We start from the raw sequence: 57,671 nt of genomic DNA, 5'->3' as shown, positions 1-57,671 counted from the left end.
GAGAAATTCAAAAGAATAACTAAAAATATTGGCAAGCTAATTGCTACATAAATAATCGAAAATGGCATCTACTCATCAGATTCCAATTTTGAACATAAAAACTAGTAATGCCTGGGAGGCAAAATCATGAAATCGAACGTAGGTAAAATTCTTTCTACCGCTGCGATCGCTGCTACTATCAGCACCGGTGCAGCTGCCGCAACATTGGACGACGTAAAAGCAAAAGGCTTTGTTCAGTGTGGCGTGAGCCAAGGTGTTCCTGGCTTCTCTAACGCGGACGATTCTGGTAACTGGACAGGTATCGACGTTGATGCATGTCGTGCAGTGGCTGCTGCCGTCTTCGGTGATGCACAAGCAGTTAAATTCACACCACTTTCTGCGAAAGAGCGTTTCACTGCACTACAATCTGGTGAAATCGACATCCTTTCTCGTAACACCACTTGGACGTACACTCGTGACACGTCTCTAGGTCTAGACTTCACTACGACTAACTTCTACGACGGCCAAGGCTTCATGGTGCGTAAAGATCTAGGTGTGTCTTCTGCAATGGAACTTGACGGTGCAACAGTTTGTACTGAGCAGGGTACCACTACAGAATTGAACATGGCTGACTTCTTCCGTAAGCACAAATTGTCTTACGTTCCAGTTATCGTTCAAAAAGCAGACGAAGCGCTAGCGGCATACGCTTCTGGCCGTTGTGACGTCTTCACAACAGATAAATCAGGTCTAGCAGCACACCGCTCTAAGCTTTCTGATCCATCTGCACACGTGATTCTTCCAGAAACCATTTCTAAAGAGCCTCTAGGTCCTGTTGTTCGTCACGGCGACAACCAGTGGAAAGACATTGCGACTTGGGCACTATTCGTTCAAATCAACGCAGAAGAAATGGGCATCAGCTCTGAAAACGTTGCGAAAATCAAAGCAGAATCTACTGACCCAGCGATTCGTCGTCTACTAGGCGCTGAAGGTAACATGGGTGAGGCACTAAGCCTTGACGCAGATTGGGCTTACAACATCATCGCAGAAGTAGGTAACTACGGCGAAGTGTTTGAGCGTAACGTAGGTCCTAACACTCCAGTGGGTCTCCCACGTGGTGTGAACAACCTATGGACTGAAGGCGGCGTTCTTTACGCGCCACCAGTACGTTAATTCGTATTTAATCCCTTACCTACCAGGGATTTTGCCCAGCGGCACCAGCCGCTGGGCACCCCCTTCCGAATATCCATCTGACGAGCATTCTCTGCCTGAACCAAGATGAGCGAACAAAAAGCAAGTAACACGAGTTTCTTGAACGACGCAGGCAATCGTGCCTTGTTGTTTCAAGCAGTACTCCTAATTGTCGTCCTCGCTGTCGGTTATTATTTGTTCCATAACCTACAAGCGAACTTACAAAACCAAGGGATCTCCACGGGCTTCGCGTTTTTAAACGAGCCAGCGGGCTTCCCGATCTTAATCCATTTAATTGAATATACCGAAGCCAATAGCTACGGCCGTGCCTTTGTTGTTGCCTTAATTAACACCACCCTTATCTCATTAATGGGTATTGTATTGGCAACCATTATCGGTGTGATCATGGGCTTGGCCCGTTTGTCACAGAACTGGTTAGTCGCTCGACTTGCAACGGTATACATAGAAACTCTGCGTAACATCCCATTATTGTTGCAGATGTTCTTCTGGTACTTCGCGGTATTGGCTACCCTGCCCCACCCACGCAACAGTATTATTTTTGGTGATTTCTTCCTGAATAAGCGTGGCATCTACTCGCCTTCACCTATTTTTGGTGATGCCTTCGGTGTGGTAATCTTTGGCTTCCTAGCGTGTATCGTAGCTTCCATTGCCCTCATCGTTTGGGCGAAGAAGCGTCAAACCCGTACCGGGCTTTGGTTTCCTGCTTACTGGACATCCTTAGCGATTATTGTCTTTGGCACCGTGCTCTTTTACTTCATCGCAGGCTCTCCAGTAGACTTTGAACTACCACAGAAAAGCCGTTTCAACGTAACGGGTGGCATGGTATTGGTCCCTGAATTCGTTGCTGTTTTGATTGCCCTATCCACTTACACAGGCTCATTTATCGCAGAGATCGTACGTGCGGGTATTTTGTCTGTGAACTGGGGGCAAACGGAAGCATCACGTTCTTTGGGTATGCCAGACAACCTCACTCAACGTTTGATTGTCTTACCACAAGCACTGCGAGTGATTATTCCACCACTTACCAGCCAATACCTTAACTTGGCCAAAAACTCGTCTTTGGGCGCTGCAATCGCTTACCCAGAACTTGTTGCCGTGGTAATGGGAACCACCCTAAACCAGACAGGTCAGGCCATTGAGACCATAGGTCTGTGTATGTTGGTGTACGGTACTTTAAGTTTGTCCATTTCATTGTTTATGAACTGGTACAACAAAAAAATGTCTTTAATTGAGCGATAAGGGGGCACACATGGCGATTGAATTCAAACCTTCTCCTAGCCTACCACCACCGAGCAATGCTGTCGGTCCGGTCGCTTGGATTCGTAAAAACTTTTTCTCAAGCCCACTGAATATCATCCTGACGATTTTCAGCCTTTACGTTTTGTATTTGTTAATTCCGCCTGTCATTGATTGGGCAATTCTCAATGCAACATGGGAAGGTACTTCCAAAGCTGCTTGTACAGGCGGTGGTGCATGTTGGGCATTCATCCGGGTGCGTTTTGATCAGTTTATGTATGGCCTTTACCCACCAGAAGAATACTGGCGTGTGAACTTGGCAGCCATTCTACTGGTTGTCATGGTGGGCATGTTTGCCATCAAAGCAGTGAACAAGCTGTTTTTATCGATTGGTATCATTGTGGTGTACCCAATCGTTGCTTACTTCCTGTTTGCTGGCGGTATATTCGGTCTAGAAGTGGTTGAGACGTCTCTTTGGGGCGGTCTGTTCTTGACCATGCTGCTGGGTATCATTGGTATTGTAGCGTCTTTTCCATTAGGTATTTTGCTGGCGCTAGGTCGCCAATCTAAGATGCCAGTTGCGAAATCTGTCTGTGTGATTTTCATTGAGACAATTCGTGCGGTGCCTTTGATCACTATCCTATTTATGGCGTCTGTCATGATTCCGCTGTTCTTGCCGGATGGTCTGAACTTTAACAAGTTGTTGCGTGTATTAATCGGCATCACTATGTTCTCTGCGGCGTACATGGCAGAGGTTATCCGTGGTGGTCTACAAGCCATTCCAAAAGGTCAATACGAAGCCGCTGATGCGATGGGGCTGACCTACTGGCAGTCTATGATCCTAGTCATTTTGCCACAGGCTCTAAAACTAGTGATCCCTGGCATCGTAAACACCTTCATTGGTTTGTTTAAAGATACAACGCTGGTTTACATCGTAGGTATGTTTGACTTCTTGGGTATCATCCAAATGGCGAACCATGATGCCAACTGGCTCGGCACGACGACGGAAGGTTACGCCTTCGCAGGCTTTGTTTATTGGGCTATCTGCTTCGGTATGTCCCGCTACTCCATGGCGGTTGAGCGTAAGTTAGATACTGGACACAAGCGGAATTAATAAGAGAATTTGAGGCCTTAACATGACAGATAGAAATATGGCACTCGCCCAACTAGAACAGGGCGAAAGCGCAATCATCGAGTTTAACGATGTAAACAAGTGGTACGGTGAATTCCACGTACTGAAAAACATCAACTTCAGTGTTAAAAAAGGCGAGCGTATCGTTGTCTGTGGACCTTCTGGTTCAGGCAAGTCGACCATGACTCGTTGTATCAACCGCCTAGAGGAGCACCAAAAAGGCTCTATCTTAGTGGATGGCATTGAAATGAATGACAACCTGAAAAACATCGAAGCGATCCGTAAAGATGTGGGCATGGTGTTCCAACACTTTAACTTGTTCCCGCATTTGACCATCCTTGAAAACCTGACTCTTGCGCCAATCTGGGTACGTAAAACACCTAAGAAAGAAGCGGAAGAAATGGCGATGCATTACTTGGAGCGTGTTAAAATCGCGAACCAAGCCGGTAAATACCCAGGGCAGCTTTCAGGTGGTCAGCAACAGCGTGTGGCCATCGCTCGTGGTCTGTGTATGAAACCACGCATCATGTTGTTCGATGAGCCAACGTCGGCACTTGACCCTGAGATGATCAAGGAAGTATTGGACGTTATGATTCAGTTGGCCGATGAAGGCATGACCATGGTGTGTGTGACACACGAAATGGGCTTTGCGAAAACCGTTGCCGACCGAGTTGTGTTTATGGATGCGGGTGAAATCGTTGAAGCGAACACGCCTCATGAGTTCTTCGAGAACCCACAACATGATCGTACACAACTGTTCTTAAGCCAGATTTTGAACCACTAAAATCAAGATTTTTTGGCATTCGATACAAAAAGCCCCTGACGGGGCTTTTTTGTTGTTTATAATGGCCTAATATAAGTCATTGGTCTTTATAAAGGATTTTTTGTGTCTGAGCAGCCAGTCGAATCGACGAATACAACCAAAGTGAGGATCGTGCACCTTGCCGACCACACGGGCAAAATGCAGGTTATCTTCCCCTTCGATAGCATGTTAGATATGGCCGCTTTGTCTCGTTTAACAAAGCGTCGCTTTGATCCTGTAGCCAACTACAATGTAGATGGTGACCCTCTTATAAAGCCTAATGTCTGTCCGACTTTAATCGATAAGTCACTGCTCGAAAGCGAACTCATTGACCTACGGGGTAGCGCCTCCCAAAGTTATAAATCACTGACACTAGCAGAGTTCAAAGAGCGGTTTCAGGGCCCATTAACGCGTTATGAAACGCTTGCTATTCCTGTATGTGAGATTCCAACGCCAGCCAAAGACTTAGAAAGCGATGCGGAACAGATGTTCAAAGCATTGGGCAAGTTTCAATCGGTGCGATTGAAGCAGCGCCTTGAAGAGACCTTAGAAATTCCACCGCTACCTGCGTCCTCCCATCGTATTATCCAGCTGTGTGCTAACGAAAAAGCCGGTACTGATGAATTGTGCGATGTGATTAGCCTAGATCCAGCCCTGTCGGCCCAGGTCATCAGCTGGGCAACCTCTCCTTACTACGGAGTAAAAGGCGAAATAGAGTCTGTGGAAGATGCCATTATTCGAGTGCTCGGGTTCGACATGGTAATGAACTTAGCGCTGGGGTTATCCATGGGCAGTGCCTTCCAGTTACCTGAAGATGGCCCGCGTCACTATGAAGATTTTTGGTTCGGTGCTGTGTCCCACGCAGTACTCATGGAAGAGCTGGTGCGTAAAATGCCTTCCGGCAAGCGTCCAAGATTAGGGCATGCCTACTTAGCCGGACTGTTACACAACTTTGGTTATCTAGCCATCGCTGTGGTACTGCCTCCCCATTTTGGTATTTTGTCCCGCTATATCGAAGCCAATGCCCATTTAAGTGCAGACGTAGTAGAGATGCAGACTCTACGCTTCACCAAAGAGCAATTAGGAGCTTGGTTACTGAAACATTGGCAGCTTCCGGCAGGCATCTACACAGGCATTCGCTACAGCCGCACGCCGGAATATCGTGGTGAACATCATGCTATCGCGAATCTGCTGTGCTTATCCCATCAGTTGTTCGAAGAGTCATCACTTAATCAAACGCTGCTAAGTGATTTGGGACTCACTGTAGAAGATGTCCAGGCCTGTTACAGCAAGGTCATGGGATCCTCCAAAGAACTTGCCAAAATGGTCGAACTGATAAGCGGCAATAAATGACTTCAATGAATGCAAAGGTTGCTCAGCAGTTAGACTATCGCTGGCACCGGATTCAACGGTTACAACGTTCGAATATTCCTAAGTCCATCTACCCTTGGCTCGCCACAGATCAGTCCATCACAGCAAAACTGAGATGTGCCGGGCAACTCAAGGTTGAACTTTTAGAAGAACGCTGGGGGGTTCCAACGCCCCGAGAGCGGCTTCGGCTGGGCCTAAAAGATCGGGAAGTGGCAAGAATCCGCACCGTTGTGCTTCATGTTGATGACATCCCCGTGGTCTATGCTCGCTCTATTATGCCCGCACGTTCCCTACGTGGCTCTTGGCGCTACTTACCTTACCTGAAGAATCGTCCCTTGGGGGGTTACGTGTACCGATCGGGCGCTCTCAAGCGCAGTCCAATAGAAGTGGCACAATTACCCGCTGGCATTCTAAAAGAGTGCCCTGATGCACTCTGGGCTCGCCGCTCTATCTTTATGGAATTTGGTCCAGGGATTTTGGTGAACGAGGCGTTTTATCCTAGTATAGGCAAGTTCACGAGCCTCGCTGGGCGCTTTTAGTCAATCAATCTAACAACGGAAAGTATGAGTAAACTTAAAGATTACGCGGATCTCACCCGTTTTAACCGCCCTATTGGTTCATTGCTACTCATGTGGCCCACCTTGTGGGCATTATGGCTCGCTGCGGATGGCTGGCCTGAATGGCACCTTATTATCATCTTTGTGCTGGGTGTCTTTGCCATGCGCTCCGCTGGCTGTGTCATTAACGACTACGCTGACCGCAAAGTGGATGGACACGTAGAGCGTACAAAAAACCGCCCTCTTCCATCAGGTCGAGTGTCGGAGAAGGAGGCTCTAGGACTGTTTGCAGGATTAGCGTTACTGAGTTTTGTGCTCGTGCTGATGACCGACAGGCAAACGATTCTGCTCTCCTTTGTTGGCCTTTTCTTGGCCGCTTTATATCCATTTATGAAACGCTATACGCATCTGCCCCAGCTTTTTTTAGGATTGGCATTTTCATGGGCCATCCCTATGGCTTACAGCGCTCAGGGAGGCAGCTTGTTAGACATGGAGCTTTGGATGTTGTTTGTCGCAAACTGCTTCTGGACCATCGCCTACGACACCTATTACGCTATGACAGATCGCCCTGATGATCTTAAGATTGGCATTAAATCCACCGCCATTCTATTTGGCCAATATGATTTGTTTGTCATTATTGTTTTACAAGGACTGACCTTATCCCTAATGCTTTGGATTGGCGTTTTAGCGCAACTGGGATGGCTTTACTACTTAAGTATTGTTGGCGCAGCGGTGTTATTCTATTTACAGTATCAACAAGCCAAAGATCGGAATCGACAAGCCTGCTTTAAGTCCTTTCTTGATAACAACCGAGTTGGTTACTGTTTGTTTGCAGGAATACTTCTAAGCTATTACATTTGAGAGGGCGGATGTGACATTTTAACATAGCTGTCACATTAAACCGCTTTAATATCTACCGTTCCTGAGATGAGGGTATGTCCTGTGACCGGTAAAAAAGTACTAATTATCGATGATGAAGCGCCGATTCGCGAAATGATCGCTGTCGCGCTAGAAATGGCTGGCTACGAATACATGGAAGCCGAAAACAGCCAACAAGCACACGAAATCGTGGTAGATCACCGTCCAGATCTAATCCTATGTGATTGGATGATGCCTGGAGGCAGTGGTATCGAGCTAACACGCCGCTTGAAAAAAGATCCAACCACCGCAGAGATCCCAGTGATCATGCTGACAGCAAAAAGCGAAGAAGACAATAAAATTCAAGGGCTAGAAGTTGGCGCTGATGATTACATCACCAAGCCTTTCTCTCCCCGTGAGTTAGTGGCTCGCTTGAAAGCGGTATTACGTCGTGCGACCCCACAAGGTGTTGATGACCCAATCGAAGTGGAAGGCCTGTTGCTTGACCCTATTAGCCAACGTGTCTCAATCGGCACTGCGCCAATTGAAATGGGGCCAACAGAATACCGCTTGCTGAAGTTTTTGATGACCCATCAAGAGCGGGCGTATTCGCGAGCACAACTGCTTGATCAAGTTTGGGGTGGCAATGTCTACGTTGAAGAGCGTACCGTGGATGTTCACATCCGACGCTTACGTAAAGCCATCGGCGACTCCCACGACTTTTTGATCCAAACTGTCCGAGGTACGGGTTACCGCTTCTCGGCAAAACGTACGGCCTAAGACTTTATGAAACAAATCTGGCGCAAGGCAATTTTAACATGGCTAAGTGGTCTAGCGGCTGTGTTATCCATTGGCCTCGTCATAGGCTATCCCCTAGCCACAACTCTTTTGTATGTGCTGGGGTCTCTCTATTGGCAGCTTTATCAGCTGTACTTGTTTCAATCTTGGTTACGACGTTCGGGGAAATCTGCCCCTCCGGAATCCAGTGGTATCTGGGGGGAAGTCTTTGATGCGGTGTATCGCTTGCAGAAGAAGCAACGTAAATCCAAACGCCGTATGCGCCAAGCGCTTAATCGAATTGAGAACTCCACTGCCGCCTTAAAAGAAGGCGTTATCATGGCCGACAGCCAAGGTAACTTAGAGTGGTGGAATAATTCGGCAGGTCTGTTACTCGGGCTGATGCGTCCAGTGGATCGAGGTCAGCCCATCACCAATATACTGCGTAATCCTGAGTTCTATCGCTACTTTTCACAAAAGCGTTTCGGGGAGCCGTTAGTGATCAAGTCGCCCTCCAAAGAAGGCGTGTATTTGGAAGTCCAAACCACCCTTTACGATCAAAATGATCACCTTATTTTTGTGCGCGATGTGACCCGTTTATACCTGCTTGAGCAGATGCGTAAAGACTTTGTGGCCAATGCTTCCCATGAGTTAAAAACACCGCTCACGGTGATTAAAGGCTATCTCGAAACCCTCTCTATGTTTAAAGACAGTCTTCCTGCAAGTATGCAACGGGGTGTCGACAGCATGTCTGATCAATCCCAACGGATGGAGCACTTGATCGAAGACCTACTACTGTTATCCCGCTTAGAAACCAATGATAAGCGTGAAGATCACCAGTGGCTGAATTTGAATGAAATCTGCGACACTATTAATAAGACTGCGCAACCCATCCTCTCTGATCAGCATGCGCTGACTTTTTCTATCCCAGAGAACAGCTATATTTATGGGGCATCCAATGAGCTCTACAGCGCTTTCTCTAACTTGGTTGTAAATGCCATCAAGTACTCACCCAATGGCGGTAAAATCCAAGTGACGTGGGAGAAAACTGAGCACAGTGGGGTATTTTCGGTAGAAGATCAGGGGCTAGGTATTGATCCGCGCTATATCCCTCGTCTAACAGAGCGCTTTTTCAGAGTGGATAAAGGTCGTGGCTCTAGCACTGGAGGCACAGGATTAGGGCTCGCTATCGTCAAACATGTACTCATTCACCACAATGCCAAGCTACAGATTCGTAGTCAGCCAAGCGTTGGCAGCACCTTCTCTTGTTTCTTTCCAATTGACCGAGTACGTCAAGATGCGCTGCTGGCAGCTGTGACGTCCGACACCTCATCTGATCAGGCTGAAAGCACAGCAGATCGATAATAAAAAGCCGTCTGGTGTGACGGCTTTTTTGTACCTCAATTACAAGGATTCAAACAACTGGTGAATGAAACCTTCTTTCTCTGGATCCTGATCAATCAAAGCCAAGGTCACTGTTAAGAACGCAGAATCAGGCTTCTTCTCTGTGGTAGCAATGGCTTGAACATAATAATTCAAGCGGTTGACCTTACTGTCAAAAGACAAATCTAGCACCGCCTGATCTAGCACCGTTGGGATCACATCGTCACTTTTGATCAAGAGTGTTGCTTCTGTTTTTGAGAAATGAATCACCATGCAGCGGAACTCTTTACCAGCAAAGCGCACCAGGCTGGGGATTTTTACATCTTTCGAGGTCACCTCGGGTTGAATAATACCGCCCTTTTGACTGGGCACTGACTTCGCACCACTGGTGAGAATGCTCAAAGAGTCCCCACCTGTGCCCCCAGAACCAGAAACGGGAGCGGGAGCACTGCCCAGTTTTTTCTCGATACCATGTTTCTTTGCAGCCGAAACCACTTTTTGAATCAATTGATCCGGTGAAAATGGCTTCCCCAGATAATCCGTTACCCCAGATTTCACCGCTTCGACGACATGGGACTTATCCCCCCGACTGGTGATCATCACAAACGGTAAAGTCTCCTTTTTGTACTGGGGCTGCTCGCGACACCACTGCAATAGCTCAACCCCCGTCATTTCAGGCATCTCCCAATCACACAACACCATGTCAAAAGGAATCTGCTCCAGCATTTTCTGGGCTTTTCGACCGTTCACCGCTTCTTCCACTGTGCAAGCAGGGAAGCGTTTGCGTACGGTACGCTTGATTAAATCTCGAGTAAACGAGGCGTCATCGACAACGAGGATTTTCAAATTAGCATCCTATTTAGTTTGCGACAGCAAATCAGAAAAATTTACAAAGCGCTTGGAATACAGCTTGATCCAAAGCAAGGTAGCCGCCACCACGGCGATAGGCATCACAAACAGATTTAGCAAAGGTATGGTAATACCAACCATGACAATAAAACCAAATGTCCAACAAAGTAGCGGTCTTTCACGTAATGACGCCCGCATCTCAGAGAAGCTGACTTTATTGTTATCAAAAGAATAATCCATGTATTGAAGCGCTAACATCCACGCAGAAAACAGCAACAACAGTACTGGGGATACAGCGTTTACAAGGGGAACAAAGGACAGCAATAGAAGCCCTAAGAAACGAGGCAAGAAATACATCAACTTCTGTAATTCTCGCTTGATACTGCGACCAGCAATCAGCATCAAGCTCTTTGCAGTAATGGCTTCGTCAAAGACTTTTCCCGTCTGTTGTTCTTCCACCTTTTCTGCCAAAAATGCCATAAATGGGGCTGCCAGAATATTCACCCCCACGGAGAAGCTGTAAAAAAGCAAGATCCCCACCACAATGTTAAGGATTAAGTAGAATAACCAATTTAAGAAAGACAGCCATTCCGGCATATAGCCCATCATGCCATCAACTGCTGTCGACATATAATTGAGGGCAACCATATACAGTAAGGCCATCAAAACAATATTGGCTAGAATGGGAGCCAGTAGAAATAAACGTAGGCGTTTTGAAAATAACAAAGGCAGTGCCTTAATAAAGGAGCCTGCAGCCAAAAATGGGTGTGTAATCACGTTGTAGAACCTTCCATATCGCGCATTAAGAACGTTTTCTAATTGGGATATTTAACCATATTCGTCTAATCGACTGGGCAAAGAAAACAAATATTTTCGACACAGCAAAGCAATCGATCTGGCCTCAATCAGTAAGCTTTTGTATCTCACACTGCTTTTCACTAGGTATTCAGGTTAAATTTGATACACTTTGGCATGAACCCTTGCACACCTGAAAGATACTCCTATGAATACTTTTAAACGCCATCTGTTTTTCACTTTCCTATTATTGACCACCTCGGTAACGGGCTTCGCCTTAGAGTTCAATGCACCAAAAGGCCCAATTATTCTGACCTTAGGGGGCAATATTGACGAAACTAACCAAGGCGACAGCATGGTATTTGATCGAGACATGCTCATGGCACTTCCGAGCCATGAAGTATCGACAGATAACCCATGGAATGAGGGTGTACAGACTTACCAAGGATTTAATCCCATAGATCTTTTGGCAGCCGTTGACGCAGAGGGCGATATGTTACGAATCACAGCTCTCAACCAATACATCACCGAGATTCCGGTCAGCGACTTCCAACAATTTGGCGCCATCATCGCCTACAGCAAGAACCAAGAGATCATGTCGGTGCGTACCAAAGGACCACTTATGGTCGTATATGACTTTGACGATTACCCTGAATTACGTTCTGAAACTTACTATGGTCGATCCATTTGGCAAATCCAATCCATAGAGGTCTTCAACTCAAAGGAGTAACACGTGGCATCTAGCCCCCAGAAAGGACTTTGGAAACCTCGACTTCAGCGCTGGCTAACATTTGGCTTGGCAGCCTGTGTCATTGTGCTCTCAGTGTTAGCATTTACCCTTTCTGCCATGAGTAATGACAGCAGTAGGCTGAATGCTCGCCAAGTGTTTGAAAGCTCTCGCTGGAACGCCCTGCAGCTGCAATTGCAGGCATATCGCTTAATGAATTATGTGGTAGATCTCTCTGCCGACGACCTGCCCTTAAACGGTCAAGGGTATTTCCAGTACGACCTCATGCTCAGCCGAGTTGATCTCCTACGTCAGGGGGAGATCGGCAACCATATCCGCACCTTTGGCAATGGCCGAGCAGTCCGTCTGCTCAATATTATTACTGGCGAGCTTGAACTGATCAGCCTGAATATCGAACACCTTGAGCAAGGCCGCATTTCACAGGTCCCCATCATCCTTGAACGGCTTAAATCCTTAGACAGTCAGATTTCAGACTTTGTTTTTATCGTTAACCAAGGAGCCAATGAGTACGTCAGCGAGCAACGCCAGCTTCTTGAACAGCGACTCACCTACACCCAGAACGTTGCTCTAGGTCTTTTTGTCACCACCATAGTGTTAGTGCTCATGGCCTTTAAAGTGGCCCATGACCAAAGGCTCATATTCGCCAGAAATCGTCGTTTAGAGGCCCGGGTAGAAGCAGTACAAGAAGAGAAAACCGAAGTTATTGCTCGTATTGTCAACGAACTGCGGCCGAATATTACTGCCCTAGTTGGTCTATGCGTACAAAACGGGACCTCTCCTCATACATCCGTAAAGGATTTACGTCGATTGAACGATGCTGCCAGTATGAGTAATCACCTCCTGACCCAAATAGACTGCTATCAGGATTTGACTCTAATTGAGTCCAATCAAATGGTATTACAGCCTAGTAAGGTCTGCCTAAGACAGCAGATTGAGCACACCCTTGAGTCCCTTAGTAACCAGTTTACAGAACACCATTGCCGAGTGATCAGCCTAGTGGAGCCTCGTTTACCTCAATATATGGAAACAGATTACGGGCGTTTACACGAAATTCTATCAACATTACTGGCGCAGATTTTACCCTATGCCAAACACTCCCCTGTGGTGTTACAAGTTCGCCCCTCTACTCTACCGATTATAGAAACCCTTGGAGCAGGCAAGACACCACAAAAAGTTATTCAGATTTCCCTTCGGGATACAGGCTATGGCCTGCCAGAGGACATGCAAACAGGGCTCAGAATTAACCCTCACAATCCGGCCAATACCATCGCAAAGCAGATTCAGTTAATCGGTCTTGGACTGACCTTTTGTCATCGCTTAATCAGTGCCATGGGGGGCGAGCTGCACTTTTCCAGCGCCAGTGATAGCGGGACCGAAATCTGGATCAATATCCCTATGGGGACTGGGGAACATACGGCTCCCCCCGCCATCGAGAGAGCGCCTCTGCAGAGTGCAATATTGGTACTGGAATCCAACGCCCTCGCCGCCCACGCATTAGAACAGGGGCTGGCGGCACACTTTACGCAGGTCACAGTGATAGATGAGACGGCTTTCTTAACCGGATCTAAACAAGACTTCCATTATCTGTTACTAACCGACTTACGCTTGATGGACAACGATTGCATACAAGCGGTGCATTATCTCGCCGCTTCTGGCATTCAAATCATTGCCACCGAAGAGATTGCTGATATTTTACCGGAGCTTACTGTGCATCTGGTGCTACAGTACCCTATTACTCAGTCGCAACTTGATAAAATTATTTCCCCGCAGGAGTAGCGCTATGCCCATCGACACAGACCAGCTACAAAGTTTGATTAGTATTCTAGGGAAAGAGACGTTAGTGCGTGTGCGCCAAAGTTATCTAGAAGACAGCGAACCTAAGCTTGCCCAGTTAAAGCAAGCCGTTGAAACAAATCAACTCGCTTCTGTCGAGCAACTGAGCCATTCACTAAAGTCAGCAAGCGCCAATATGGCACTGAGTGACCTGGCAAAATGTTTTGCCGATATGGAGCATCAAGCAGCTCAAAGCCATTCAGATCAACTCATGACACTCTACATCAAGGCCGAATCCTGCTACGGGCAAAGCGTAACAGCGCTCAAGGAATTTTTCTAAATTCTCATCGCCCATAAAAAAGGAGCATGATCACTCATGCTCCTTTTCATTCTTACCATTAAGCGCAATAACAGCTAGCCGTTGTTGTCATCCTTGGTTTTCACTTCTAGGTCTTCCGCTGGGATATGACGCACATCCACACCGTTAATCAGGTACACCAAGTGTTGGCATACATGGCGAGAGTGATCACCAATACGCTCTAGGGAACGCAAAATCCAAATCACGTTAAAGACACGACCGATGGAGCGAGGATCTTCCATCATGTAAGTGATCAAAGAACGGATAGCCGTCTTGTATTCCAAGTCCACTGAACGGTCTGCCTTTGCCACGCGCACAGCCGCTTCAAGATCAAGGCGGGCGTATGCATCAAGGCTCTCTCGCACCATGCGAGTCACCATTTGACCAATACGGTTGATCTCCACGTAACCCCGTGGCGACTCTCCTTCATTGATCAATTTCAAAGAGTGGTTGGCGATCTTTTTCGCTTCATCACCCATACGCTCTAGTTCTGTCACTGCTTTGCTAATAGACAGGATCATGCGCAAATCCGTCGCCGCAGGCTGGCGCTTAGCCAAGATGCGGGTACATTCTTCGTCGATGATGCCATCAAGCTGATTCACAGTGGCGTCTTTTTCTTTTACTTCTTCCGCTAAGGCGCCATCGCTTTCCAATAGCGCGTGGATGGCATCAGCCACTTGGTTTTCTACCACACCACCCATGGTTAGGAAGTGCTGGCGAAGCGTCTCAAGCTCGTTGTTAAACTGTTGAGAAATATGATCCGTAGTAAGTTCTCGCATGATTGCAGTTCCTTATCCTAACCGTAACGACCAGTGATGTAGTCTTCTGTTTGTTGTTTTGATGGGTTGGTAAACAAGGTATTGGTATCACCAAACTCCACCATATCCCCCATGTACATAAACGCAGTGTAGTCCGATACACGGGCTGCCTGCTGCATATTGTGAGTTACAATGGCAATGGTGAACTCGTTTTTCAGCTCGTGAATCAACTCCTCGATTTTCAGCGTGGAAATTGGGTCCAATGCCGAAGCGGGCTCATCCAATAGCAATACTTCAGGTTTTACCGCCACCGTACGGGCAATCACCAGACGCTGCTGCTGACCACCAGACATACCCAAAGCACTCTCATGCAGACGGTCTTTGACTTCATCCCATAAGGCTGCAGAACGCAGTGCCCATTCAACGGTTTCGTCGATCACACGCTTCTTATTAATGCCTTGAATACGTAGACCGTAAGCCACGTTTTCATAAATACTTTTTGGGAATGGGTTCGGCTTTTGGAACACCATGCCCACTCGGCGACGCAGCTCCGCCACATCAGTCCCTTTAGCGTAGATGTTTTGGTCATGCAGGTTGATATCACCCGTAATACGGCAGCTGTCGACCAAATCATTCATGCGGTTAAAGCAACGCAATAGGGTCGATTTACCACAGCCAGATGGTCCAATGAAGGCCGTCACCTTTTTCTCAGGGATGATCATATCAATCCCTTTTAAAGCTTCTTTCTCTCCGTAGTAAAGGTGTAAGTCTTTAACGGAAAGGCAAACTTTTTCGTCTTCAATGCGCAGTGCGTTCTGGCCACGTTGCATTGCTGAAATATCAATTGAGTGTGTTTTAGTTTCGCTCATAATCGTCTCTTCTCCGCCGTCTTACATTTCCAGCGATTTGTATTTTTCACGTAGGTGGTTTCGAATGGTTACCGCTGCAAGGTTAAGCGTTGCAATCACGATCACCAGTAGAAGGGCTGTGGCGTACACCAAAGGACGCGCCGCTTCTACGTTCGGGCTCTGGAAGCCCACGTCATAAATGTGGAAGCCCAAGTGCATGAACTTCTGATCCAAGTGAATAAATGGGTAGTTACCGTCTAGTGGTAGTGATGGCGCAAGTTTTACCACACCCACCAACATCAGTGGCGCAACCTCACCCGCTGCACGGGCTACTGCCAAAATAACCCCTGTCATGATCGCTGGGCTCGCCATAGGCAATACCACACGCCACAAGGTTTCCGCTTTAGTCGCGCCTAATGCCAAAGACCCTTCTCGCACGTTACGTGGAATACGAGACAGACCTTCTTCAGTCGCCACAATCACCACAGGTACCGTTAACAGGGCAAGAGTAATCGACGCCCACATCAAGCCACCGGTACCAAAGGTCGGAGATGGCAATGCTTCAGGGAAGAAAGCTTGGTCGATGCCTTGACCCATAAAGTAGATAAAGAAACCTAAACCAAACACACCGTATACGATGGACGGTACGCCCGCTAAGTTGTTTACCGCGATACGAATCGTACGGGTGATCACACCTTGCTTAGCGTATTCGCGTAGGTAGACCGCCGCCACGACACCAAACGGTGTCACCAGAATGGTCATCAACAATACCATCATGACCGTACCAAAGATCGCAGGGAACACACCGCCTTCAGTATTGGCTTCACGGGGCTCAGCGCTTAAGAACTCCCACACTTTCGAGCCGTAGAAACCTAGCTTGGCAGGAATACCCATTGCGTTTGGACGAAAAGCACGCACCACTTTCGCGACCTGCAGCTCATGGACACTGCCATCCATTACTTGGACAACAAAGGTGTCACGGTTAATTTCCCCGTAAAGGTCAATCAAACGTTGTTGCAAGGCTTCGTACTTGGCATCTTCTTCAGCACGTTGTGCATCAATATCAGCCAGCTTCGCTGGGGTTAAGTTATTATTTAACTCCAAACGACGTTGCTCTAAACGAAGGCGCTCAAGCTTGTGGTTGATGGCTCCGATTTCGTCTTTTTCCACATCGTGGATGTCATCGTAAATCGCTGTAGCACGCTCAATGCTGCGCTCAAATGCTGCCCAAGTCGCTAGGGCAGAATCCGTAGGCGTTAGGTCTGTGGTTTCAGACACCACTTGACCGTTTTCTTTTACAGACAGCAAGTATCCGTACAGGTTACCCCATTCGTGACGCTCTGCTACGAACATCATTTCTGGCTTGGTGACATCTGTGAAGTACTCATCAATGATCCAGCGGAAATCAGAACCGTACACATCACGGTTACCGGTTTTCATCAGTGTACGCTGCATAAGATCGTGATGATCTTCTACATTGATCCCTGCTTCACGAAGCTGTGCGGCAGGCACCTCTGCAGACTCAACACGTTCTGCCACCAGTTTGTAAGGCTGTGAACCTGGCATGCTGTAAGTACCCTGGACCACGTCTGCTGGCCAGAAGTGACCAAGACCACGTACCGCAATCAGGGCGAGTAGACCCAGCACCATGATGACAGAGATCGCCACGGCACCTGCGTTTAACCATACCCATGGATCACCAGATTTCACCCACTGGGATACGGTTTGTTTTTTCATTTTCAATTCAGTACTCATTACAACGACCCGTATTTCTTACGTAGGTGCTGACGCACGGTTTCTGCGATGGTGTTCACGACAAAAGTAAAGATGAACAACACAAACGCTGCCAAGAACAAGATACGGTAATGGGAGCTACCCACTTCAGACTCTGGAACTTCCACCGCCAAGTTGGCTGCCAAGGTACGCATGCCTTCGAAGATATTGAAGTCCATGATTGGCGTGTTACCTGTGGCCATCAATACGATCATGGTTTCACCCACCGCACGACCCATACCGATCATGACCGCTGAGAAAATACCTGGACTCGCAGTAGGTAGAACCACGCGGGTCATGGTTTGCCAGTAAGTCGCTCCCAAGGCCAAAGAACCTTGAGTCAGTGCTTTAGGCACTGAGAAAATAGCATCTTCAGTGATCGAAAAGATCGTTGGAATCACCGCGAAGCCCATGGCAAAACCGACTACTAAGGCGTTACGTTGGTCAAAAGTGATGCCTAGATCGTTGGTGATAAAGCCACGGATATTACCGTCAAAGAAGTTCAGCTCGATCACTGGGCTCATGGCCACACAGAGCCAACCCAGCAAAACAACCACTGGAATCAGCACAAGTGGCTGCCAACCTTCAGGAACCAACCAACGAATGCCTTGGGGCAAGCGGGACCACAATAAGGCAAACAACAGAATACCCACTGGCAATACAATCAAAATACTGAATGCCGCTGCCAAGTTTTCTTCAAGGAAAGGCGCAAAGAACAAGCCAGCTAAGAAACCCAAAATAACCGTTGGTAAGGCTTCCATTAATTCGATAATCGGCTTCACCTTACGACGTAGGCCTGGGGCCATGAAGTAAGCTGTATAAATGGCACCACAAATAGCCAATGGCACGGCCATCAACATGGCATAAAACGCAGCCTTGATGGTACCGAACGCCAAAGGCATCAAGCTGTATTTGGGCTCAAAGTCATTGTTTGCAGCAGAAGACTGCCAAGTGTAAGTAGGCTCTTGGTAGCCTTCGTACCAGACTTTGCCCCAGATTGAGGACCAAGACACTTCTGGATGCTCGTTTTCCACTTCAAAGAAATGCAGACCTTTACCGTCTTCCAACAACAAACCGTTTGCACGAGGTGCGAAGCTGATCATACGCGCAGAGCCATCACTGATGACTTCGTCGATAACTTGACGGCTGGAAGTGGAATTAAAGATGGCAACACTGCCACGATCATCCAACGTAGCGAACCCTTTACGGCGATGCTCCATTGCCATGTCCACGATAGCATTTGGCTGGTTTACATCACGGATAAAGGTGAGGTGCTCAACGTTATTGTCATCACGTACGTTAAACCACTGGCTCACTCGGCCCATTGAATCCGCTACCATCACCGAGGATTGTCCAAGAAGGTAGCGCAGGGATACTAGCTTGGCATCACCGTCTAGCAGGTCAATCTCGTCTTTCAGTGTCACATTATCCAAGTCACGTAAGTCAAATTCGGATAAATCACCAGAGCGTGTCGCCACGTAGAGGTAACGTTGATCTCCGGAAATAAGCAATGCATGGGCGTCTGTCACAAACGGCACCGGAGCACTGCTACGCGTAAGCTCAACTTCTTCGGTAATAAAGTTCACGTCTTTGGTGTATTGCACCACTTGAGCGGCACTGTCACCGATGACCGCTACTGTCATACGGTCATCGTTGTCACGTAAACTCAACTTTTTAATCGCAAAGTCTGCCGCTTCGATCCCTTCTTCCCCGTATGGGTACACAATGCTCGGGGTAATTAAACGAACACCATCTGGGTAAGTGGTCTTGTATTCCTGCTGAGCAACCAGCACTCGCCCATCTTCATAGGCGAAAGCAAACAAGTTACTGGTGTCTGATTCCACGGCAAACGCTGTTGGCTCACCCACTGGGTTATCCACTTTTTGGAGGATGCTGCCGTCAGCGATGTTGAAGTAAATCATGTCGCCATTGGCGGCCACACGAAAGCCTATCTCAGCCTGTTCTTCAGTACTCAAGTATAAGCTCTTACCGGACTCTTCAGCCGGTAAGGTGTACTGTTCTTTGGGTTCTATGCTGGCACCTGAAAAGAGGGGTGCAACCTCATACAATAAATAGAAACATATCAGCATAACAGCCAGGATCACGCTGCTCCCACCGATGGCAATCCCCACCGTTGCGCCGCGATCTTTGAGAGCTCGAACTTTACGATGGCGCTTTAGCGCTGGCGTATTAAAGTCCAACTCAGGTGTTTTTTGATCCGCTTGTGTACTCATCGAATTCAACTTTTTTGTGACAATTTTGTGACAGATAACAACCTAACAAAAGCAGGAGAGACCTAAGTCCCTCCCGCTTCGTTGCATCCCGCAATCTTTCCCTATGTTCCAGCCTTACTGGATACCTAGGTCTTTCATGTATTTCGCAGAAACTTTAGCTGGTAGTGGTACGTAACCGTCTTTCACTACAACTTCTTGTCCCATTTTAGAAAGAACCATCTTCACGAACTCACGCTCTAGCGGAGCAAGTGGTTTGTTCGGTGCTTTGTTTACGTAAACGTAAAGGAAACGAGACAGTGGGTATTTGCCAGAAGCAGCGTTTTCTGGCGTCGCTTCGATTAGCTCACCGCCTTCTTTCTTAGTCAGTGGCAAAGCACGTACTGAAGACGTTTTGTAACCGATACCAGAGTAACCAATACCGTTAAGAGACGTAGAAACTGACTGCACTACAGAAGCCGAACCAGGCTGCTCGTTTACAGAGTTTTTGTAGTCACCTTTGAATAGAGCGTTAGATTTGAAGTAACCGTAAGTACCAGATACTGAGTTACGACCAAACAATTGAATGTCACGGCCAGCCCAAGCACCTTCTAGGCCTGCAGCACCCCAGTTTGTGATGTCTTCACTGTGGCCACCCTTACGAGTAGAAGAGAAGATCGCATCCACTTCTGGAAGAGATAGACCTTTGATTGGGTTATCTTTGTGTACGAATACTGCTAGCGCATCGATCGCCACTGGCACAGCCGTTGGCTTGTAGCCGAATTTTTTCTCGAATGCAGCAATTTCGCCGTCTTTCATCATACGAGACATTGGACCGAAGTTAGAAGTACCTTCAGTTAGAGCTGGTGGCGCAGTAGAAGAGCCAGCCGCTTGAATCTGGATGTTAACGTTAGGGTAAAGACGTTTGAAGTCTTCTGCCCATAGAGTCATAAGGTTTGCTAGAGTGTCAGAACCTACGCTTGAGATGTTACCAGAAACACCGCTTGCTTTAGAGTAAGCTGGAAGGTTCGCGTCAACATCTGCAATCGCGTTTACAGATACGCCTGCTAGGGTAGATACCGCTAGAGTTGCAACTAGTTTTTTCATCACTTCAACCTCAATGGTTATCGTCAATTATGTATGAATCGAAACATGATTTGTTCTTCGATGATGCAAACTATAGAGATGCTTTGTGACACTAATGTTAAAGAATGAAATATTCGCTAATTTTTTCGACAACTCGCTTTTGTGGCTAAGAACAGCATCCTAATGAACGGTTTTTACGCAAAAATCGCCTGAAATATTCCCAAAACACAGGATATCCAATAGACTGACGCTCCGGATTTTCCGCCTGTCTTCTAGAAAACAGCCTGTGGGTATAAAAATGTTCAACAAAATCATTTGTGGGGCCGAAGCAATCTCTACGGTAGTAGGGAAATTTGTCGCTTGGTTCACATTGCTGATGATGCTTCTGACATGCTTCATCGTAGTGGCACGATACGGCTTCGGAATGGGCTCAATCGCCATTCAAGAATCGGTACTTTATCTTCACGCCATGGTCTTCATGCTCGGCGCAGCTTACACTTTTAAAGACGATGAGCACGTCCGCGTTGACGTCTTCTATCGTGAGTTTTCACCTCGCAAAAAAGCTTGGGTAAACATTCTCGGCGGTCTTTTCTTCTTACTGCCTTTCTGTGGCTACACCGCTTATATGAGTATTGATTATGTGGCAGCGTCTTGGCGGGTATTGGAAACATCCCAAGAGCCGGGTGGCTTGCCCTTTATCTACCTACTAAAAACCCTAATCCCAATTATGATGGGCATGCTGATCATCCAAGGCGTTGCCGACATTCTGAAAAACCTGGGCGTTGTCTTGAATACTAAATCTTCGAAGGAGGCGCTCTAAGGTGGCTGAATTCTTACCTTTATGGCTTTTTGCCGGTGTCTGTATCTTCTTGTTGTTCGGTTACCCAGTAGCCTTTTCATTGGGGGGTACGGCCCTACTTTTCGCTGCTGGCGGCGCATTATTTGGCACCTTTGATCCGGTTTTCTTAGAGGCTTTACCTAACCGCTTGTTCGGTATCGTGCGTAATGAGACTCTTATTGCCGTTCCGCTATTCGTGTTGATGGGCGTTTTACTTGAGAAGTCCAAACTGGCTGAACGTCTACTGGACTCCATGGCGATGCTGTTTGGCACCTTACGCGGTGGTCTTGGCATTTCTGTGATTCTAGTGGGCATGTTGATGGCCGCCAGTACGGGTATCGTTGGTGCCACAGTGGTAACCATGGGGATGATCTCCCTACCCACCATGTTGCGCCGTGGTTACGACCCAGCGTTGGCGACTGGCACCATCTGTGCGACCGGCACCTTGGGACAGATTATCCCGCCTTCTATCGCCTTGGTGTTGTTGGGAGACGTTATGTCCAACGCCTTCCAAAAAGCGCAGCTGCAAATGGGGATCTTCTCACCAAAAACCGTTTCCGTAGGTGACCTTTTCGTTGGTGCTCTGATTCCAGGCTTGATCTTGGTAATGCTGTATATTCTTTACGTGGCAACTGTAGCTTGGTTGCAACCTGAGAAAGCACCTGCTGTCCCTAAAGAAGAATTACGCCGCGGTATGGACGACTCGTCCTTATTTCTAGAAGTTGTAAAAGGATTAGTACCACCTCTAGCGCTAATTCTTGCGGTATTAGGTTCTATTCTAGGTGGTTTTGCCACCCCTACTGAAGCCGCAGGTGTGGGTGCCTTAGGTGCAGCGATTTTGGCTTTCGCTTCGGGCAAACTGAATGCTCAAACACTAAAAGACAGCGTGTTTGCGACGGCAAAGGTCACGGGCATGGTGTTCATGATCTTAATCGGTGCTTCCTTGTTCTCCCTTGTGTTCCGCGGCTTTGGCGGTGAAGAACTGATTCATGAGTTCTTTAATCAGCTGCCTGGCGGCGTGGTCAGCGCGGTTATCATCGTCATGTTGGTGATGTTCTTCCTTGGCTTCATTTTGGACTTCATTGAAATCACCTTTGTGGTGGTGCCAATTGTTGCACCTGTGCTACTTGCCATGGGCCTTGACCCAATCTGGCTTGGCATCATGATGGCCATCAACCTACAAACCTCATTCTTAACGCCACCGTTCGGCTTTGCTTTGTTTTACTTACGTGGCGTTGCGCCACCAGAGGTCAAAACTCAGCAGATCTACAAAGGGGTTATCCCATTCATTTTGATCCAGCTGTTCGTACTGATTCTGTTATCCGTATGGCCAGACCTAGCCACTTGGCTACCTGAAAAAGTCTACGCAGACTAATTGGAGGAGATGTTATGAAAGCGATGCAAGTAAACGACTACGGCCCAGCCAGCGATTTAACACTGGTGGACGTTAATAAACCCACGATTAATGCAGACCAGATCCTTGTGCAAATCGGTGCATCTGGCGTCAATCCAGTGGACACTTACATCCGTTCAGGCATCAATAACTACACGGCGTCGTTTCCCCACACTCCGGGGAACGACGGCTCCGGAACGATCGTAGAAGTAGGCAAAAACGTCACCGACTTCCAAGTAGGCCAGCGCGTGTATTTCTCCCGCAACCTAACAGGTTCTGCTGCAGAATACGCTGTGACACTGCCGACTCACACTTTCCCTCTAGCCAATGCCTTAAGCTTTGTTGAAGGTGCCTGCCTAGGCGTACCTTATACAACGGCTCACCGAGCACTATTTGGTCGTGCCCATGCTCAAGCAGGCGATAAAGTCTTAATCCATGGGGCAACAGGCGCTGTGGGGATTGCCGCCGTACAACTTGCTATGGCTTCAGGTATGGACGTGGTCGCATCTGCTGGAACGGTCGAAGGTGCCAATCTGCTGCGTGCACAGGGCGTTCAAACCGTGATCATGCATAACGAAGAGGGCTACTTGTCGCCGTTTCAATCGCTGGATACGGGCTTTGATGTCATTATCGAAATGCTGGCCAACCACAACTTAGACCAAGATTTGAAAGCTTTGGCCTTTGGTGGTCGTGTTGCCGTAATCGGTAACCGTGGCACGGTAGAAATCAACCCGCGGGATTTGATGGCCCGTGATGCGGCGGTCATGGGAGTTGCCCTAGCGAACTGCAAACCTGCAGAGCTTAAGCGTATCGCCCAAGCCATGCTGCCGCTGTTTGAAGCGGGGGTTCTAAAGCCTGTGGTGCGTAAAGAGTACGCTCTAACAGAATTACCTCAAGCCCATGATGACGTTCTCAAAAGTGGCGCTCAGGGGAACCTAGTCGTTCGCGTGAGCGAGTAATCCCTCCTTGGAAGACGCCAAACAAGGCGTCTTCCATTCTCATTTGTACTACTCAACCCCCGCAAAGACCGCTATACTTCTCCTGTAACATTGAACAAAAAGCAGGCAATCTTTTGACTCCTTCTAAATCCGACGTTTTCAGTCTTCCCGAAGTCGCCGACACTCATGATCACGATTATCACCAGCTAGTGGTCGTTCTGGATGGAAACACAGATTTTGATATCGAAGGGAAAGGCGGTAAAAAAATGCAATCCGGTGCAGGATGCATTGTGCCCTCATCTGACGGCCACCAGTTTGTCGGATTAGGGGAAAACCGCATTATGGTGGTGAACCTACCGACACCGCCACAAAAAGCCATTACCGACGAAGAGTACGAGATTGTCTCCCGTTTGTTTGACCAAGCCGCATACTTCCAGCTGAATCCACGTCTACAAGTACTCGCATCAGCCCTATCTGGGGAACTGCAACAGTACCCAGATGACCCTATTTTGGCCCGTGCCTGCGGTAACACGCTACTCAGTGCCATCCGCCATCAACTGAATAACAAAGATGTTCGAGTTCGAGGCAATCAACTGGACATAGAGAAGCTGGATCAATTTATCGAGCTAAACTTGTCACGCCGTGTGCACATCAGTCAATTAGCGAACTTCTGCTTCTTGAGTGTTAGCCAATTCCACGAGCGCTTTAAAGACCGTACTGGGATGACGCCTCACCAGTACCTGATGCGTAAGCGATTAGAACGAGCGCAAGCCCTATTACGGGATGGACATGCTTCCATTCAAGTGGCTGAAATGTGTGGTTTCTCTAGTCAAAGTGCGATGACCAATGCCTTTTCACAAACATTAGGCATTACCCCCCTCAAGTATCAAAAGCAGTTTCGCCCATAAGCGAATATTTCGTGCGTTTTGCACCACTTTTTATCTTTTCGATGTAGTTACGCCCTATTTTGATACCGTTATCACCCTGTTAGCGACAATTAAAAATCTAATCGGATTTTCTTATAAAAAAAACCGATGATTTCGAAAGACCGATTCATCCTCCAGTCACTATAGTGCTCCCATGATCTGACTCTGCACGCCTTGAGTTTTAAGCACTTTTTGCAACACTTAAGACGGCATCTTCAACAACTATTCAAACGGTTCAATTAGAAGCTACGGCTTCTAATTGTCGTGGGAGAATCCGACTATGTTTAACGCGCTAGAGGCTCTAGAGCCGTCCATCCTTGAGCGTCCTTTAAATGAATTGTGGCAGCGTATTTCGCCACTTTACAGCGTCAATGAAGAACAATGGTTAGCTGAGCTATTAAAGCTTGCTGAGCCGTCTGACGCACAGTTAAAAGCCAGTACGGATGCCGCAACGAATCTGATCCAAGAAGTGCGCAAAGACGATGCGTCCATGTCCATGATCGATTCCCTACTGCTTGAATACAGCCTAGATACCAAAGAAGGCATTCTACTGATGTGTCTTGCTGAAGCCTTGATGCGCGTGCCAGACAAAGAAACAGCCGATGCCTTCATTAAGGACCGTCTAAGCGTTGCCGACTGGGCATCCCATGCAAAAAACTCTGATTCTTTCTTCGTCAACGCTTCCACTTGGGGGCTATTGCTGACGGGCAAGATCGTCACCATGGACGAAAACCAAGACGGTACCCCTGCTAACTTGATCAACCGCATGGTCAACCGTGTCTCTGAGCCAGTCATTCGTAAAGCCATGAACCAAGCCATGAAGATCATGGGACATCAGTTCGTCCTAGGTCGCTCCATCAGCGAAGCCCTATCCCGTGGCAAAAGCTACCGTGACAAAGGCTACACCTACTCATTCGACATGTTGGGTGAAGCAGCTCTGACGTCCAGCGATGCAGACAAATACCTAAAATCCTACGAGCAAGCCATCGAGTCTGTTGGCAAAGACACTTACAGCAAGGGTTACCGCCCAACGATTTCGATCAAACTGTCTGCTCTGCACCCACGCTACGAAGTGGGCTGTGAAGAGCGCGTCATGACAGAGTTGTTTGAAAGCGTTAAAGGCCTGATCAGCAAAGCCCGCGCATTGAACGTTGGCATCACCATCGACGCCGAAGAAGCGGATCGCCTTGAACTGTCTTTGCACCTGTTTGAAAAGCTGTTCCGTGACGACGTTACCAAAGGCTGGGGCTTATTTGGTCTAGTGGTACAAGCTTACTCAAAGCGTTGTTTACCGGTTCTGAACTGGCTAGCAGCCCTAGCAAAAGACGTTGGTGACCGAGTACCACTGCGTTTGGTAAAAGGCGCTTACTGGGACTCTGAGATCAAACTTTGCCAACAAAAAGGTCTAAGCGGTTACCCTGTTTACACCCGCAAAGAAGCCACTGACGTGTCGTACTTGGCTTGTGCTAACTTCCTATTGAGCGAACACACTCGCCAGTGGATTTTCCCACAGTTTGCCAGCCACAATGCTCATACTATCGCCACCATCGCCACCATTGCTGACAACCTAGGCGCACAAACCAACGAATACGAATTCCAGCGTTTGCACGGCATGGGCGACGCTCTGTACAACCGCCTTATCAAAGACAAAGACGTATGTGTGCGTATTTACGCACCAGTGGGCAGCCACAAAGACCTGCTTCCATACTTGGTTCGCCGCCTATTAGAAAACGGCGCAAACAGCTCTTTCGTACACCGTTTGGTGGATGCTCGCTGCCCAGTTTCTGAGTTGGTTGATCACCCTGTTACCACTCTGAAAGGCCGTAAAACACTGCACAACCCGCACATCAACCTGCCAAAAGACATGTTTGATGATCGCAAAAACTCCTTCGGGCCGAACATCGAAATCGAATCCGAGTGGACACCTTTCAAAGCCTCTGTGGACGCCTTCATGGGCCAAGAGACCCAGTGGACAGCTTACCCAATTGTTGGTGGTGAACAACTCAACACATCTTCCATTCACGACGTGAACAGCCCTTACGACCATAGCCTGAGCGTTGGTAATGTACATTGGGCAGATAAAGAGATTGTTGATCAAGCCATCGACATTGCAGATAAGGCTTATCCAGAATGGTCGCAAACGCCAGCGTCTGACCGTGCTGCTTGCCTAGAACGCATGGCTGAATTGATGGAAGAAAACTACCCAGAATTAGTTGCGATCTGTCACCGTGAAGCGGGCAAAACCATCCAAGACAGCATCGACGAAGTCCGCGAGGCGGTGGATTTCTGTAACTACTACGCGCAGCAAGTGCGTCAAAATTTCTCTGGCCCTATCACCTACAAAAACTACCTAGGTGAAGAGCAAAAAGTTCAGCTGACTGGCCGTGGCGTCTTCGCTTGTATTAGCCCATGGAACTTCCCATTGGCAATCTTCACAGGCCAAGTCGTTGCCGCGTTAGCAGCAGGCAATACAGTCGTTTGTAAAGCGGCTGAGCAAACGTCTTTGATCGCTTACCGTGCGGTACAAATGCTGCACGAAGCGGGCATTCCGAAAAATGTTTTGCACTTCCTCCCCGGCAACGGTGCCACCATTGGTTCACCGATGACACAAAACAAACGGATTGCTGGCTTAGCGTTCACAGGCTCAACCGGTACCGCGCAACTTATCAACCGCACGCTTGCTGCACGCGGTGTTGCGCCGGTGCCAGTGATTGCTGAAACAGGTGGTCAAAACGCCATGCTGATCGACTCCACTTCGTTACCTGAGCAAGTGGTTCGTGATGCGGTGCGTTCTGCCTTTGCTTCCGCTGGCCAACGTTGTTCTGCCTTGCGTGTCTTGTTTGTTCAAGAAGACATTGCCGACCGCGTTATCCCAATGATCGCCGGCGCCATGAAAGAGCAATCAGTTGGACTTCCGTACTTGCACTCTACTGATGTCGGTCCAGTGATCGATGCGAAAGCCCAAAAAATGTTGCTTGAGCACATCGAAGTCATGAAAAAAGAAGGCAAGCTTATCGGACAATCCGAGTTGCCAGAATGGGCAGAAAAAGGCACTTTCGTAGCGCCAACGGCTTTCGAGATCAGCAGTATCGACCAGCTTAAAGATGAGAAATTTGGTCCTATCATGCACGTGGTTCGCTACAAAGCAAAAGACCTAGACAAGATCATCGACACCATCAACAACTCAGGCTTTGGTCTAACCATGGGGGTCCACAGCCGTAACGAAACCACCTGCGCTCGTATTGCACAACGTGCTCGCGTAGGTAACTTGTACATCAACCGTGACCAAGTGGGTGCCGTGGTAGGTGTACAACCATTTGGTGGTCAGGGCCTATCTGGTACTGGTCCAAAAGCGGGTGGCCCACACTACTTACCTCGCTTTGCTTTTGAGCAACGCGTGTAACGCTCGTCACAGGAGAGACAACATGACAATTGTAAAACCGATTCAGATCCAAGTGGCGAACGACGTGTTAGAAGCTTGGAACAACCTTGGCGTGGTGACCCGCGCCGAGCAACTTAAATCCGCTGCGGAAAAATTCAGCGGCGCCACGCGAAGCATGGCCCTTTGGCAACTGGACAACGCCATCCATGAGATCGGCGAAGCCTTGGTGCTGCCGGGACCGACTGGCGAAAGCAACGTACTGTCCACCCATGGTCGTGGTCCCTTTTTGATTACAGCCCAAGAAGACCAAGCAGACAGTAATCTGCAAACCGCTTTGGTGGGTCAGACCTTCGCAGCACTTGTTGCAGGGAATCCAGTGGTTACAGTGGGGCCAGAAGGCCAAGCCATCATGGATGCGCTTGCGCCGTTTGTCCCAGAAGGTGTGATTCAGAACGTGGCACGCTCTGCGGAAGACTCCTTGATTGAAGCCTTGGACCTGGCGGGTATCGCGACAGTCTGTGACAGTGATCACGCCCAAGTCTTGTACCAGCGTCTTGCAAACAAGACAGGTCTTTTGTGTCAGCTCGTTGAAGAAAACGATGCCCAGACACTGCCGGTGATCAGTGCGCCCCATTATATTTTGCGCTTTGTGACCGAGAAAACCGTGTCCACCAACACCACTGCAATCGGTGGTAACGCTACCTTGCTTGAGCTAGGCAGCAAAGCCGAATAGCCACCCAGGAGGGTAAGCGCCATCGCCTTACCCTACCGCAGGATAGCAAGCCCCCCGCTTGCATCCGTTGCTGGCCCTCTGCCCTAACAGAGGGCCTTTTTTTAAGCTTTTGCCAAACACACTCGATTGCGTCCTAGATGCTTCGCCTGATAGAGGGCCTGATCAACTTGCTTGAGCATGCCATCTAAAGACTTTTTAGCGTTCAATTCCACCACACCAATAGACATGGTGATATTCAGACGCACACCACGGAAAATAAACGGCTGAGTCGGCAGGTAGGCGCGAATGTGCTCGGCAAACTCATGGGCAGCCTCAAGGGAAGTCTGCTCCAACAAAAGATAGAACTCTTCCCCACCAATTCGATAGAGACTCCCCTGATTGGGCAACACACTCTGTAAGGTTTTCACAATGAACTGCAGGGCCTGATCGCCTCCATCATGACCAAATTCGTCATTGATCTGTTTGAAGTGATCGATGTCTATGATTAATAGACTTGGGGATGCCTCTGGTAGGCTTAATTCACGGGCACGCTTTACCGCTATGTCGAATTCACGACGGTTTCCAATCCCCGTCAGCGGATCCGTTAGACTGGCACGCTCCAACTGACGCATAAGCTGGTTACGCTCAGTAATGTTTAACATGGCACCTACTTGGCCGCCTTTATCGCCATTCTTCTTGTAAAATACGGCCTTGTTGAACTCGATCTCAGACTCTTCACCACTGGACGACTTCACCTTGGCTTCGTACACCTGCTTGCCGCCACTCGCTAATAAGTTTTGGTCCGCTTCGTAATAAATATCCGCAAGATGCTTAGGGGCCACATCGTACACAGAGTGGTTCACTATCTTCTCAACCGGTAACCCAATATGCTGACTGAACGCTTGATTACAACCACGGTAGACATGTAACTCGTCTTTAAAAAAGATTGGGATAGGCACTGCATCAATGACGGTTTGCAGCATATGATCGGACTCTTGTGCTGACACACGACTCATATCACGCTGGCTCAACATGAACACAAGACACCCGGCGATACGCTCATGATCTTTTTGGGACTCACACGCCTCAGCCCCAAGGGCCGACCATTTTAATGACGCCTCAAGTGACCAATGCTCAACCAGCATCAGCACACGTCGTGCCCCCACCAAAGGTTGCTCATCATGGGTTAAATCAGAGTCCAGCATGAGCGTCAAAGCCCCCACGGGCACCTCGCTCAAAGCAGAAAAGGCCTGCCAATCAGCAGACCAATTTCCAGAGGTCAAAAGAGGTTTGAGAGACGCCTTCCATGGTGACAATGAAGCAGAGTAGTAAATGGTGGATACAGTCATGGCGTTCTAAGTCTACAGCGTAAGTGTATGAATAATAACCAGTCCGTTTCGATACATCAATTCACGAATCCAGACAATAGCTGACCGATCGGTTAAATATTGGTGCGAAGGGATTTATTTTGCCCCATTATGCGCTCAAACGCCTCCCTGTATAATGATGATGTTAATCCTATAAGTAATTGAAATTTAATAAATTAAAATTAACTTTGCACATTAATTACACCATGGCACCACCTTTGCAACACCTTTAAGATGCCCCAAAAGAAGCCAAAGAGATCCCTTATGAAGCTAAAAAGCCTCTTGTCCGTGAGCTTAATTGCCGCTATTTCACTGCCAGTTATCCTTACCACCCTGCTATTTGCCTATTTTATCAAGTCAGACCTGACCCAAAAGGTAACAGAGACAGACTTGCCGACGGCATTAGGAGAGGTTAAAAATGCGATTGAGCTGGAGCTTAGCCGCTCTATTTTGCCGTCTCACGGTATCAGCCAGAATACTTTCATTACGGATTGGATCGCCTCCGGAGAGCCACAAAACGGACTGCCCGCGGTACAACGTTATTTAACCCAAGTGAACCGTACCAATAACGGCTTAACCGCCTTCATCGTGTCTGGACAAACAGGCCATTATTACACCCAAGATGGATTGGTTCGCACCTTAGGCGCTTCCGACACTTGGTTCGATGCGTTTATCAATTCTAATGCTCCCTATGAGCTCAGCATCGATACTGATAAAAACTTAGACACGGTAGCAGTTTTCACCAATTACGCCGTAACAGTTAAGGGGAAACGGGTCGCCTTGGCGGGCATCGGCAAGTCCCTAGATGCCATGAGTAAAATGATCCAACAATACCAAATCGCTGAATCTGGCATCGTCTTTTTAGTGGATGCCAAAGGCGAAATTAAGGTTCACCCGGACAAAAGCAAAGTCGGTAATACCTTCCCCCTCACTGGCCTTATTGATCAGGTTCAGACAGTTTCTAAAGATGGTATTGAGATTGTGGAGTCCGCCACTAAACTGGATTCCCTTGATTGGTATGTGGTCACAGAAGTGCCAGCGAAAGAGCTATTTGGCAGTATCCAATCCGCCATTATGTTTAATGCAGGGGTAGGTGCTGTGATCGTACTATTTGGCTTGTTAGGCGTTCGGTTCCTATCAAACGTGATATTCAAACCCGTAGAAAGCATCACCCATGCCGTGACTCAATTAAACGATCAGGATGGCGACCTGACCGCACGATTAAACATCAAAGAAAATCACGAAATAGGAGTCTTAGCACGGGAATTTGACCGCTTTATCGCGCAAATTCACGACATGCTAAAGCAGGTGTCTAATACATCCGAGCGAGTTCGAGAAACCTCTCACCATGTGTATCACAACATTAATACCGCCCACGATTTGAGTGACCGACAATCCCATAGCACCACCTCTGTTGCAGCGGCCGCCAGTGAGATGGAAATGACCATCAAAGATATCTCAGAAAACGCAGAATCAGCCTCCTCTGCCGCTAACACCACGGATCAGGCGGCACGGGAAGGTATGCGTTTCTTAAGCGCGACCATCGAGCAAATGCAGACCTTAGAAGCCATGATGGGCGATTCGGTCAACAACGTAAACGAGCTGTCCCTTGAGATTCAGTCCATCACCCAAGTATTGGATGTGATCAGGGGGATTTCAGAGCAAACCAATCTACTTGCCCTGAACGCAGCCATTGAAGCAGCCCGAGCGGGTGAGCAAGGTCGAGGGTTCGCGGTGGTTGCGGACGAAGTTCGAACTCTGGCTCAACGAACAGCCGAATCGACTCAAGAAATTGACAAGATGATTGAGACCCTTAAATCCAAAGCAGAACAAACGGTTAAAACCATTAATGCAGGCAGCCAAAGCACCCAGGAAACCTCTACTCGCCTAAGGGAAACCGGTGCCACCCTAAAAGACATTACCACCGAGGTGGAAAAAGTCTCTGAAATGAGCCATCAAGTGGCGACAGCCACCCGAGAACAGGCCAATGCAACGGAAGAAATTACCCGCAACATTGTGATCATTTCAGATACCTCCAACGACACCATGAGCAGCATGAAAGCGTCTTATCAGCTATGTAACGAGTTAGACGAACACGCCGCCTCACTCACCAAAGCAGTGAACCATTTCACACTCTAAAGCGAGCTCAATAGCACAAAAAAGCCCCGCTCAATGGCGGGGCTTTTTGGGCGCGTTAACGGGCCTTAATTATTCAGCGTCACGGGCGTTAATGTAGGCACGCTCAGACACTTCATGCCAATCAGACACCTTGCTTAGGAAGGCTTTGAAAGACTCGTACACTTTGGCACTCATTTCGTCGTTTGCAGCAACCCCTTCAAGGGTTTCTTGAGAAGCCTGTTTCAGTGCTTTCAAGACGTCCGCAGGGAATGGACGAAGATCCACGTTGTGTTCGTTTACAAGGGTTTGCAAGGCGTCATTGTTCAACGCTGTAAACTCATCCAACATGTCTTGAGTCGCTTGGCGTGATGCCGCTTTCACGATGGCCTGTAGGTCTTTTGGTAGGGCTTCATATGCTGTTTTGTTCACCAAAAGCTCCATTTCGGAACCTGGCTCATGCCAACCTGGGTAGTAGTAGTATTTGGCCGCTTTGTACAAACCAAATGCTAGGTCGTTGTAAGGGCCCACCCATTCTGTCGCATCAATGGTACCGGTTTGTAGCGCTGTGAAGATCTCACCACCAGGCAAGTTAATTGGGGAACCGCCTAGTTTTTCGAGTACTTCACCCCCTAGACCAGGAATCCGCATTTTTAGACCGTTGAAGTCTTCAAGAGAGTTGATCTCTTTGTTGAACCAACCGCCCATCTGCACGCCCGTGTTACCCGCTGTGAGAGGGATCAAGTTGAAAGGCTCGTAGACTTCTTGCCATAGGGCCATACCGCCACCATGGTAGATCCAAGAGTTGATTTCTTGAGCGGTCATGCCGAATGGCACCGCAGTGAAGAATTGCGCGGCAGGCGCTTTACCTTTCCAGTAATAGGCTGCCCCATGGCCAAGCTCGGCGGTACCACGAGACACTGCGTCAAATACCTCTAGAGGAGGCACTAGCTCGCCCGCTGCGTACACTTTCACTTTCAAACGACCGCCGGACATTTCTGTCACACTGTTGGCGAAGTTTTCAGCGCCGGTACCAAGACCTGGGAAGTTTTTCGGCCAAGTGGTGACCATCTTCCATTCAATGGTTTTTGGCGCAGCTTGTTCTGCTGCAGCCGTCTTATTTTCTTCTGCCTTGTCAGAGCCGCCACAAGCGACTAACGACGCAGCCGTCACACCAGCAAGCATCCACTTGCCCCATGATTTCGCATTTATCATTTTGTTATCCCTCAGAAAACCAGTAGCTTTATTCTTTTTATCAGTTCAGGACTGAGATTGCGGCAGAGCGGTGGACGCCTCTGCACCGTTTAAGGCGTTTTGCCCCTCGGATAACTAAGATACTAAGCTCTGGATAAGGATTGCTCAACACTCCTAGACTAATTGGTTATAAAAAAGCCCCACTACTTTGCAGTAGCGGGGCTTAAATTGGATATTCAGTGTCGCTTAGGGGTTAATTTCCTGCGCGAGCATTGATGATGGCGCGTTCAGAGATGTCACTCCATTTCATCACATTTTCTTTAAATTGCTTCTGTGACTCGTAGACCTTTTGGCTCATTGGGTCCTGAGCAGCAACTTTCTCTAATACCACGTCGGACGCTTCGCGGAATTCTGCTAGAACATCATCTGGGTAACGCTTTAAGGTCACCCCATGATCATTGATCAGGGTCTCTAGAGCGGCGTAGTTCTTCGCGGTGAATTCGTCCAAGATCTGAGAGTTAGCCTGACGAGCTGCCGCACGAACAATTAACTGAAGGTCCTCTGGTAAGGCATTAAACGCATCTTTGTTGATGATGGTTTCAAGGGCCGAGCCCGGTTCCTGCCAACCTGGGTAGTAGTAGTATTTTGCCGCTTTGTAGATACCAAACGCTAGATCATTGTAAGGGCCTACGAATTCTGTCGCGTCGATGGTGCCCGTTTGTAGCGCGGTAAACATTTCGCTACCAGGCATGTTAACAACGGTTACGCCTGCCTCGGCGAGTACTTCACCACCAAGACCCGGCATACGCATTTTCAAACCATTTAGATCGGCTACAGAGTTGATTTCTTTGTTAAACCAACCGCCCATTTGTGTGCCTGAATTACCGGCTGCCATAGGGATGACGTTAAAGGGAGCATACACTTCTTCCCATAGCTCAAGACCGCCACCCACGTGCAACCAAGCGTTCATTTCTTGGGCCGTCAAACCAAATGGCGTAGTGGTAAAGAACTGAGCCGCAGGTACTTTGCCTTTCCAATAGTAAGAAGCGGCGTGACCGATCTCCGCTGTGCCACGAGATACGGCATCAAAGGCTTCTAGTGCCGGCACTAATTCCCCCGCTGCGTACAATTTCACTTTGATACGACCACCAGACATAGCCGTGATATTGTCTGCTAAATACTGGGCTCCGGTGCCTAAGGCTGGAAAATTCTTCGGCCAAGTGGTGACCATTTTCCATTCAAATGTTTCTTGCTTCGGCGCCTCTGCTGCGGCCGCAGTATCATTACTTTTTTCTTCACCGCCACCACAGGCAACCAGTGATAGAGAAAGCAAACCGGCCAACGCCCATTTGCTGAAATTCGCTAGGTTTTGCATTGTTTTCCTCAGGAAGCTTGTTACATCACGGCCACATTTTGTCGCCATACAATCAACACAGCCTTCTTGTGAAAGACTGCCATCGCGGCGAATACAACAAACCTAATCGTCAAAGGTACTCCCACGCTGGGGCCATGATTGGTCATGGCGCGGGAATGGTATGATGGATACTTGACCAACTCAATGAAAATCTGACCATGTTCATAGGAAGGATTTAAATAATCAGGCACATCAGATTAACCATAAAAAAGCCCCGCAACCATATGGCTGCGGGGCTTTTATTAACTGGATTTACTCTGGGAGGAAATCTTCTAATCAGTCACCTGCACGGGCATTGATGATGGCACGCTCAGAGATATCGCTCCACTTCATCACATTTTCTTTAAATTGCTTCTGTGACTCGTAGACCTTTTGGCTCATAGGGTCGTTCGCTGCAACCTTATCCAATACCACTTCGGACGCTTCGCGGAATTCCGCTAATACGTCATCTGGGTAGCGTTTCAAGATGACGCCGTGGTCATTGATCAAGGTTTCTAGAGCTTGATAGTTCTTCGCTGTGTACTCATCCAAAATCTCAGAGTTGGTCTGACGCGCTGCTGCACGAACGATCAACTGAAGATCTTCAGGAAGCGCCTCGAAAGCGTCCTTATTGATGAAGGTTTCCACTGCAGAGCCTGGCTCCTGCCAACCTGGGTAGTAGTAGTATTTCGCCGCTTTGTAGATACCAAACGCAAGGTCATTGTATGGGCCTACGAATTCTGTCGCGTCGATGGTGCCTGTTTGTAAGGCGGTAAACATTTCACTGCCCGGCATGTTGACCACAGTAACACCTGCTTCGGCTAGCACTTCACCGCCAAGACCTGGCATACGCATTTTTAGGCCGCTTAGGTCGGCTACAGAATTGATCTCTTTGTTAAACCAACCACCCATTTGCGTGCCAGTGTTACCGGCTGCCATAGGGATGATGTTGAAAGGTGCATACACTTCTTCCCATAGCTCAAGACCGCCGCCCACATGCAACCAAGCGTTCATTTCCTGTGCGGTTAAACCAAACGGTGTGGTGGTAAAGAACTGTGCCGCTGGCACCTTACCTTTCCAGTAGTAAGAAGCGGCGTGACCGATCTCTGCTGTGCCACGAGACACGGCGTCAAAGGCTTCTAGGGCAGGTACTAATTCGCCTGCAGCGTAGACTTTCACCTTGATGCGGCCACCCGACATAGCGGTAATGTTGTTCGCTAGGTTTTCAGCACCGGTACCCAGAGCTGGGAAGTTTTTTGGCCAAGTGGTGACCATTTTCCATTCGAATGTTTCTTGCTTCGGCGCGTCTGCTGCGGCCGCAGTGTCATTACTTTTTTCTTCACCGCCGCCACAGGCAACCAGTGATAGAGAAAGCAAACCGGCCAACGCCCATTTGCTGAAATTTGCTAAATTTTGCATTTCTGTCCTCGGAAAGCTCGTTACGTCTGAACCGCATCATGCGGTCAGAAAATCAGTACAGCCTTCTCGTGAAAGACTGCCACAGTGGCGAATACAGAAACAAAGATGTCTTGGGATTCCCACTCTGAGGCCATGATCGGTCATGGCGCCAGAATGGTATGATGGATACTTGATCAACTCAATTAAATTCTAAGCAAGTGATCAAGAAACGTCTGCATATTGAAGGTTAGAAAGGTGCCGTGTAATGCCAACGCTGGCGCGCGCCACTGTCCGCAGACTCCATGGCCAACTCCATAGCATATACCAGCTCACAGGCGTTGTTTTGTGAGACAGGCGCTTCTCCCCGACCCTCAATGGCATCTGTCAGCTGCTGGTAGAAATTCAAATACTGTCCGGCAGCAATGGACTCTTCCTGAGCTGGCTGAATCTCATCTTGGGTCGGTGCGCGGTAACACAACGCCCGCTGGGGAGTCCCGGCATAATCCTCTTGATCAGGTAATTGCCCAGCCCGAAGGGCATCTTCTTGTGCATCTAGGCCAAAGCATTGCCACGAGCCTTGGGTGAAGCGCCCATTGAAACGTCGCATTTCCCCCGCTTCAAACGGTGTCGACCCTAGACGAACGCGTGTTTTGCCATAGCCAAGTTCCAGCTCAAACCAATCATGGACATTCCCCCCTTTTCGAAGTGTATCCACACTGGCGTGTATCCAGTCAGGTGTTCCCATTAAAGCCAAAACCTGATCGAAAATATGAGGGCCAAGATCCCAGAAGATCCCAGTCCCTACCCCAGGTTGCTCACGCCAGCGCTCCTGAACCACAGGGCGGAAACGGTCAAAACGACTGTCTAGGTGCTTTAACTCACCTAGTTCGCCGGATTCAACTAAGGCTTTAAGGCGTAAGAAATCGCCATCGAAACGGCGGTTTTGATACACAGTGAACACCTTGCCCTGCTCATTGGCCAAGCGACATAAGGCTTCGATTTGCCCTAGCTGGGTTACGGAAGGCTTTTCCAGCAAAACATGCTTACCGGACTCTAATGCCAGCTTAGCTTGGGGAAAGTGCAGCTCATTGGGCGTGGTAATCACCACCAAATCCAATTCATCACTGGTCAGCATGGCATCAGCGTCTGTCACCACCTGCACATCCGGCCAACGCTCCAGTACCGCTTCTCGCTGAGAGGTACAAATTTGTGACAGTGTCATACCAGCTTGCTTAGCAATAAAAGGGGCATGAAAAACCCGACCAGATAAGCCAAATCCTACTATTCCGACACGTATCGACATCTTTGTTACCTCTTCATTATCCGTAAAAGACAGCCTTCATTATGGATTTACTTTGAGTTCAAATCAAATTCACCCTTTTAAAGCACTTCCAATTTCGCAAACGACAACACCAACCATTTGGTGCCTGCCTCGTCAAAGTTCACCTGTACCCGCGCTTGGGGCCCTTGGCCTTCGTAGTTCACCACCAAACCTTCGCCAAAGATAGGATGCTTCACCCGATCCCCCATGGAGACGTTAGTCTCAGGCACCGTGTGTCCTTGAAGAATGTTTTGGTTTTGGCGCTGTACCGAAGCGGAGTAATCTGGACGCTGTAAGGACACAGGGCGCGCTACTTGGGAACGCAAGCGCACTTCTTCAAGACACTCTTGAGGAATCTCACGAATAAAGCGTGACGGGCTGTTGAATGACTCAGAACCATACAAGCGGCGGGATTCCGCGTAGGTGATGTAGAGTTTCTGCATGGCACGGGTAATGCCTACGTAACACAGGCGACGCTCTTCTTCTAACCGCCCCGGTTCCTCAAAAGACATACGACTAGGGAACAGGTTCTCCTCTACCCCAGTTAAAAACACCAGAGGGAACTCCAAACCTTTAGCAGAGTGCAAGGTCATCAGCTGTACTGAGTCTTGATATTCATCCGCTTGGGCTTCCCCTGCATCCAACACAGCTTGATCTAAAAACGCCATCATCGGCGAGCTGAACTCTTCGTCCGCTTCAAGCCAGTTAAAGCCGCTGGCAGCATTCACCAGCTCTTTTAAGTTCTCTACTCGCGCTTCCCCTTTCTCACCTTTTTCTTTTTCGTGATAAGGAATTAAGCCTGCTTCTTCAATGATTTGGTCAAAGATGTCCCCTAACCCTAGGTCAGGGTTTTGTAACGTAGAAGCCATGCCTTGGATCAATTGCATAAAGCCTTTGATGGCGTTGGCTGCCCGAGCAGGCATCAAACCATGGGTAACGATTTGATCCGCCGCTTGCCACATGGAGCAGCCTTGATCCCTTGCCAGCTCTCGGATCGTGCCGATACTACGCTCACCAATACCACGGGTAGGCACGTTAATTACGCGCTCCATAGCACCATCATCATTAGGATCAATTGCCAAGCGTGCATAGGCCAGAGCATTTTTGATCTCTAGGCGGTCGTAGAATCTGTGTCCACCATAAATACGGTAAGCAATCTGTTCCCTAACTAGGCATTCTTCTACTACTCGAGACTGGGCATTTGAGCGATACAAAATCGCCATGTCCGCTAGAGCAGTGCCGTCATCTCGCCATTTTTTGATGATGTCGATGATAAAGCGTGCTTCGTCTTGCTCATTAAATCCTGCATAAACGGAGATGGGCTCACCATCGCCACTGTCTGTCCAAAGCTCTTTACCAAGACGATCATCATTGTTGCTGATCAAGCCATTGGCTGCTTTTAGAATGAACCCTGTGGAGCGGTAGTTTTGCTCTAGGCGAATCGTATGTACATCATTGAAATGCTTAGGGAAATTTTGGATGTTTTCGATCTTCGCCCCACGCCAGCCATAAATTGACTGATCATCATCACCCACCGCGGTGATGGTGCCACTTTCCCCAACCATAAGACGTAGCCAAGCGTATTGGATGGTGTTGGTATCCTGAAACTCGTCCACCAACACATGCATGAAGCGCTGCTGGTAATGCTTCAGCAAAGCTGGCGTGGTCAACATTAACTCATGGGCACGCAACAGCAGCTCACCAAAGTCTAATAGACCGTTTTTCTCGCAGGCTTCTTCGTAGTGGTAATACATCTCCCGCATCCCACGGGAAAAGGGATCATGACTGTCTGGTACATGGGCCGCACGACGACCTTCGTCTTTTTGAGCGTTAATAAACCAACAAACTTGCTTTGGCGGCCAGCGGGTTTCGTCAATGCTCAGCTCGCGCATGATGCGCTTTACTAAACGTTGCTGATCATCGCTGTCCATAATTTGGAAGTTTTCTTTCAGGCCCGCATCGCGCCAATGGGCACGCAGTAAGCGGTGTGCCAAACCATGGAAGGTGCCAACCCACATACCCTGGGGAGGAACGCCCACTAGCTCCTCGATACGACCTTGCATTTCTCGGGCGGCCTTGTTGGTAAAGGTCACCGCCATCAAGCTGTAGGGAGACAGCTCATAAGCATGCATCAGCCATGCAATCCGGTGCACCAATACTCGTGTTTTACCTGATCCGGCCCCCGCCAGCACTAAGCTGTTTTGTAAGGGTGCGGCCACTGCTTCTCGCTGCTTGTCATTCAACGCATCGAGAATAAAAGAAACATCCATTCGAGCCCGCCAATTAAAATTTCATTAAAAATAGGTTGATTTTTGACCAGTTTTGCGTTTTTTATACAACTGAAGTCTTGATGCAGTCTATTTTGACTTTTTTCACCTGTCGATGACAGTGATCTGTGCATTTCTGTTGTCGAAATGGACCGAGAGGAAAAAAAGATGAGTACCGCAGTGGAAACCATTTCTGAAGTTAAAACTGATTTACTACATGCTTCCATCAGCCTCAAGAAAGAGGAAAACGAGCGAAATCAAAAGGAAGACAGTGCCCGCATGCTGAAAGCACGTCGCGCCATTGAGTCTTACCTAGAAGAAAAACGTTTGAGTAAAGCCATCTCAGACGGCTGGGACGAATAACTCCCGCCACTTTATCCTATCGCCTTGCTCCCCTTGTCAGGGCGATACACCTTCCAAGTCCTCACGGCCTTTAGCGCGTGAACAGAGCCCCTTACCCCCTAAAGAAATCACCATTTCATGGCATTTGGTCAATTGATCTGTCTTTTGGGCGGATTCGCTGTTGTTTTTGTAGCCGTATAAGCTGGCTTAGAGTACCATTACCGCTGGTTTTTTTAACGCAAACTTATAATAAAAAAAGCACCTATAACCCTTATGGGGAGTCACCATGTTTGAACATATCCAAGTTGCTCCGGCCGACCCAATTCTCGGCTTAAACGATGCCTATCGTAACGAAACGAACCCCAATAAAATTAACTTGGGCGTTGGCGTATACAAAGACGAAGCGGGCGCAACACCGATTCTTAAGTCTGTGAAACAAGCAGAAGAAAGATTAGTTAAGAACGAGAAAACCAAAAGCTACCTAAGCATTGAAGGGCCAGAAGCTTACCGCGATGCCGTTCAAGCTTTGTTGTTTGGTGCGGATCACGAGATCATCGCTAAGCAGCGCGCGCGTACTGCGCAATCTCCAGGCGGAACCGGCGCACTTCGTATTGCGGCTGAGTTCATTAAAAAGCACCTGCCTGGCGCCACCGTTTGGGTCAGTAACCCAACCTGGGCAAACCATCAGTCTGTGTTCCAATCCGTTGGTTTGGAAGTGGGCAGCTATGCCTATTACGATGCAACCACTAAGTCCCTGGACTTTGAAGCCATGTTGGCAAGCTTGTCCCAAGTGCCTGAAGGCGATGTTGTGTTGTTCCACGGCTGCTGCCACAACCCAACGGGTATCGATCCGACTACCGAGCAGTGGGCTCAACTTGCAAAACTTTGCAGCAAGCAAGGCTTCTTGCCATTGTTTGACTTCGCTTACCAAGGTTTTGGCTCTGGTTTAGAAGAAGATGCCACAGGTTTGCGTATTTTCTTGAACCAAGTACAAGAAATGCTGATCGCCAACTCTTTCTCGAAAAACTTCGGTTTGTACAACGAACGAGTGGGTGCTTTGACAGTGGTCTGTGAGACTTCTGACCATGCTGATGCGGCCTTTTCTCAAGTGAAGCGTTGTATCCGTGCAAACTACTCCAACCCGCCAGCCCACGGTTCTGCAGTGGTGAGCGAGATCCTTAACGATCCTCAGCTACGCAGTCTATGGGAAATGGAACTTCAAGCAATGCGTACACGTATCCACGAAATGCGCAGTTTGTTTGTCAGTACCTTGCGTGCGAAAGGTGTTGCTCAAGATTTCTCATTTATCTCTAAGCAACAAGGCATGTTCTCCTTCTCTGGCCTAACCCCAGATCAAGTCGCTCAGCTTCGCTCTGAGTTCGGCATCTACATCGTTGGCTCAGGTCGTATCAGCGTTGCGGGTATGACAAAGGACAACATGGAACCACTGTGTGACGCCATTGCGAAAGTCTTAGCTGACTAATATGCCAATGGCGGTGCAAACCGCTTTCTTAAAAAGCCAGCTTGGTGAGCACCTTGCTGGCTTTTTTTATGGGGCAGCAAAACACTGTGTATTTCACACAAACGTGGTAGCCTAACCGACTCTCTTTTATAAAGACACCGTATTCAGGAGTGATGTATGACGGCCACATTGATCTACTGCTATGACCCTATGTGTAGCTGGTGCTGGGGGTTTCGCCCCACTTGGACAGCGCTACAGAAGGCTCTCGCCAAGCATATCGATCGTGAAGACCTTGTGATACAGCCAATGGTAGGTGGCCTTGCCAAAGATTCTGACGTGCCCATGCCAGAAGATATGAAACAAAAGCTGCAGTCGACTTGGCATCGCATCCATGAAGAACTGGGTACAGAGTTTAATCATGACTTTTGGACAGATACAGTCCCTCGTCGCTCTACTTATCCTGCAGGACGCGCTTGCTTAGCCGCTCGAGATCGCAATCTTGAGATGGAAATGAATCACGCCATCCAAAAAGCTTATTACCTGAAGGCGCAAAACCCGTCCAATATGGATACCCTTGCTCAATGCGCGGAACAGATCGGCCTGAACAAGGAAGGCTTTTTAAAAAGTATGGCGTACATTGAAGCGGAACAACTGCTGGAAAAAGAAGTGGAATCCGCCCGTCATTTAGGGCTGAACTCATTCCCATCCTTGGCCTTGTTAGTAGGTGAAGAGCTGACTTATATCCCGTTAGATTACAAAGATCACAAAACCATGCAGGCACAGATCGAGAAGCGTTTAAAGGAGCTGTAGTCAGCTCCTTTAAACACGTTCATAGAAGAGATAAAAGAAGGTTAAAGCACGCGATCTAAAGCGTTCAGTAGCTGCTGCATGTCTTCTTGGCTGGTGTAATGTACAAATGACAAGCGCAATACCCCAGTATCAGGATCCACACCTAACGCTTCTAGCAAGCGAACCGCATAAAAATGTCCAGCGCCACAAATAATGCCTTGTTTGACTAGCTTTGCAGCCAACTCTTGTGGGGTTTGATCCGTCGGAAGAATCGATACCGTTGCCGCTCGTTTTGCTGGGTTAGAGGGGCCAACCAGGGTGAGCTTAGGGTGCTCAGACACATAGTCGAGAAGCTGCGGCAGTAGGGCTGCATCCGCCTCTTGAATCAGCTTTCGCACCCGCTGGGCACGAACTTGTACGGTACTGGCCTTCTCAAAATGATGGTCATGTAAGCGGTCAAAGTAATCTATCACCCCTTGAGCCGCTGCCACCTGCGCATGATCTGGTCCTGCAGGAACAAACCACTTGTGACGATATGCCCCATTAAAGTAATGGGCTTGATTGCCTAAAATATCCGCCATCTCATCACGGATCACCATGACCCCAAGGTGCGGACCATAGGTTTTGTAGAGGGAGAACACATAGATATCGACCCCAAGATCCGCCACGTCAGGCATCCCATGGGCAGCATAGGACACGCCATCCACCACAGTCCAGACACCTGCTTGCTTAGCTTTGCTGCAAATCTCTTTTACCGGATTGATGTGCGCCACCACATTAGAGCAATGATTAAAGGCTAGTAATTTGGTTTTCTCCGTAAAAAGTGTATCCAAATCACTGGGATCTAACTCACCTGTCACCGAATCCACCCGCCATTCTTTAATGACGACACCTTGCTTTTCTAATCGTCTCCATACACCGATGTTGGCTTCATGGTCTTGATTAGTAACGATAATTTCGTCACCCGGTAGTAGCACATTGGCAAACGCTTGGGCTAATACATAAGTATTTTGTGAGGTAGAAGGCCCTAGGTGAACCTCCTCCGGGGAGACATTTAAATAACCCGCTAAGCGCTCGTGGGAAGCATCCATCTGCTTACCCGCTTTTTGTGACACTGGGTGCAAATGATAAGGCTGAATTTTGCTTTCGTGATAATAACGGTTCAAATGCACAATCACTGGGAGGCACGCGTAAGCACCACCAGCGTTGTCAAAAAATGCTTGGCCTTCCAGTGACGGCTCATCAAACGCCGGAAACTGCGAACGAACAAATTGTAAATCCAGTGCTGACATGGCAACTCACTCCTTATCCCTTTGCTTTCTTGTCATTTAAGTATAGGCAAGACGGTTTGATTATGGCGTCTCCCTAAGGTGGTGCGTTCCCTACCCAAAATCATGATTGATCAGGTCTAACATAGGGTTAAACACCGTCTCTTTTGATGTGGGCTTATCTTGCTCTGTTTTGGTGGTCGAATGCTCTACAGGGGCAGATATGTCTTGATCAATCATAGTCCCTGTCTCACCCTCTCCCTCTAACTGAGGCACTGCCACGTCATGCTCAGAGTCAGCGACCTCAGAGTCAGGGGCGCCACTTGGCTGAGCACTGTGGCTGGGATGCTCAGTAGAGCTTTTGATAAATTGATCCAGCTGCTTTGCTAGCCCAGCCAAATCATCGTAAGTCACGTTCACCGCCAACCATTCACTGGCTTCTGGCTGTGCTGACAGTAATGAGCCAGCAATCATGCCGTGACGATGCTTCGCTAACAGCTGTGTCATATGAGCTTCTGTCAGGGGCTGGTCCATCTGCAACCAAAGGGCCAATCCCCCTTTACTGGTAGCAAAGCGTACAGAGTCCCCTAATACCGACTCCAAGGTACTCTTGGCTTTCTCAGCAATGGACCAAATCTGGCGAGCACGTTTTGCTAATGAATGGGTCTGTGTAGGCTGCAAGGCATCTAATAAGGCTTGTTGCTGCGGGTCGCTCAAAGCTAAATCTGCACTTAGCAAAGCCCCTTCTAGCATTTTATGTTTACCTACCACACACCATGCAGCGTTACGATCCACTCCTTTCGACTCGATACCACCGATGTACACCACTTGGTTCTGTTCATCGAGGGCTTTATACGTCATCAAAGAAGAGGTTTTGTAGGCAAGGTGAGAGGTCATATCCCATTCAATGGCAGGCACTCCCACTTGCTGCAGAATGGCCATCCAGCGGCGTAGACTCAAATTAGAAATCTCACTGCCCGTTGGGAATGCAAACTGACTCGGGAACACCACTAACTTGATAGCGTCATCCCGCAAACAGCGTACGACTTCGTCAAGATCCACGCCCCGCTCACCGGACGCTAACGTCAGTACCTGACGCCCTAAACTCATTAAGGTGGAGGTTAAACGAGGATCACAGGGGGTGACGACTAACACGGTGTCATCTATCTGAGTTAAGGATTGAATCGCTTGAGTGTACAAACCCAAAGGGGAACGACTCAGCCAAATATGGGAAGGATGAACCGAAATGGCAACCTTTTTAAGATGATCCGCTACGGCTTCTCTGACGGCCAAATGGCCTTTACCCAATACAGGTAAATCAGGCTCTCCCGCTCGCGGACTGGGGTTTAAAAAGGCATCACTTTGATCCACTAACGCAGCTCGATGGGACAACGCAGACCAGGCCATTTTTTGCCCTAATTCGCTAAACTGTGTGACTCGATCTCCTGCTAACACATGAGCCGCGCGGGATTGCTGCTTATGGCAGACAAAATAGCCAGACTTAGGGCGAGACTCGATCCAGTCCTCTTCCATTAGGATTTCGTAGCCATGAATAACCGTATTAAGACTTAGCTCCAGTTGCTTTGACAGCTTACGCAGAGATGGCATCTTGTCCCCTGAGCTCAACTCACCTTGGCTCATTTGCCCCAAAAACCAATCCACAACGCCTTTATAAAGAAAGTCTGCCACGGCTACTGTACCTTTATTTGGTTAATTTCATCATACTGTTAGGAACCTTAGCGAATAACACCAAAATGACAAGAGTAAAGCCAAAGGAAAGTCGCAATATTAAAGCGATAGGCTAAATTTAGAGGTACAATTTAGTTTTTCTCACGGATCTCTGCTGGCGCACGACCTATGGCATTTAATGCAAACACACTTCGAGACGACTTCCCTATTCTGTCCCTTGAGGCAAATGGCCATCCGTTAACCTATCTCGACAACGCTGCCACCACACAAAAGCCTCAGGCAGTATTAAATGCCCTGATGGATTATTACACTCGCAGTAATGCTAACGTACATCGGGGTGCCCATTTCCTAAGCGATCGCGCCACTGCTCATTTTGAACATGCCCGTGAGCAGGTAGCACGCTTCATCCACGCCCCGCAAAACAGTCATGTGATCTGGACAAAGGGCGCTACGGAATCCATCAACCTAGTTGCCCATGGGTTAGAATGGTGTATCAAACCGGATGACGAAATCCTAATCACCAGTCTCGAGCACCACGCCAATCTAGTACCTTGGCAGCAGCTCGCATTCCGAACTGGCGCCCGTTTGCGGGTACTGCCACTGACTTCCAAAGGGGAATGGGAGCCAGAGTACCGTCATTATTTCAATGCTAAGACTCGCATCTTTGCTTGCACCCATATCTCTAACGCCATTGGTGTTAAAACCCCGCTAAAAGAGATGTTAGCCGCGGCACAATCGGTAAATGCCTTTACCTTGGTAGATGGCGCCCAAGCGGTGGCTCACCATGTTATTGATGTGGCGGATTTGGATTGTGACTTTTATGTGTTTTCAGGCCATAAAATGTACGGCCCCACAGGGATAGGTGTCCTTTATGGCAAGCAACATGCCCTAGATGTTTTAACCCCAATGCAAACAGGGGGCGAAATGGTACGACACGTGACCCACAACAGCACTGAGTTCAACATCTTGCCCTACCGCTTGGAAGCAGGCACTCCGCACATAGAAGGCGTCATTGGCTTAGCTGCCGCCTGTAAGTACTTGAGTTCCCAAGATCGACAAGCCATGCTCGAATGGGAGCACAAACTCGCCCGCTACGTTTATGATGAACTAAAATTCGATACTCGAATCGAGATCTACTCCCCTGCCAGCGATACCTCTATCGTGTCTTTAAGCGTGCCTGGGATACATACCTTAGATTTAAACGGCTACTTAGATAGCCAAGGTATCGCCGTTCGTGCAGGCAGCCATTGTGCGCACCCATTGATGGCACAACTGGGCGTCAGCAGCACCTTGAGAGCCTCCTTTGCCTGTTACAATACCCTGTCAGAAGCCCGCCGCTTCTGTGATGTTTTATTAGAAGCCATAGAGATACTAGGCGATGACTGAGATAAGCCGTGACACCCTACAAGCCAGACTGCAAGCCTGCACCAGCAAAGAAGCCACCTTCAAAGAGTTGGTCATGCTCAGCAAGCAACTTGACCGCTTGCCAGAGTCTGAAAAAACACCAGAACATCAGGTAAAAGGCTGTGAAAGCGCCGTGTGGCTAATTGAGTCTCAAGAGAATGGATACTGCCTGTTCCGCGCAGACAGTGATGCCAAGCTTATGCGAGGGGTGCTGGTAGTGATTCTCAGCCTAACCCATGGACGAACTAAAGTTGAGTTACAAGCCATGGATCTGGTGGCAGAGCTAAGCCAGTTTAACCTTTCCAGCTACCTGACCAGCTCCCGAACTAATGGTGTATTGGGCATTTTAAAGCAGATTCAGGCGTAATCTGTATCTGCTTTGCTATGCAACAAAACCACTGATCCCTAATGCGATAAACATCACACCAGTAATCCGGTTAATTACCACCAAATGGTTCTGCAGAATATGGGAAACTTTATCGATCGCTGAAGACACCATCACATGAATCATCAATGTGATGCCTACCAACTCCAACGTCAGCACAACCGCATCACGAATAAAGTTCGCCTCATCGGTAATAAACATTGGAAACAGTGCACCGAAAAACACCAAGGTTTTAGGGTTCAGCAATGAAATCAACACGCCGTTTTTAAAGCTGTAGCCTTGGGCTGCGATGCTAATCTCGCTTTTGGCGTAATACAGCGCCTTACATCCCAGATAAGCAATATAAGCACTGCAAAGCCAAGTCATCAGTTTAAACGCCAATTCACTCGAGTGAATCACCGCCAGTAACCAAGTATTCGCCAATATCGAGGCCAATATTAACCCTGTCGCAATACCAAAAATCACAGGCAAGGTACGACGCAAATTATGATTAATACTGTTGCTCACCACCGCTAAACCACCAGGCCCAGGTGAAGCGGCAGAGGCTAAACAAAGCATTAAAAAGGCTAACTGACTTTCCATAACAGACTCGATACTCAATTGATCCGTTACAGTAAGCGCTTATCACCCGGTTATCTTGTAAAAAATTGCTGTTGGTATGCGCTCGGGGTGATGCCCATAGCACTGACAAACGCCTTGGTAAAATGGCTCTGATCATGAAAGCCACAATTAAGCGCCACCTCTACAGCGCCAATTCCCGACTTGAGTTGGGCTCTGGCGTGATGCAAGCGTTGCTGAATCTGAAACTGGTGCGGGGTCAGCTGATAGCAGCGTTTGAACTCTTTGATAAGATGAAACTTGCTGATACCTGCCTGTTCCGCCATGTCAGCCAATGACAACTTCTGTTGGTACCCCTGCGCCAATTGCTCTCGAACCCGCTCAATATTAGAACGGGCGGGAGCCAATGACAGTGCGCTTGGTGATTGGGTTTCCTGTAACAACAAATTAACCAGCAACAGCTCCCAATGGGTCTCAATCTCGAGCGCTTCAGCCCCATGATCTAACTTGTGAAGCACATTCATCATCTGCTGGCTAAGATGGGAATCCCGCACAATACTGCGGCGAAAGTGAGGAGAACTGTGTCTCCCAAAGAGGGCGTAATTGAGGTCACTTAAACGATCTGAGGAAGGATATAAAGCACGGTAACGCCAGCCATGACCTTTGCCCTTAGATCCCGTATGAAGCTCATCAGGGCCGACGATAGAGAGCTCTCCTGGCAAAGCATTGTGGGTGCTGCCTCGGTGGCTAAAATGCATCACACCCGCATCCACCACAGAGATCACAAAACCCCCATGGGCATGCTTACCAAATACCGTATCCGTGAACTGGGCGGTCACCCGCTCCAACCCATCTAGCGCTTGGCTAGTAGAAACATGGCAGTATTCATTGGCTTGCATGCAGCCTCCAAGGTCGTGTGATGCTGATGTCACACTACCAGCTTAGTAGAGAGTACTCTTGTAAAAAATTGCTTAGGCCTGATTGGCCTTCTGGGCCAGCTTCTCTAACACGCGCCCCACGGCCACAAAACCAAAAGTGGCGGTCACAACCGTACTGGCGCCAAAACCTGTATCGCAATTCATCTTGGTTTCTGTATCCCCTTTTTGACGTTGTTCACACACTGTACCGTCATTTTGCGGGTATTTAAGCTGTTCAAGGGAATAAACACATTCAATATCAAAGCGACGTTTCGTATTTCGTGAGAAGTTATAGTGGCGACGTAAGAAGTTACGCAATTTAGCTGCTAGGGGATCTTGCTCAGTACGAGCTAGGTCGGCAATCTGAATTTGTGTCGGGTCGATCTGCCCCCCCGCGCCCCCCACGGTGATGACTTTACGCTTATTGCGCTTACACCAAGCAATCAAGGCGGCTTTTGGCTTTAAGCTATCAATGGCATCAATCACATAATCAAACGGCTGCTCCAGCAGCTCAGACACGTTTTCAGGGGTGACAAAGTCTTCCACGCAATGCACTTGGCAATTGGGATTAATCAGCTTAATGCGCTCCGCCATGGCGTCTACCTTGGGCTTGCCCACGTTGCCATCTAATGCATGGATTTGACGGTTGGTATTGGTGACACATACATCATCCATATCGATCAGAGTGATCTGACCAATCCCTGAGCGAGCTAAGGCTTCAGCACACCATGAGCCAACTCCACCTATGCCGATCACACACACATGGGCTTGCTGAAAAAAATCATAGGCTAATTGGCCGTAAAGGCGACGAATGCCACCAAAACGCTGATCATCACTCACTCTTGAACTCCTTGCAGAATCTCACCGTTCGTTCAAAATGGACGTTTATTACCACCTTGAAACCTAGTGTGGGTTTCTACTGAAAACGATTAAACATTATGCTGCATCAAGTGTTAGAACAACTGGGTCTAAGCGAACGGGAAACCACTCTGTACCAAACCCTATTAAAGCTAGGGCCCGCATCGATTCGCGACATAGCTGAACAATCCGGCATTAACCGTGGTTCTGCTTACGAGTCCCTAAAACAGCTGCAAAACAAAGGGGTGGTCAGTTATTTTCCAAAGGGTAAACGCCGCTTCTTTATGGCCGAAAACCCAGACATTCTGCTGAATTTGGCAGAAGAACGAAAACAGAACATCGAAAAAACCATCGATTCCCTTAAACACACCATCATTCCAAGCTTGGTGCAGTCCCAGCCGACCTTTCATCACACCGATGTACGCTATTACGAAGGGGATGATGGCATCGAATGGGTATTGCGCGACATTTTAAACGTGGTGTCCCAGCAAGACCACAAGGAATACTGCGTATTTTCGTCAAAGCCGATTCGTCCCTATCTTTATCGCCCCTTTCCGACCTATACCAAGCAACGGGTCAAACTGGGAATCAACGTAAAGGTCATCGCTTTAGGGGAAGGGGGGGAAGACGCCGAGTTGTCCCAGCGTAAATGGATTAAAACCGAAGGCAGTGTGGACGCTAGTTACATTGCCATCTACCCACCTAAATGTGCCATCATCTCCCTTGCCCGAGACAACTTCCCATCTGCAGTGGTGCTTGAATCAAACGATATTGCCAAAGCCCAACAGATCATCTTCGATACCCTTTGGCGTTTGCTGTAGCATCCAAGGCAACCAACGCCGGACTATAAAAAAGCCCGAGCATTTATAATGCTCGGGCAAAGACGGAGACAATTCACGATGGCTTTAAAGGTTAATCCGCCATCTTATCGACTATGATCCCTCTTTCAGCCATGAGCTCCTGAATGTCATAAATGCTGTTGGGGTCATCAATAGTGGACGGAACATTAAATTCTTCACCGGAGGCAATCTGACGTAGCAGCTTACGCAGGATTTTACCGGAACGGGTTTTCGGTAGCCGTGGCACAACCATGGCAATCTTAAAGCACGCTAAGGCTCCGATTTCTTGGCGTACCAAGGCAATCAGCTCCTCTTGTACGCTTTCAGCCTGGTCTTCATAGCCATTCTTAAGCAGCACCAGCCCCAGAGGTAACTGCCCTTTCAACTCATCATTAATGCCTATCACACAACACTCAGCCACCGCATCATGCATGGCTACGACTTCTTCCATTTCCCCTGTGGACAATCTATGCCCTGCCACATTAATCACATCATCGGTGCGCCCCATAATAAACACGTAACCGTCTTCATCAATGTAGCCACCATCTCCAGAAGTGTAATATCCGGGGAACACATCTAAATAGCCCGTTTTGAAACGGTCAATGTCTCCCCAAATGGTGGGTAGACAGCTGGGGGGCAAGGGGCGCTTAAGGGCAATGCTGCCCTGCTCCATGGGTGGTAAAGGCTCTCCTTGATCGTCCAGTACGCAGACTTGGAAACCAGGTGACGGCACAGTAGAAGAGCCTGGCTTGGCGATCTTCATTTCTAAACCAATGGGGTTGGCACAAATGGCCCAGCCTGTTTCCGTTTGCCACCAGTGATCCACAATGCATTTACCGGTAACGGCTTTAGTCCATTCGTAGGTGGGCGGATCAAGGCGCTCTCCCGCCATAAAAATCACCCGTAGCCCAGCAAGATCATCTTTATTCAGTAACTCTGCTTGCGGGTCTTCCTTACGAATCGCACGGAACGCGGTCGGTGCAGCAAACAAGGTTTTCACATCGTACTCTTTGCAGACGCGCCAAAACTCCCCTGCGTTAGGCGTCATGATCGGCTTTCCTTCGTACATAACCGTAGTACAACCGTATATGAGAGGGCCGTAGACAATATATGAGTGCCCCACAACCCAACCCACATCGGACGCCGCCCAAAACACTTCCCCAGGCTGCATGTTATAGATGGCTTGCATCGAATAATTAAGCGCCACCGCGTGGCCGCCATTATCACGCACTACGCCCTTAGGCTTACCTGTGGTGCCTGAGGTATATAGGATATAGAGAGGATCTGTTGCTTTAACAGGGGTACAGTCACAAGGAGAAGCCACAGCAATGGCTTCCTCCCAAGCCAAGTCTCTTCCCTCAACGAGGCTGGCAACTTGTTGTTCTCGTTGATACACAATACAAGCGTTTGGGGTATGCACGGCTTGATTAAGAGCCTCATCCAGCAATGGCTTATAGGCTATGATACGACTGATTTCGATACCACATGAGGCGGTTACAATGACTTTAGGCTGGGCATCATCAATACGCACGGCCAGTTCATGGGCAGCAAAGCCACCAAAAACGACCGAATGAATCGCTCCAAGACGGGCGACTGCTAACATGGCGATGGTGGCTTGGGGAATCATGGGCATGTAAATGACCACGGTATCGCCTTTTGTTACCCCTTGCTGCTGCAAGACTCCGGCAAATGTCGACACTTGGTCCAGTAGTTCTTGATAGGTATAGGTTTGCTTAGTTTGAGTGACAGGAGAGTCGTAAATGAGCGCAGCTTGATCCCCACGACCGTGTTTTACATGATGATCAAGAGCTAAATAGCAGGTGTTCAGCTCTCCGTCAGCGAACCAGCGATCCATCCCTTGTTCGTCTTGGGTTAAAATGGTCGAAGGAAATTTGAACCACTCAAGAGCCTGGGCTTTTTCTTTCCAAAAGTCTTCTGGCTGCGTACTGGCACGCAGGTATTCGGTTTGATATGACATGTCGGCAGACCTTCTTATGTTTATTCTTTGCCAAGTCAAGATTGTCAACAATCTTTAACGTCAAACCAAATATAGACTAAAAAAACAACAATAAATGTAATACTAAAGGCTAATTTTTGAACCATTTGGAAATATTGTCGACATCACAGGTGATTTCGCTTCATATCGATCGCCCTTAGTCGTGCCACCGCCTCATTAAGCTCCCTTAACGCTCTTGCATGGTCCAAACCGGTGCTGCCACTGCCTAGATGCTCTTCTGCATGTTGCTTTGCCAACTGGGCCGCTGCTTCATCCAGGTCCATCGCACGCTTAGCAAAGTCCGTCAACAAGATCACTTTGTGGGGCTGCACTTCCATAAAGCCCCCTGAGATAAAAATCACTTCTTCTGTACCATCTTCCATGACCAATCTAGCAATGCCCGCTTTGAGTAGTGTTAGAAGCGGTGCATGGCCGGGGTAGACGCCAATGTCTCCTTGTTCAGCGGTAACAACAACATAGCGCACTGGGCTTGAAAACAGGGTGCTTTCAACGCTCACAATGTCGCATAAAATAGTGCGGTGCATGATGACTCCTTATCACCGATCCTAGCAATCATGGTTTTAATGCACGAATCGATCCAAAAATTATCGGAATTATCAGCAGCTAATGTGTAGGGTTTGCAAAGATTATTTACAGGCATAAAAAAAGCAGCCCTAAGGCTGCTTTTTTGAACTGGATAATGTCTAGCTTATTTGCTTTGACGGAATTGCTGAATAGTACGTAGACGGGCTACGGCTTCAGCTAACTCAGCCGTTGCACGGCTAAGATCCAAATCAGAATGTTGCTGATCCAACAGATCTTGAGCGTGTTTCTTCGCTTCAAGTGCTGCCGCTTCATCAAGGTCGTTCGCGCGAACAGCGGTATCTGCTAAGACTGTTACACGGTGTGGTTGTACTTCTAGGAAGCCACCAGAAACGAAGATAACTTCTTCTTCACCGTTTTGCTTAATCACACGAACAGGGCCTGGTTGCAACGTAGTCAACAAAGGCGCGTGACCTGGGTAGATACCTAGATCGCCATAACTACCTGCAGCCACAAGAGTCTCAACAGAACCTGAGAAGATCTCTTGTTCAGCGCTTACGATATCGCATTGTACCGTGATAGCCATAAGTTGCCTCTTTCAAGTCAGGCGTTGCCAGCGAGTCAAACCTCACTGGCACTGCGTGGATTAAAGTTTCTTAGCTTTCTCTACAGCTTCTTCGATGCTACCGATCATGTAGAACGCTTGCTCAGGAAGCTCATCGTAATCGCCGTTTAGGATGCCTTGGAAGCCACGGATAGTGTCTTTCAAAGAAACGTATTTACCTGGAGAACCAGTGAATACTTCCGCTACGAAGAAAGGCTGAGACAAGTAACGCTGGATCTTACGAGCACGGTTTACTGTCTGCTTGTCTTCTTCAGAAAGCTCATCCATACCTAGGATCGCAATGATGTCTTTCAGCTCTTTGTAGCGCTGAAGAACCATCTGTACGCCACGCGCTACATCGTAGTGCTCTTGACCGATAACCAATGGGTCAAGCTGACGTGAAGTAGAGTCTAGTGGGTCGATCGCTGGGTAGATACCCAAAGACGCGATGTCACGAGACAATACAACGGTTGCATCCAAGTGAGAGAATGTTGTCGCTGGAGATGGGTCAGTCAAGTCATCCGCAGGTACGTATACCGCTTGTACAGATGTGATAGAACCCGTCTTAGTCGACGTGATACGCTCTTGAAGTACACCCATCTCTTCTGCAAGAGTTGGCTGGTAACCTACCGCAGAAGGCATACGGCCTAGCAATGCAGATACCTCAGTACCCGCTAGCGTGTAACGGTAGATGTTATCTACGAAGAATAGTACGTCACGGCCTTCGTCACGGAATTTTTCCGCCATTGTCAGACCTGTTAGTGCTACACGTAGACGGTTACCTGGTGGCTCGTTCATCTGACCGTATACTAGAGATACTTTGTCGATTACGTTCGAGTCAGTCATCTCGTGGTAGAAGTCGTTACCCTCACGAGTACGCTCACCAACACCTGCGAATACAGAGTAACCGCTGTGCTCGATCGCGATGTTACGGATAAGCTCCATCATGTTTACAGTTTTACCTACACCGGCACCACCGAACAGACCAACTTTACCACCCTTCGCGAAAGGACATACAAGGTCGATTACCTTGATACCCGTTTCTAGCAATTCACTGCTGTTTGATTGATCAGCGTAAGATGGAGCTTCACGGTGGATAGACCAACGCTCTTCTTCACCGATTGCGCCTTTCTCATCAATTGGGTTACCTAGAACGTCCATGATACGACCTAGAGTTTTAGTACCTACTGGTACAGACACTGGGTGACCAGTGTTTTGAACTTCTAGACCACGTTTCATACCTTCGGTAGAACCCATGGCGATAGTACGTACGATACCGTCGCCTAGCTGTTGTTGTACTTCCAACACCAGCTCTTTACCCTCGATAGTGAGGGCGTCGTATACTTTTGGCACGTTGTCGCGTGGGAATTCCACGTCGATTACCGCACCGATAATCTGTACGATTTGTCCGCTACTCATGTTCGGATCCTCTTAATACCTTGATACCTTAAACCGCTGCCGCGCCGCCAACAATCTCAGAAATTTCCTGAGTAATGGCTGCCTGACGTGCCTTGTTGTATACCAACTGCAATTCATCAATGATGTTGCCCGCGTTGTCGGTTGCGTTTTTCATGGCAAGCATTCGAGCTGCCTGTTCACACGCAATGTTTTCAACAACGGCCTGGTACACCTGTGACTCAATGTAACGAACCAATAGATCGTTTAGGATCTCGACTGCATCGGGTTCGTAAATGTAGTCCCAGTGGTGTTTCAGTTCTGCATTTTCTTCTGCTTTCAATGGCAAAAGTTGCTCGACATTTGGTTTCTGAGTCATAGTGTTAACGAATTCGTTAGACACCAAAACTAGACGGTCGATGCGACCTTCATCAAACGCATCCAACATAACCTTAACACTACCCACTAGTTTGGAAGCTTCTGGAGCATCCCCTAGTCCGGTAACGGCTGCAGCTACATTACCACCGTAGTTTTTAAAGAAAGACACCGCTTTTGAGCCTACTGCACAAATCTCAACTTCGATTCCTGCTTCGACATATTGCTTCATGTCTTTCATGGCTGCTTTAAACGCGTTAACGTTCAAGCCACCACACAAACCACGGTCACTGGATACGATGACGTAACCAACTCGCTTGATTTCACGCTCGGTTAGGTAACGGTGCTTATACTCAGGATTCGCGTTTGCCAAATGACCAATCACTTGACGAATGCGATCTGCATACGGACGAGAAGAAGCCATACGATCCTGAGCTTTACGCGTTTTACTCGCTGCTACTTTTTCCATAGCGCGGGTAATTTTACGCGTATTGTTAATGCTCCCAATCTGAGCGCGTATCTCTTTTCCGACTGCCATATTAGACCTGCCCTTGTGAGAATGTTAATTCACAAACTGCAGAGATGATAAAAGGCTGGCTAGCCAGCCTCTTAATCATTACCAAGTTTGCGTCGCTTTAAACTTCTCAATCGCTGACTTAAATGTCTCTGCGATTTCGTCGTTGTACTTACCAGTTTTGTTGATGTCTTGCATCATGGCAGCGTGTTCGCTGTTCATGTAGCCTAACAATGCGTTTTCAAAGCTGGCAATTTTGCTTGTTTCAACATCCGCAAGGTAGCCTTCGTTGGCAGCGTAAAGGATAACACCCATATCACCGACAGACATTGGGCTGAACTGAGGTTGTTTCATCAGTTCAGTCACTTGCTTACCGTGCTCAAGTTGCTTACGAGTCGCATCATCAAGATCAGAAGCGAACTGAGCAAATGCTGCCAATTCACGGTACTGAGCAAGAGCAAGACGGATACCACCACCTAGCTTCTTGATGATTTTCGTCTGCGCTGCACCACCTACACGAGATACCGAAATACCAGCGTTCATCGCAGGACGAATACCAGAGTTAAAGGCACTTGTTTCAAGGAAGATCTGACCATCTGTGATGGAGATTACGTTCGTTGGTACGAACGCAGATACGTCACCACCTTGAGTTTCGATGATAGGTAGAGCAGTCAAAGAACCTGTTTGTCCTTTTACTTCACCGTTAGTGAATTTTTCTACGTATTCTGCGCTTACGCGAGACGCACGCTCTAGTAGACGAGAGTGCAAGTAGAAAACGTCACCTGGGTATGCTTCACGACCTGGTGGACGACGTAGTAGCAATGAGATTTGACGGTAAGCCCAAGCTTGTTTCGTCAAGTCATCAAATACGATCAATGCGTCTTCACCGCGGTCACGGAAGTATTCGCCCATAGAACAGCCAGAGTATGGTGCTAGGAACTGCATCGCAGCTGGGTCAGAAGCCCCTGCCACAACAACAGTTGTGTATTCCAATGCGCCGTGCTCTTCAAGCTTACGTACTACGTTAGCGATAGTAGATTGTTTCTGACCGATCGCAACGTACACACACTTAATGCCAGATTCTTTCTGAGCAATGATGGTGTCGATTGCTAGAGCAGTCTTACCGATTTGACGGTCACCGATGATCAACTCACGCTGACCACGACCGATCGGAACCATGGAGTCGATCGCTTTGTAACCAGTTTGAACTGGCTGATCAACACCCTGACGTGCGATTACACCAGGTGCAACCTTTTCAACAGCGTCAGTTAGTTTTGCGTCAATCGCGCCTTTACCGTCGATAGGGTTACCTAGTGCGTCAACAACGCGACCAAGTAGCTCAGGACCAACAGGTACTTCAAGGATACGACCAGTACATTTTGCTTTTTGACCTTCTACAAGGTCTTGGTAGTTACCTAGGACTACGGCACCAACAGAGTCACGCTCTAGGTTCAATGCCATACCATAGACACCACCAGGGAACTCAATCATTTCCCCGTACATTACGTCAGCTAGACCGTGAATCAATACGATACCGTCTGCAACGCTGACAATTGTGCCCTCATTCTGGGCATCTGAAGTCACATCAAGTGTTTCGATGCGCTTCTTAATGATCTCGCTGATCTCAGATGGATTCAGTTGCTGCATGCTAAATTCCTCAACCCTGGTTTCTCAATTGAAACCTTAGGAGTTTATCGCTTCGGCCAGTTTCGCCAGTTTTCCGCGTACTGAACCGTCGATGATTAAATCACCGGTACGGATTACCACGCCACCAATAAGGCTTGCGTCTGTTTCACTGGTTAAATTGACATTACGGTCCAATTTTTTACCCAGTGAAGCGGCCAGTGTTTGCTCTTGTTCAGTTGTCATAGGGAAAGCAGAAGTTACAACAACATCCACTGCTTTCTCATAATTCAACTTGAACTGCTCAAATAACTCAGCGATTGCTGGAATAAGCGTTAGACGCTTATTGTAAGCAAGGCTTAGC

Annotated in this window: 50 protein-coding genes (1 of these 50 cut by a window edge); 25 read left to right on the top strand and 25 right to left on the bottom strand. The window is 48.3% G+C overall.

Annotation, left to right across the window (positions count from 1 at the left end):
* Window positions 1–126 precede the first annotated feature (126 nt).
* The 9 genes from ACZ5DR_RS05835 to phoR all read left to right on the top strand — a co-directional run bounded on the left by ACZ5DR_RS05835 (window position 127) and on the right by phoR (window position 9,286).
* A complete protein-coding gene (locus tag ACZ5DR_RS05835; protein WP_377366061.1) occupies window positions 127–1,149 on the top strand; it encodes an amino acid ABC transporter substrate-binding protein in 1,023 nt (340 codons plus the stop codon).
* 105 nt (window positions 1,150–1,254) lie between these two features.
* Entirely contained in the window at window positions 1,255–2,427 is a 1,173-nt protein-coding gene (locus ACZ5DR_RS05830; RefSeq protein WP_377366062.1) for an amino acid ABC transporter permease, read from the top strand.
* Between the two features lie 10 nt (window positions 2,428–2,437).
* Window positions 2,438–3,538 carry an amino acid ABC transporter permease gene (locus ACZ5DR_RS05825; RefSeq protein WP_377366063.1) on the top strand — a complete coding sequence of 367 codons (1,101 nt, stop codon included), beginning with the start codon at window positions 2,438–2,440 and terminating at the stop codon, window positions 3,536–3,538.
* A gap of 22 nt (window positions 3,539–3,560) precedes the next feature.
* Window positions 3,561–4,340 carry an amino acid ABC transporter ATP-binding protein gene (locus tag ACZ5DR_RS05820; protein ID WP_452600447.1) on the top strand — a complete coding sequence of 260 codons (780 nt, stop codon included), beginning with the start codon at window positions 3,561–3,563 and terminating at the stop codon, window positions 4,338–4,340.
* A gap of 102 nt (window positions 4,341–4,442) precedes the next feature.
* Window positions 4,443–5,711, top strand: coding sequence for an HDOD domain-containing protein (locus tag ACZ5DR_RS05815; protein ID WP_377366064.1), 1,269 nt, complete (start codon window positions 4,443–4,445; stop codon window positions 5,709–5,711).
* Window positions 5,708–6,268 (top strand): chorismate--pyruvate lyase family protein, encoded by a 561-nt coding sequence (locus ACZ5DR_RS05810; protein WP_377366065.1) that lies wholly within the window; start codon window positions 5,708–5,710, stop codon window positions 6,266–6,268. The genes ACZ5DR_RS05815 and ACZ5DR_RS05810 overlap by 4 nt, the downstream gene beginning before the upstream one ends.
* Before the next feature lie 24 nt (window positions 6,269–6,292).
* Complete coding sequence (gene ubiA / locus ACZ5DR_RS05805) at window positions 6,293–7,147, top strand: 4-hydroxybenzoate octaprenyltransferase (RefSeq protein ID WP_377366066.1); 855 nt, start codon at window positions 6,293–6,295, stop codon at window positions 7,145–7,147.
* Between the two features lie 81 nt (window positions 7,148–7,228).
* Window positions 7,229–7,924, top strand: a complete 696-nt coding sequence (gene phoB, locus ACZ5DR_RS05800; protein WP_377366067.1) for a phosphate regulon transcriptional regulator PhoB — start codon at window positions 7,229–7,231, stop codon at window positions 7,922–7,924.
* Window positions 7,925–7,930: 6 nt separating this feature from the next.
* Window positions 7,931–9,286 (top strand): phosphate regulon sensor histidine kinase PhoR, encoded by a 1,356-nt coding sequence (gene phoR, locus ACZ5DR_RS05795; RefSeq protein WP_377366068.1) that lies wholly within the window; start codon window positions 7,931–7,933, stop codon window positions 9,284–9,286.
* Between the two features lie 39 nt (window positions 9,287–9,325).
* Here the strand turns inward: phoR and ACZ5DR_RS05790 are convergent, their stop codons facing one another.
* Together ACZ5DR_RS05790 and cysZ are read right to left on the bottom strand one after the other, a co-directional pair.
* A complete protein-coding gene (locus ACZ5DR_RS05790) occupies window positions 9,326–10,150 on the bottom strand; it encodes a response regulator (RefSeq protein ID WP_377366069.1) in 825 nt (274 codons plus the stop codon).
* A gap of 9 nt (window positions 10,151–10,159) precedes the next feature.
* Window positions 10,160–10,930 carry a sulfate transporter CysZ gene (gene cysZ / locus ACZ5DR_RS05785; RefSeq protein WP_377366070.1) on the bottom strand — a complete coding sequence of 257 codons (771 nt, stop codon included), beginning with the start codon at window positions 10,928–10,930 and terminating at the stop codon, window positions 10,160–10,162.
* A gap of 226 nt (window positions 10,931–11,156) precedes the next feature.
* Between cysZ and ACZ5DR_RS05780 the strand changes: the two genes are divergently transcribed.
* Genes ACZ5DR_RS05780 through ACZ5DR_RS05770 form a run of 3 tightly spaced genes read left to right on the top strand, consistent with a single transcriptional unit; the run spans window position 11,157 to window position 13,809 of the window.
* Window positions 11,157–11,678 carry a putative pterin-binding protein gene (locus tag ACZ5DR_RS05780; RefSeq protein ID WP_377366071.1) on the top strand — a complete coding sequence of 174 codons (522 nt, stop codon included), beginning with the start codon at window positions 11,157–11,159 and terminating at the stop codon, window positions 11,676–11,678.
* Between the two features lie 3 nt (window positions 11,679–11,681).
* Entirely contained in the window at window positions 11,682–13,472 is a 1,791-nt protein-coding gene (locus ACZ5DR_RS05775; protein WP_377366072.1) for an ATP-binding protein, read from the top strand.
* Between the two features lie 4 nt (window positions 13,473–13,476).
* Window positions 13,477–13,809 (top strand): Hpt domain-containing protein, encoded by a 333-nt coding sequence (locus ACZ5DR_RS05770; RefSeq protein ID WP_377366073.1) that lies wholly within the window; start codon window positions 13,477–13,479, stop codon window positions 13,807–13,809.
* 74 nt (window positions 13,810–13,883) lie between these two features.
* On the opposite strand, the gene phoU is transcribed toward ACZ5DR_RS05770, so the two are convergent.
* The 5 genes from phoU to ACZ5DR_RS05745 all read right to left on the bottom strand — a co-directional run bounded on the left by phoU (window position 13,884) and on the right by ACZ5DR_RS05745 (window position 20,523).
* Window positions 13,884–14,606 (bottom strand): phosphate signaling complex protein PhoU, encoded by a 723-nt coding sequence (gene phoU, locus ACZ5DR_RS05765; RefSeq protein ID WP_377366074.1) that lies wholly within the window; start codon window positions 14,604–14,606, stop codon window positions 13,884–13,886.
* 17 nt (window positions 14,607–14,623) lie between these two features.
* Window positions 14,624–15,454, bottom strand: a complete 831-nt coding sequence (pstB, locus tag ACZ5DR_RS05760) for a phosphate ABC transporter ATP-binding protein PstB (protein WP_464543876.1) — start codon at window positions 15,452–15,454, stop codon at window positions 14,624–14,626.
* A 21-nt stretch (window positions 15,455–15,475) separates the two neighbouring features.
* Window positions 15,476–17,188 carry a phosphate ABC transporter permease PstA gene (gene pstA, locus ACZ5DR_RS05755; RefSeq protein WP_377366075.1) on the bottom strand — a complete coding sequence of 571 codons (1,713 nt, stop codon included), beginning with the start codon at window positions 17,186–17,188 and terminating at the stop codon, window positions 15,476–15,478.
* Window positions 17,188–19,440 (bottom strand): ABC transporter permease subunit, encoded by a 2,253-nt coding sequence (locus tag ACZ5DR_RS05750; protein ID WP_377366076.1) that lies wholly within the window; start codon window positions 19,438–19,440, stop codon window positions 17,188–17,190. The genes pstA and ACZ5DR_RS05750 overlap by 1 nt, the downstream gene beginning before the upstream one ends.
* A gap of 114 nt (window positions 19,441–19,554) precedes the next feature.
* Window positions 19,555–20,523 (bottom strand): PstS family phosphate ABC transporter substrate-binding protein, encoded by a 969-nt coding sequence (locus ACZ5DR_RS05745; protein WP_377366077.1) that lies wholly within the window; start codon window positions 20,521–20,523, stop codon window positions 19,555–19,557.
* A 277-nt stretch (window positions 20,524–20,800) separates the two neighbouring features.
* On the opposite strand from ACZ5DR_RS05745, the gene ACZ5DR_RS05740 reads away from it, so the two are divergent.
* From ACZ5DR_RS05740 to ACZ5DR_RS05715, 6 genes are all read left to right on the top strand, one after another.
* Window positions 20,801–21,322: a TRAP transporter small permease subunit gene (locus tag ACZ5DR_RS05740; RefSeq protein WP_377366078.1), complete on the top strand. Its 522-nt coding sequence runs from the start codon at window positions 20,801–20,803 to the stop codon at window positions 21,320–21,322.
* Window position 21,323: 1 nt separating this feature from the next.
* Window positions 21,324–22,715 (top strand): TRAP transporter large permease, encoded by a 1,392-nt coding sequence (locus ACZ5DR_RS05735; RefSeq protein WP_377366079.1) that lies wholly within the window; start codon window positions 21,324–21,326, stop codon window positions 22,713–22,715.
* A gap of 14 nt (window positions 22,716–22,729) precedes the next feature.
* Window positions 22,730–23,692: an NADPH:quinone reductase gene (locus ACZ5DR_RS05730; RefSeq protein ID WP_377366080.1), complete on the top strand. Its 963-nt coding sequence runs from the start codon at window positions 22,730–22,732 to the stop codon at window positions 23,690–23,692.
* Between the two features lie 113 nt (window positions 23,693–23,805).
* A complete protein-coding gene (locus ACZ5DR_RS05725; RefSeq protein WP_377366081.1) occupies window positions 23,806–24,579 on the top strand; it encodes a helix-turn-helix domain-containing protein in 774 nt (257 codons plus the stop codon).
* A gap of 298 nt (window positions 24,580–24,877) precedes the next feature.
* Window positions 24,878–28,000 carry a bifunctional proline dehydrogenase/L-glutamate gamma-semialdehyde dehydrogenase PutA gene (putA, locus tag ACZ5DR_RS05720; protein WP_377366082.1) on the top strand — a complete coding sequence of 1,041 codons (3,123 nt, stop codon included), beginning with the start codon at window positions 24,878–24,880 and terminating at the stop codon, window positions 27,998–28,000.
* Between the two features lie 22 nt (window positions 28,001–28,022).
* On the top strand, window positions 28,023–28,712 hold the full coding sequence (locus ACZ5DR_RS05715) for a hypothetical protein (protein WP_377366083.1): 690 nt from the start codon (window positions 28,023–28,025) through the stop codon (window positions 28,710–28,712).
* A 101-nt stretch (window positions 28,713–28,813) separates the two neighbouring features.
* Here the strand turns inward: ACZ5DR_RS05715 and ACZ5DR_RS05710 are convergent, their stop codons facing one another.
* Complete coding sequence (locus ACZ5DR_RS05710; RefSeq protein ID WP_377366084.1) at window positions 28,814–30,040, bottom strand: sensor domain-containing diguanylate cyclase; 1,227 nt, start codon at window positions 30,038–30,040, stop codon at window positions 28,814–28,816.
* A gap of 282 nt (window positions 30,041–30,322) precedes the next feature.
* On the opposite strand from ACZ5DR_RS05710, the gene ACZ5DR_RS05705 reads away from it, so the two are divergent.
* Complete coding sequence (locus tag ACZ5DR_RS05705) at window positions 30,323–32,197, top strand: methyl-accepting chemotaxis protein (RefSeq protein WP_377366085.1); 1,875 nt, start codon at window positions 30,323–30,325, stop codon at window positions 32,195–32,197.
* Window positions 32,198–32,266: 69 nt separating this feature from the next.
* Here the strand turns inward: ACZ5DR_RS05705 and ACZ5DR_RS05700 are convergent, their stop codons facing one another.
* From ACZ5DR_RS05700 to uvrD, 5 genes are all read right to left on the bottom strand, one after another.
* The gene (locus tag ACZ5DR_RS05700; RefSeq protein ID WP_377366086.1) at window positions 32,267–33,388 is read right to left on the bottom strand and encodes a TRAP transporter substrate-binding protein; all 1,122 of its coding nucleotides are present in this window, start codon (window positions 33,386–33,388) and stop codon (window positions 32,267–32,269) included.
* Window positions 33,389–33,620: 232 nt separating this feature from the next.
* The gene (locus ACZ5DR_RS05695) at window positions 33,621–34,742 is read right to left on the bottom strand and encodes a TRAP transporter substrate-binding protein (protein WP_377366087.1); all 1,122 of its coding nucleotides are present in this window, start codon (window positions 34,740–34,742) and stop codon (window positions 33,621–33,623) included.
* Window positions 34,743–35,057: 315 nt separating this feature from the next.
* Entirely contained in the window at window positions 35,058–36,179 is a 1,122-nt protein-coding gene (locus ACZ5DR_RS05690) for a TRAP transporter substrate-binding protein (protein WP_377366088.1), read from the bottom strand.
* 226 nt (window positions 36,180–36,405) lie between these two features.
* Window positions 36,406–37,461 (bottom strand): Gfo/Idh/MocA family oxidoreductase, encoded by a 1,056-nt coding sequence (locus tag ACZ5DR_RS05685; RefSeq protein WP_377366089.1) that lies wholly within the window; start codon window positions 37,459–37,461, stop codon window positions 36,406–36,408.
* Window positions 37,462–37,538: 77 nt separating this feature from the next.
* Entirely contained in the window at window positions 37,539–39,749 is a 2,211-nt protein-coding gene (uvrD, locus tag ACZ5DR_RS05680; RefSeq protein ID WP_377366090.1) for a DNA helicase II, read from the bottom strand.
* 165 nt (window positions 39,750–39,914) lie between these two features.
* Between uvrD and ACZ5DR_RS05675 the strand changes: the two genes are divergently transcribed.
* The 3 genes from ACZ5DR_RS05675 to ACZ5DR_RS05665 all read left to right on the top strand — a co-directional run bounded on the left by ACZ5DR_RS05675 (window position 39,915) and on the right by ACZ5DR_RS05665 (window position 42,360).
* Window positions 39,915–40,109 carry a PA3496 family putative envelope integrity protein gene (locus ACZ5DR_RS05675; RefSeq protein WP_377366091.1) on the top strand — a complete coding sequence of 65 codons (195 nt, stop codon included), beginning with the start codon at window positions 39,915–39,917 and terminating at the stop codon, window positions 40,107–40,109.
* Between the two features lie 265 nt (window positions 40,110–40,374).
* A complete protein-coding gene (locus ACZ5DR_RS05670; RefSeq protein ID WP_377366092.1) occupies window positions 40,375–41,571 on the top strand; it encodes an amino acid aminotransferase in 1,197 nt (398 codons plus the stop codon).
* A gap of 156 nt (window positions 41,572–41,727) precedes the next feature.
* Window positions 41,728–42,360 (top strand): DsbA family protein, encoded by a 633-nt coding sequence (locus ACZ5DR_RS05665; protein WP_377366093.1) that lies wholly within the window; start codon window positions 41,728–41,730, stop codon window positions 42,358–42,360.
* Window positions 42,361–42,401: 41 nt separating this feature from the next.
* On the opposite strand, the gene ACZ5DR_RS05660 is transcribed toward ACZ5DR_RS05665, so the two are convergent.
* Window positions 42,402–43,631 carry an aminotransferase class V-fold PLP-dependent enzyme gene (locus tag ACZ5DR_RS05660; protein WP_377366095.1) on the bottom strand — a complete coding sequence of 410 codons (1,230 nt, stop codon included), beginning with the start codon at window positions 43,629–43,631 and terminating at the stop codon, window positions 42,402–42,404.
* 90 nt (window positions 43,632–43,721) lie between these two features.
* Window positions 43,722–45,296, bottom strand: coding sequence for a GntR family transcriptional regulator (locus ACZ5DR_RS05655; RefSeq protein WP_377366096.1), 1,575 nt, complete (start codon window positions 45,294–45,296; stop codon window positions 43,722–43,724).
* 168 nt (window positions 45,297–45,464) lie between these two features.
* Between ACZ5DR_RS05655 and ACZ5DR_RS05650 the strand changes: the two genes are divergently transcribed.
* Both ACZ5DR_RS05650 and ACZ5DR_RS05645 read left to right on the top strand, forming a co-directional pair.
* Window positions 45,465–46,682, top strand: a complete 1,218-nt coding sequence (locus tag ACZ5DR_RS05650; RefSeq protein WP_377366097.1) for an aminotransferase class V-fold PLP-dependent enzyme — start codon at window positions 45,465–45,467, stop codon at window positions 46,680–46,682.
* Window positions 46,675–47,067 carry a SufE family protein gene (locus ACZ5DR_RS05645; RefSeq protein WP_377366098.1) on the top strand — a complete coding sequence of 131 codons (393 nt, stop codon included), beginning with the start codon at window positions 46,675–46,677 and terminating at the stop codon, window positions 47,065–47,067. The genes ACZ5DR_RS05650 and ACZ5DR_RS05645 overlap by 8 nt, the downstream gene beginning before the upstream one ends.
* Window positions 47,068–47,082: 15 nt before the next feature.
* On the opposite strand, the gene ACZ5DR_RS05640 is transcribed toward ACZ5DR_RS05645, so the two are convergent.
* The 3 genes from ACZ5DR_RS05640 to tcdA form a co-directional block, all read right to left on the bottom strand.
* Window positions 47,083–47,667, bottom strand: a complete 585-nt coding sequence (locus ACZ5DR_RS05640; RefSeq protein WP_377366099.1) for a LysE family translocator — start codon at window positions 47,665–47,667, stop codon at window positions 47,083–47,085.
* A 50-nt stretch (window positions 47,668–47,717) separates the two neighbouring features.
* Complete coding sequence (locus tag ACZ5DR_RS05635) at window positions 47,718–48,542, bottom strand: helix-turn-helix transcriptional regulator (RefSeq protein WP_377366100.1); 825 nt, start codon at window positions 48,540–48,542, stop codon at window positions 47,718–47,720.
* Window positions 48,543–48,614: 72 nt separating this feature from the next.
* Window positions 48,615–49,400 (bottom strand): tRNA cyclic N6-threonylcarbamoyladenosine(37) synthase TcdA, encoded by a 786-nt coding sequence (gene tcdA / locus ACZ5DR_RS05630; protein ID WP_377366101.1) that lies wholly within the window; start codon window positions 49,398–49,400, stop codon window positions 48,615–48,617.
* 98 nt (window positions 49,401–49,498) lie between these two features.
* Between tcdA and ACZ5DR_RS05625 the strand changes: the two genes are divergently transcribed.
* A complete protein-coding gene (locus ACZ5DR_RS05625; RefSeq protein WP_377366102.1) occupies window positions 49,499–50,239 on the top strand; it encodes a TrmB family transcriptional regulator in 741 nt (246 codons plus the stop codon).
* A 91-nt stretch (window positions 50,240–50,330) separates the two neighbouring features.
* On the opposite strand, the gene ACZ5DR_RS05620 is transcribed toward ACZ5DR_RS05625, so the two are convergent.
* From ACZ5DR_RS05620 to ACZ5DR_RS05590, 7 genes are all read right to left on the bottom strand, one after another.
* Entirely contained in the window at window positions 50,331–52,235 is a 1,905-nt protein-coding gene (locus ACZ5DR_RS05620; RefSeq protein ID WP_377366103.1) for a propionyl-CoA synthetase, read from the bottom strand.
* A 143-nt stretch (window positions 52,236–52,378) separates the two neighbouring features.
* Entirely contained in the window at window positions 52,379–52,798 is a 420-nt protein-coding gene (locus ACZ5DR_RS05615) for a F0F1 ATP synthase subunit epsilon (protein ID WP_377366104.1), read from the bottom strand.
* Between the two features lie 164 nt (window positions 52,799–52,962).
* Window positions 52,963–53,382, bottom strand: a complete 420-nt coding sequence (locus ACZ5DR_RS05610; protein ID WP_377366105.1) for a F0F1 ATP synthase subunit epsilon — start codon at window positions 53,380–53,382, stop codon at window positions 52,963–52,965.
* A 60-nt stretch (window positions 53,383–53,442) separates the two neighbouring features.
* Window positions 53,443–54,819, bottom strand: coding sequence for a F0F1 ATP synthase subunit beta (gene atpD / locus ACZ5DR_RS05605; RefSeq protein ID WP_377366106.1), 1,377 nt, complete (start codon window positions 54,817–54,819; stop codon window positions 53,443–53,445).
* Between the two features lie 28 nt (window positions 54,820–54,847).
* Window positions 54,848–55,708 (bottom strand): F0F1 ATP synthase subunit gamma, encoded by an 861-nt coding sequence (atpG, locus tag ACZ5DR_RS05600; protein ID WP_377366107.1) that lies wholly within the window; start codon window positions 55,706–55,708, stop codon window positions 54,848–54,850.
* 78 nt (window positions 55,709–55,786) lie between these two features.
* Entirely contained in the window at window positions 55,787–57,331 is a 1,545-nt protein-coding gene (gene atpA / locus ACZ5DR_RS05595) for a F0F1 ATP synthase subunit alpha (protein ID WP_377366108.1), read from the bottom strand.
* Window positions 57,332–57,367: 36 nt separating this feature from the next.
* On the bottom strand, window positions 57,368–57,671 hold the 3' portion of the coding sequence (locus ACZ5DR_RS05590; RefSeq protein WP_377366109.1) for a F0F1 ATP synthase subunit delta. 233 nt of this gene lie beyond the right edge of the window; only the last 304 of its 537 coding nucleotides appear in the window; its start codon lies beyond the right edge, outside the window; the stop codon is at window positions 57,368–57,370.

The organism is Marinomonas vaga (assembly GCF_055388305.1).
This window is presented reverse-complemented; position numbering and strand designations above follow the sequence as displayed.

Bases quoted from the DNA above. Each gene is read 5' to 3' on its own strand.
- ACZ5DR_RS05835 (WP_377366061.1), top strand. From the start codon at position 127: ATGAAATCGAACGTAGGTAAAATTCTTTCTACCGCTGCGATCGCTGCT.
- ACZ5DR_RS05830 (WP_377366062.1), top strand. From the start codon at position 1,255: ATGAGCGAACAAAAAGCAAGTAACACGAGTTTCTTGAACGACGCAGGC.
- ACZ5DR_RS05825 (WP_377366063.1), top strand. From the start codon at position 2,438: ATGGCGATTGAATTCAAACCTTCTCCTAGCCTACCACCACCGAGCAAT.
- ACZ5DR_RS05820 (WP_452600447.1), top strand. From the start codon at position 3,561: ATGACAGATAGAAATATGGCACTCGCCCAACTAGAACAGGGCGAAAGC.
- ACZ5DR_RS05810 (WP_377366065.1), top strand. From the start codon at position 5,708: ATGACTTCAATGAATGCAAAGGTTGCTCAGCAGTTAGACTATCGCTGG.
- ubiA (WP_377366066.1), top strand. From the start codon at position 6,293: ATGAGTAAACTTAAAGATTACGCGGATCTCACCCGTTTTAACCGCCCT.
- phoR (WP_377366068.1), top strand. From the start codon at position 7,931: ATGAAACAAATCTGGCGCAAGGCAATTTTAACATGGCTAAGTGGTCTA.
- ACZ5DR_RS05780 (WP_377366071.1), top strand. From the start codon at position 11,157: ATGAATACTTTTAAACGCCATCTGTTTTTCACTTTCCTATTATTGACC.
- ACZ5DR_RS05770 (WP_377366073.1), top strand. From the start codon at position 13,477: ATGCCCATCGACACAGACCAGCTACAAAGTTTGATTAGTATTCTAGGG.
- phoU (WP_377366074.1), bottom strand. From the start codon at position 14,606: ATGCGAGAACTTACTACGGATCATATTTCTCAACAGTTTAACAACGAG.
- pstB (WP_464543876.1), bottom strand. From the start codon at position 15,454: ATGAGCGAAACTAAAACACACTCAATTGATATTTCAGCAATGCAACGT.
- pstA (WP_377366075.1), bottom strand. From the start codon at position 17,188: ATGAGTACTGAATTGAAAATGAAAAAACAAACCGTATCCCAGTGGGTG.
- ACZ5DR_RS05750 (WP_377366076.1), bottom strand. From the start codon at position 19,440: ATGAGTACACAAGCGGATCAAAAAACACCTGAGTTGGACTTTAATACG.
- ACZ5DR_RS05745 (WP_377366077.1), bottom strand. From the start codon at position 20,523: ATGAAAAAACTAGTTGCAACTCTAGCGGTATCTACCCTAGCAGGCGTA.
- ACZ5DR_RS05740 (WP_377366078.1), top strand. From the start codon at position 20,801: ATGTTCAACAAAATCATTTGTGGGGCCGAAGCAATCTCTACGGTAGTA.
- ACZ5DR_RS05730 (WP_377366080.1), top strand. From the start codon at position 22,730: ATGAAAGCGATGCAAGTAAACGACTACGGCCCAGCCAGCGATTTAACA.
- putA (WP_377366082.1), top strand. From the start codon at position 24,878: ATGTTTAACGCGCTAGAGGCTCTAGAGCCGTCCATCCTTGAGCGTCCT.
- ACZ5DR_RS05715 (WP_377366083.1), top strand. From the start codon at position 28,023: ATGACAATTGTAAAACCGATTCAGATCCAAGTGGCGAACGACGTGTTA.
- ACZ5DR_RS05710 (WP_377366084.1), bottom strand. From the start codon at position 30,040: ATGACTGTATCCACCATTTACTACTCTGCTTCATTGTCACCATGGAAG.
- ACZ5DR_RS05705 (WP_377366085.1), top strand. From the start codon at position 30,323: ATGAAGCTAAAAAGCCTCTTGTCCGTGAGCTTAATTGCCGCTATTTCA.
- ACZ5DR_RS05700 (WP_377366086.1), bottom strand. From the start codon at position 33,388: ATGATAAATGCGAAATCATGGGGCAAGTGGATGCTTGCTGGTGTGACG.
- ACZ5DR_RS05695 (WP_377366087.1), bottom strand. From the start codon at position 34,742: ATGCAAAACCTAGCGAATTTCAGCAAATGGGCGTTGGCCGGTTTGCTT.
- ACZ5DR_RS05690 (WP_377366088.1), bottom strand. From the start codon at position 36,179: ATGCAAAATTTAGCAAATTTCAGCAAATGGGCGTTGGCCGGTTTGCTT.
- ACZ5DR_RS05685 (WP_377366089.1), bottom strand. From the start codon at position 37,461: ATGTCGATACGTGTCGGAATAGTAGGATTTGGCTTATCTGGTCGGGTT.
- uvrD (WP_377366090.1), bottom strand. From the start codon at position 39,749: ATGGATGTTTCTTTTATTCTCGATGCGTTGAATGACAAGCAGCGAGAA.
- ACZ5DR_RS05675 (WP_377366091.1), top strand. From the start codon at position 39,915: ATGAGTACCGCAGTGGAAACCATTTCTGAAGTTAAAACTGATTTACTA.
- ACZ5DR_RS05670 (WP_377366092.1), top strand. From the start codon at position 40,375: ATGTTTGAACATATCCAAGTTGCTCCGGCCGACCCAATTCTCGGCTTA.
- ACZ5DR_RS05665 (WP_377366093.1), top strand. From the start codon at position 41,728: ATGACGGCCACATTGATCTACTGCTATGACCCTATGTGTAGCTGGTGC.
- ACZ5DR_RS05660 (WP_377366095.1), bottom strand. From the start codon at position 43,631: ATGTCAGCACTGGATTTACAATTTGTTCGTTCGCAGTTTCCGGCGTTT.
- ACZ5DR_RS05650 (WP_377366097.1), top strand. From the start codon at position 45,465: ATGGCATTTAATGCAAACACACTTCGAGACGACTTCCCTATTCTGTCC.
- ACZ5DR_RS05645 (WP_377366098.1), top strand. From the start codon at position 46,675: ATGACTGAGATAAGCCGTGACACCCTACAAGCCAGACTGCAAGCCTGC.
- ACZ5DR_RS05640 (WP_377366099.1), bottom strand. From the start codon at position 47,667: ATGGAAAGTCAGTTAGCCTTTTTAATGCTTTGTTTAGCCTCTGCCGCT.
- ACZ5DR_RS05635 (WP_377366100.1), bottom strand. From the start codon at position 48,542: ATGCAAGCCAATGAATACTGCCATGTTTCTACTAGCCAAGCGCTAGAT.
- ACZ5DR_RS05625 (WP_377366102.1), top strand. From the start codon at position 49,499: ATGCTGCATCAAGTGTTAGAACAACTGGGTCTAAGCGAACGGGAAACC.
- ACZ5DR_RS05620 (WP_377366103.1), bottom strand. From the start codon at position 52,235: ATGTCATATCAAACCGAATACCTGCGTGCCAGTACGCAGCCAGAAGAC.
- ACZ5DR_RS05615 (WP_377366104.1), bottom strand. From the start codon at position 52,798: ATGCACCGCACTATTTTATGCGACATTGTGAGCGTTGAAAGCACCCTG.
- ACZ5DR_RS05610 (WP_377366105.1), bottom strand. From the start codon at position 53,382: ATGGCTATCACGGTACAATGCGATATCGTAAGCGCTGAACAAGAGATC.
- atpD (WP_377366106.1), bottom strand. From the start codon at position 54,819: ATGAGTAGCGGACAAATCGTACAGATTATCGGTGCGGTAATCGACGTG.
- atpG (WP_377366107.1), bottom strand. From the start codon at position 55,708: ATGGCAGTCGGAAAAGAGATACGCGCTCAGATTGGGAGCATTAACAAT.
- atpA (WP_377366108.1), bottom strand. From the start codon at position 57,331: ATGCAGCAACTGAATCCATCTGAGATCAGCGAGATCATTAAGAAGCGC.